At 64.5% G+C, this 53,695-nt stretch carries 59 protein-coding genes and 2 tRNA genes (2 of these 61 cut by a window edge); 33 read left to right on the top strand and 28 right to left on the bottom strand.

Features of this window, described 5'->3' with window-relative positions; genetic code table 11:
• From thrC to FHS69_RS05025, 7 genes are all read left to right on the top strand, one after another.
• Window positions 1-944, top strand: partial view of a threonine synthase gene (gene thrC, locus FHS69_RS05055; RefSeq protein ID WP_166776770.1) — the 3' portion only. It extends 448 nt beyond the left edge of the window; only the last 944 of its 1,392 coding nucleotides appear in the window; the start codon falls outside the window, past its left edge; its stop codon occupies window positions 942-944.
• A complete protein-coding gene (locus tag FHS69_RS05050) occupies window positions 944-1,834 on the top strand; it encodes an RsmD family RNA methyltransferase (protein WP_166776769.1) in 891 nt (296 codons plus the stop codon). Before thrC ends, FHS69_RS05050 begins: the two co-directional genes overlap by 1 nt.
• 10 nt (window positions 1,835-1,844) lie before the next feature.
• On the top strand, window positions 1,845-2,219 hold the full coding sequence (locus tag FHS69_RS05045; protein WP_067469528.1) for a dihydroneopterin aldolase: 375 nt from the start codon (window positions 1,845-1,847) through the stop codon (window positions 2,217-2,219).
• Window positions 2,216-2,515: a Rossmann fold domain-containing protein gene (locus tag FHS69_RS05040; protein WP_166776768.1), complete on the top strand. Its 300-nt coding sequence runs from the start codon at window positions 2,216-2,218 to the stop codon at window positions 2,513-2,515. Before FHS69_RS05045 ends, FHS69_RS05040 begins: the two co-directional genes overlap by 4 nt.
• Window positions 2,516-2,519: 4 nt before the next feature.
• Complete coding sequence (locus FHS69_RS05035; RefSeq protein WP_166776767.1) at window positions 2,520-2,762, top strand: MoaD/ThiS family protein; 243 nt, start codon at window positions 2,520-2,522, stop codon at window positions 2,760-2,762.
• Window positions 2,755-3,222, top strand: coding sequence for a molybdenum cofactor biosynthesis protein MoaE (locus FHS69_RS05030; protein ID WP_166776766.1), 468 nt, complete (start codon window positions 2,755-2,757; stop codon window positions 3,220-3,222). Before FHS69_RS05035 ends, FHS69_RS05030 begins: the two co-directional genes overlap by 8 nt.
• Before the next feature lie 74 nt (window positions 3,223-3,296).
• On the top strand, window positions 3,297-3,719 hold the full coding sequence (locus tag FHS69_RS05025) for a hypothetical protein (protein ID WP_166776765.1): 423 nt from the start codon (window positions 3,297-3,299) through the stop codon (window positions 3,717-3,719).
• Between the two features lie 72 nt (window positions 3,720-3,791).
• Here FHS69_RS05025 and FHS69_RS05020 read toward each other — a convergent pair whose 3' ends face one another.
• Window positions 3,792-4,310: a hypothetical protein gene (locus FHS69_RS05020; RefSeq protein ID WP_166776764.1), complete on the bottom strand. Its 519-nt coding sequence runs from the start codon at window positions 4,308-4,310 to the stop codon at window positions 3,792-3,794.
• Between the two features lie 188 nt (window positions 4,311-4,498).
• On the opposite strand from FHS69_RS05020, the gene rplU reads away from it, so the two are divergent.
• The 3 genes from rplU to FHS69_RS05005 all read left to right on the top strand — a co-directional run bounded on the left by rplU (window position 4,499) and on the right by FHS69_RS05005 (window position 5,970).
• Window positions 4,499-4,921, top strand: coding sequence for a 50S ribosomal protein L21 (gene rplU, locus FHS69_RS05015; protein WP_166776763.1), 423 nt, complete (start codon window positions 4,499-4,501; stop codon window positions 4,919-4,921).
• Between the two features lie 12 nt (window positions 4,922-4,933).
• Window positions 4,934-5,203: a 50S ribosomal protein L27 gene (gene rpmA, locus FHS69_RS05010; protein WP_067673038.1), complete on the top strand. Its 270-nt coding sequence runs from the start codon at window positions 4,934-4,936 to the stop codon at window positions 5,201-5,203.
• Window positions 5,204-5,427: 224 nt separating this feature from the next.
• Window positions 5,428-5,970, top strand: a complete 543-nt coding sequence (locus tag FHS69_RS05005) for a GNAT family N-acetyltransferase (RefSeq protein ID WP_067502051.1) — start codon at window positions 5,428-5,430, stop codon at window positions 5,968-5,970.
• A gap of 69 nt (window positions 5,971-6,039) precedes the next feature.
• On the opposite strand, the gene FHS69_RS05000 is transcribed toward FHS69_RS05005, so the two are convergent.
• On the bottom strand, window positions 6,040-6,918 hold the full coding sequence (locus FHS69_RS05000) for a metal-dependent hydrolase (protein ID WP_166776762.1): 879 nt from the start codon (window positions 6,916-6,918) through the stop codon (window positions 6,040-6,042).
• 114 nt (window positions 6,919-7,032) lie between these two features.
• On the opposite strand from FHS69_RS05000, the gene FHS69_RS04995 reads away from it, so the two are divergent.
• The gene (locus FHS69_RS04995) at window positions 7,033-7,632 is read left to right on the top strand and encodes a TetR/AcrR family transcriptional regulator (protein ID WP_166776761.1); all 600 of its coding nucleotides are present in this window, start codon (window positions 7,033-7,035) and stop codon (window positions 7,630-7,632) included.
• On the opposite strand, the gene ygfZ is transcribed toward FHS69_RS04995, so the two are convergent.
• Window positions 7,613-8,359 carry a CAF17-like 4Fe-4S cluster assembly/insertion protein YgfZ gene (gene ygfZ / locus FHS69_RS04990; RefSeq protein ID WP_166776760.1) on the bottom strand — a complete coding sequence of 249 codons (747 nt, stop codon included), beginning with the start codon at window positions 8,357-8,359 and terminating at the stop codon, window positions 7,613-7,615. The two genes, FHS69_RS04995 and ygfZ, sit on opposite strands and share 20 nt — an antisense overlap.
• Before the next feature lie 38 nt (window positions 8,360-8,397).
• Between ygfZ and pyrC the strand changes: the two genes are divergently transcribed.
• Window positions 8,398-9,435, top strand: coding sequence for a dihydroorotase (pyrC, locus tag FHS69_RS04985; protein WP_166776759.1), 1,038 nt, complete (start codon window positions 8,398-8,400; stop codon window positions 9,433-9,435).
• Here the strand turns inward: pyrC and rarD are convergent.
• Entirely contained in the window at window positions 9,413-10,312 is a 900-nt protein-coding gene (rarD, locus tag FHS69_RS04980) for an EamA family transporter RarD (protein WP_166776758.1), read from the bottom strand. The genes pyrC and rarD overlap by 23 nt on opposite strands.
• 181 nt (window positions 10,313-10,493) lie before the next feature.
• On the opposite strand from rarD, the gene FHS69_RS04975 reads away from it, so the two are divergent.
• Both FHS69_RS04975 and FHS69_RS04970 read left to right on the top strand, forming a co-directional pair.
• Window positions 10,494-10,988, top strand: a complete 495-nt coding sequence (locus FHS69_RS04975) for a glycine zipper 2TM domain-containing protein (protein ID WP_166776757.1) — start codon at window positions 10,494-10,496, stop codon at window positions 10,986-10,988.
• Between the two features lie 214 nt (window positions 10,989-11,202).
• The gene (locus FHS69_RS04970; protein ID WP_166776756.1) at window positions 11,203-11,913 is read left to right on the top strand and encodes a hypothetical protein; all 711 of its coding nucleotides are present in this window, start codon (window positions 11,203-11,205) and stop codon (window positions 11,911-11,913) included.
• Window positions 11,914-11,937: 24 nt separating this feature from the next.
• On the opposite strand, the gene astD is transcribed toward FHS69_RS04970, so the two are convergent.
• Both astD and FHS69_RS04960 read right to left on the bottom strand, forming a co-directional pair.
• Window positions 11,938-13,350 carry a succinylglutamate-semialdehyde dehydrogenase gene (gene astD / locus FHS69_RS04965; protein ID WP_067673053.1) on the bottom strand — a complete coding sequence of 471 codons (1,413 nt, stop codon included), beginning with the start codon at window positions 13,348-13,350 and terminating at the stop codon, window positions 11,938-11,940.
• 68 nt (window positions 13,351-13,418) lie between these two features.
• Entirely contained in the window at window positions 13,419-14,834 is a 1,416-nt protein-coding gene (locus FHS69_RS04960) for a protein adenylyltransferase SelO family protein (protein WP_166776755.1), read from the bottom strand.
• Window positions 14,835-14,909: 75 nt separating this feature from the next.
• Between FHS69_RS04960 and FHS69_RS04955 the strand changes: the two genes are divergently transcribed.
• From FHS69_RS04955 to FHS69_RS04935, 5 genes are all read left to right on the top strand, one after another.
• Window positions 14,910-15,776: an alpha/beta fold hydrolase gene (locus FHS69_RS04955; protein WP_166776754.1), complete on the top strand. Its 867-nt coding sequence runs from the start codon at window positions 14,910-14,912 to the stop codon at window positions 15,774-15,776.
• Window positions 15,773-16,918 (top strand): glycosyltransferase, encoded by a 1,146-nt coding sequence (locus tag FHS69_RS04950; protein ID WP_166776753.1) that lies wholly within the window; start codon window positions 15,773-15,775, stop codon window positions 16,916-16,918. Before FHS69_RS04955 ends, FHS69_RS04950 begins: the two co-directional genes overlap by 4 nt.
• Window positions 16,919-17,034: 116 nt before the next feature.
• Complete coding sequence (locus FHS69_RS04945) at window positions 17,035-17,832, top strand: tetratricopeptide repeat protein (protein WP_166776752.1); 798 nt, start codon at window positions 17,035-17,037, stop codon at window positions 17,830-17,832.
• Window positions 17,833-17,872: 40 nt separating this feature from the next.
• On the top strand, window positions 17,873-19,216 hold the full coding sequence (locus tag FHS69_RS04940) for an outer membrane protein assembly factor BamB family protein (protein WP_208380083.1): 1,344 nt from the start codon (window positions 17,873-17,875) through the stop codon (window positions 19,214-19,216).
• A 54-nt stretch (window positions 19,217-19,270) separates the two neighbouring features.
• Window positions 19,271-20,626 carry a methyltransferase family protein gene (locus FHS69_RS04935; RefSeq protein ID WP_166776750.1) on the top strand — a complete coding sequence of 452 codons (1,356 nt, stop codon included), beginning with the start codon at window positions 19,271-19,273 and terminating at the stop codon, window positions 20,624-20,626.
• Here FHS69_RS04935 and FHS69_RS04930 read toward each other — a convergent pair whose 3' ends face one another.
• The 3 genes from FHS69_RS04930 to FHS69_RS04920 are packed head-to-tail and all read right to left on the bottom strand — an operon-like array spanning window position 20,627 to window position 23,117.
• The gene (locus FHS69_RS04930) at window positions 20,627-20,929 is read right to left on the bottom strand and encodes a putative quinol monooxygenase (protein WP_166776749.1); all 303 of its coding nucleotides are present in this window, start codon (window positions 20,927-20,929) and stop codon (window positions 20,627-20,629) included.
• A gap of 19 nt (window positions 20,930-20,948) precedes the next feature.
• On the bottom strand, window positions 20,949-22,319 hold the full coding sequence (locus FHS69_RS04925; protein ID WP_166776748.1) for a glutamate--cysteine ligase: 1,371 nt from the start codon (window positions 22,317-22,319) through the stop codon (window positions 20,949-20,951).
• A 42-nt stretch (window positions 22,320-22,361) separates the two neighbouring features.
• Window positions 22,362-23,117, bottom strand: a complete 756-nt coding sequence (locus tag FHS69_RS04920) for a 16S rRNA (uracil(1498)-N(3))-methyltransferase (protein WP_166776747.1) — start codon at window positions 23,115-23,117, stop codon at window positions 22,362-22,364.
• Between the two features lie 39 nt (window positions 23,118-23,156).
• On the opposite strand from FHS69_RS04920, the gene ubiA reads away from it, so the two are divergent.
• The 4 genes from ubiA to FHS69_RS04900 all read left to right on the top strand — a co-directional run bounded on the left by ubiA (window position 23,157) and on the right by FHS69_RS04900 (window position 25,583).
• Window positions 23,157-24,071: a 4-hydroxybenzoate octaprenyltransferase gene (gene ubiA / locus FHS69_RS04915; RefSeq protein WP_166776746.1), complete on the top strand. Its 915-nt coding sequence runs from the start codon at window positions 23,157-23,159 to the stop codon at window positions 24,069-24,071.
• Window positions 24,071-24,697 carry an SOS response-associated peptidase gene (locus FHS69_RS04910; protein WP_166776745.1) on the top strand — a complete coding sequence of 209 codons (627 nt, stop codon included), beginning with the start codon at window positions 24,071-24,073 and terminating at the stop codon, window positions 24,695-24,697. The genes ubiA and FHS69_RS04910 overlap by 1 nt, the downstream gene beginning before the upstream one ends.
• A gap of 3 nt (window positions 24,698-24,700) precedes the next feature.
• Entirely contained in the window at window positions 24,701-25,153 is a 453-nt protein-coding gene (locus tag FHS69_RS04905) for a tRNA (cytidine(34)-2'-O)-methyltransferase (protein ID WP_166776744.1), read from the top strand.
• A 79-nt stretch (window positions 25,154-25,232) separates the two neighbouring features.
• A complete protein-coding gene (locus tag FHS69_RS04900) occupies window positions 25,233-25,583 on the top strand; it encodes an ArsR/SmtB family transcription factor (protein ID WP_166776743.1) in 351 nt (116 codons plus the stop codon).
• Here the strand turns inward: FHS69_RS04900 and FHS69_RS04895 are convergent.
• Window positions 25,574-25,945, bottom strand: a complete 372-nt coding sequence (locus tag FHS69_RS04895) for a VOC family protein (RefSeq protein ID WP_067673078.1) — start codon at window positions 25,943-25,945, stop codon at window positions 25,574-25,576. The genes FHS69_RS04900 and FHS69_RS04895 overlap by 10 nt on opposite strands.
• A 121-nt stretch (window positions 25,946-26,066) precedes the next feature.
• On the opposite strand from FHS69_RS04895, the gene soxR reads away from it, so the two are divergent.
• Entirely contained in the window at window positions 26,067-26,504 is a 438-nt protein-coding gene (gene soxR, locus FHS69_RS04890; protein ID WP_166776742.1) for a redox-sensitive transcriptional activator SoxR, read from the top strand.
• A 59-nt stretch (window positions 26,505-26,563) separates the two neighbouring features.
• On the opposite strand, the gene FHS69_RS04885 is transcribed toward soxR, so the two are convergent.
• From FHS69_RS04885 to FHS69_RS04865, 5 genes are all read right to left on the bottom strand, one after another.
• Window positions 26,564-26,932: a hypothetical protein gene (locus FHS69_RS04885; protein ID WP_166776741.1), complete on the bottom strand. Its 369-nt coding sequence runs from the start codon at window positions 26,930-26,932 to the stop codon at window positions 26,564-26,566.
• A gap of 208 nt (window positions 26,933-27,140) precedes the next feature.
• The gene (locus tag FHS69_RS04880; RefSeq protein WP_166776740.1) at window positions 27,141-27,668 is read right to left on the bottom strand and encodes a SixA phosphatase family protein; all 528 of its coding nucleotides are present in this window, start codon (window positions 27,666-27,668) and stop codon (window positions 27,141-27,143) included.
• A 10-nt stretch (window positions 27,669-27,678) separates the two neighbouring features.
• On the bottom strand, window positions 27,679-30,420 hold the full coding sequence (locus FHS69_RS04875; protein WP_166776739.1) for a helicase C-terminal domain-containing protein: 2,742 nt from the start codon (window positions 30,418-30,420) through the stop codon (window positions 27,679-27,681).
• A gap of 141 nt (window positions 30,421-30,561) precedes the next feature.
• Window positions 30,562-30,990, bottom strand: a complete 429-nt coding sequence (locus FHS69_RS04870) for a hypothetical protein (RefSeq protein WP_166776738.1) — start codon at window positions 30,988-30,990, stop codon at window positions 30,562-30,564.
• A 716-nt stretch (window positions 30,991-31,706) separates the two neighbouring features.
• Window positions 31,707-32,024: a hypothetical protein gene (locus FHS69_RS04865; RefSeq protein WP_166776737.1), complete on the bottom strand. Its 318-nt coding sequence runs from the start codon at window positions 32,022-32,024 to the stop codon at window positions 31,707-31,709.
• Window positions 32,025-32,326: 302 nt separating this feature from the next.
• Here FHS69_RS04865 and FHS69_RS04860 point away from each other — a divergent pair, with 302 nt between their 5' ends.
• Window positions 32,327-33,955 carry a lysine--tRNA ligase gene (locus tag FHS69_RS04860; protein WP_166776736.1) on the top strand — a complete coding sequence of 543 codons (1,629 nt, stop codon included), beginning with the start codon at window positions 32,327-32,329 and terminating at the stop codon, window positions 33,953-33,955.
• 109 nt (window positions 33,956-34,064) lie between these two features.
• The gene (locus FHS69_RS04855) at window positions 34,065-35,189 is read left to right on the top strand and encodes a PAS domain-containing protein (RefSeq protein ID WP_166776735.1); all 1,125 of its coding nucleotides are present in this window, start codon (window positions 34,065-34,067) and stop codon (window positions 35,187-35,189) included.
• Between the two features lie 10 nt (window positions 35,190-35,199).
• Here FHS69_RS04855 and FHS69_RS04850 read toward each other — a convergent pair whose 3' ends face one another.
• Window positions 35,200-35,868: a prolyl hydroxylase family protein gene (locus tag FHS69_RS04850; protein ID WP_094063372.1), complete on the bottom strand. Its 669-nt coding sequence runs from the start codon at window positions 35,866-35,868 to the stop codon at window positions 35,200-35,202.
• A gap of 100 nt (window positions 35,869-35,968) precedes the next feature.
• Between FHS69_RS04850 and FHS69_RS04845 the strand changes: the two genes are divergently transcribed.
• Entirely contained in the window at window positions 35,969-36,523 is a 555-nt protein-coding gene (locus FHS69_RS04845) for a cytochrome b (protein ID WP_341801683.1), read from the top strand.
• An 85-nt stretch (window positions 36,524-36,608) separates the two neighbouring features.
• Here the strand turns inward: FHS69_RS04845 and FHS69_RS04840 are convergent, their stop codons facing one another.
• Window positions 36,609-37,601 carry an RcnB family protein gene (locus FHS69_RS04840; protein ID WP_243844527.1) on the bottom strand — a complete coding sequence of 331 codons (993 nt, stop codon included), beginning with the start codon at window positions 37,599-37,601 and terminating at the stop codon, window positions 36,609-36,611.
• Window positions 37,602-37,787: 186 nt separating this feature from the next.
• Between FHS69_RS04840 and FHS69_RS04835 the strand changes: the two genes are divergently transcribed.
• Window positions 37,788-38,357 (top strand): pyridoxamine 5'-phosphate oxidase family protein, encoded by a 570-nt coding sequence (locus tag FHS69_RS04835; RefSeq protein ID WP_166776733.1) that lies wholly within the window; start codon window positions 37,788-37,790, stop codon window positions 38,355-38,357.
• A 99-nt stretch (window positions 38,358-38,456) separates the two neighbouring features.
• On the opposite strand, the gene FHS69_RS04830 is transcribed toward FHS69_RS04835, so the two are convergent.
• The 3 genes from FHS69_RS04830 to ettA all read right to left on the bottom strand — a co-directional run bounded on the left by FHS69_RS04830 (window position 38,457) and on the right by ettA (window position 42,569).
• Complete coding sequence (locus tag FHS69_RS04830) at window positions 38,457-38,894, bottom strand: FKBP-type peptidyl-prolyl cis-trans isomerase (protein ID WP_067469639.1); 438 nt, start codon at window positions 38,892-38,894, stop codon at window positions 38,457-38,459.
• A gap of 142 nt (window positions 38,895-39,036) precedes the next feature.
• Window positions 39,037-40,848, bottom strand: coding sequence for a sensor domain-containing diguanylate cyclase (locus tag FHS69_RS04825; RefSeq protein WP_166776732.1), 1,812 nt, complete (start codon window positions 40,846-40,848; stop codon window positions 39,037-39,039).
• Between the two features lie 47 nt (window positions 40,849-40,895).
• On the bottom strand, window positions 40,896-42,569 hold the full coding sequence (gene ettA, locus FHS69_RS04820; RefSeq protein ID WP_166776731.1) for an energy-dependent translational throttle protein EttA: 1,674 nt from the start codon (window positions 42,567-42,569) through the stop codon (window positions 40,896-40,898).
• Window positions 42,570-42,839: 270 nt separating this feature from the next.
• Here ettA and FHS69_RS04815 point away from each other — a divergent pair, with 270 nt between their 5' ends.
• Window positions 42,840-44,051: a GGDEF domain-containing protein gene (locus FHS69_RS04815; RefSeq protein WP_166776730.1), complete on the top strand. Its 1,212-nt coding sequence runs from the start codon at window positions 42,840-42,842 to the stop codon at window positions 44,049-44,051.
• 23 nt (window positions 44,052-44,074) lie between these two features.
• Here FHS69_RS04815 and FHS69_RS04810 read toward each other — a convergent pair whose 3' ends face one another.
• The 5 genes from FHS69_RS04810 to FHS69_RS04790 all read right to left on the bottom strand — a co-directional run bounded on the left by FHS69_RS04810 (window position 44,075) and on the right by FHS69_RS04790 (window position 48,610).
• The gene (locus tag FHS69_RS04810; RefSeq protein ID WP_166776729.1) at window positions 44,075-45,409 is read right to left on the bottom strand and encodes an MATE family efflux transporter; all 1,335 of its coding nucleotides are present in this window, start codon (window positions 45,407-45,409) and stop codon (window positions 44,075-44,077) included.
• A 75-nt stretch (window positions 45,410-45,484) separates the two neighbouring features.
• Window positions 45,485-45,561: transfer RNA gene (locus FHS69_RS04805), tRNA-Pro, on the bottom strand.
• Window positions 45,562-45,587: 26 nt separating this feature from the next.
• Window positions 45,588-45,664 (bottom strand) — tRNA-Ile (locus FHS69_RS04800).
• A gap of 56 nt (window positions 45,665-45,720) precedes the next feature.
• Window positions 45,721-46,722: a polysaccharide deacetylase family protein gene (locus FHS69_RS04795; RefSeq protein ID WP_166777065.1), complete on the bottom strand. Its 1,002-nt coding sequence runs from the start codon at window positions 46,720-46,722 to the stop codon at window positions 45,721-45,723.
• Between the two features lie 10 nt (window positions 46,723-46,732).
• Window positions 46,733-48,610, bottom strand: coding sequence for a sensor histidine kinase (locus tag FHS69_RS04790; protein WP_166776728.1), 1,878 nt, complete (start codon window positions 48,608-48,610; stop codon window positions 46,733-46,735).
• A gap of 239 nt (window positions 48,611-48,849) precedes the next feature.
• Between FHS69_RS04790 and FHS69_RS04785 the strand changes: the two genes are divergently transcribed.
• The 4 genes from FHS69_RS04785 to FHS69_RS04770 all read left to right on the top strand — a co-directional run bounded on the left by FHS69_RS04785 (window position 48,850) and on the right by FHS69_RS04770 (window position 51,391).
• A complete protein-coding gene (locus FHS69_RS04785) occupies window positions 48,850-49,311 on the top strand; it encodes an Lrp/AsnC family transcriptional regulator (RefSeq protein WP_067469650.1) in 462 nt (153 codons plus the stop codon).
• The gene (locus FHS69_RS04780; RefSeq protein ID WP_067673102.1) at window positions 49,308-49,742 is read left to right on the top strand and encodes a GFA family protein; all 435 of its coding nucleotides are present in this window, start codon (window positions 49,308-49,310) and stop codon (window positions 49,740-49,742) included. Before FHS69_RS04785 ends, FHS69_RS04780 begins: the two co-directional genes overlap by 4 nt.
• Before the next feature lie 37 nt (window positions 49,743-49,779).
• Entirely contained in the window at window positions 49,780-50,793 is a 1,014-nt protein-coding gene (locus tag FHS69_RS04775; protein WP_166776727.1) for an acyl-CoA thioester hydrolase/BAAT C-terminal domain-containing protein, read from the top strand.
• Window positions 50,794-50,926: 133 nt separating this feature from the next.
• On the top strand, window positions 50,927-51,391 hold the full coding sequence (locus FHS69_RS04770; protein ID WP_166776726.1) for a hypothetical protein: 465 nt from the start codon (window positions 50,927-50,929) through the stop codon (window positions 51,389-51,391).
• Window positions 51,392-51,501: 110 nt separating this feature from the next.
• Here the strand turns inward: FHS69_RS04770 and accC are convergent, their stop codons facing one another.
• The 3 genes from accC to FHS69_RS04755 all read right to left on the bottom strand — a co-directional run.
• Window positions 51,502-52,851: an acetyl-CoA carboxylase biotin carboxylase subunit gene (gene accC, locus FHS69_RS04765; RefSeq protein ID WP_067469653.1), complete on the bottom strand. Its 1,350-nt coding sequence runs from the start codon at window positions 52,849-52,851 to the stop codon at window positions 51,502-51,504.
• Window positions 52,852-52,859: 8 nt separating this feature from the next.
• Window positions 52,860-53,351 carry an acetyl-CoA carboxylase biotin carboxyl carrier protein gene (accB, locus tag FHS69_RS04760; protein WP_067469656.1) on the bottom strand — a complete coding sequence of 164 codons (492 nt, stop codon included), beginning with the start codon at window positions 53,349-53,351 and terminating at the stop codon, window positions 52,860-52,862.
• Window positions 53,352-53,423: 72 nt separating this feature from the next.
• Window positions 53,424-53,695: the 3' portion of a type II 3-dehydroquinate dehydratase gene (locus FHS69_RS04755; RefSeq protein ID WP_166776725.1), read on the bottom strand. It continues 163 nt past the right edge of the window; the window shows 272 of its 435 coding nt (coding positions 164-435); the start codon falls outside the window, past its right edge; its stop codon occupies window positions 53,424-53,426.

Raw genomic sequence — 53,695 nt, 5'->3', positions numbered from 1 at the left:
ATGCCGTTGCGGGGCTCGACCGGGTCGAGATATTCATGCTGCACCCCAAGGGGCGCGTCAGCGACGTCCAGCGCCGACAGATGACCACCGTCCGCGCACCCAATGTCCACAACATCGCGATCGACGGCAGCTTCGACGACGCGCAGGCCATGGTGAAGCGCATCTTCTCCGATGCCGACGTCACCGCCAAGCACCGGATCGGCGCGGTCAATTCGATCAACTGGGCCCGCCTGATGGCGCAGGTGGTCTATTACTTCGTGGCTTCGATTCAGCTGGGCGGGCCCGAGCGCAAGCTCGCCTTCAGCGTCCCCACGGGCAATTTCGGTGACGTTTTCGCGGGCCATGTCGCGGCTCGGATGGGACTGCCAATAGAGCAGCTCGTCGTGGCGACCAACGTCAACGACATCCTTCACCGGGCGCTCAGCGCGGGTGATTATTCGGCGGGAACGGTCACGCCCACCGCGGCACCTAGCATGGACATTCAGGTCAGTTCGAATTTCGAACGGCTGCTGTTCGATGTCGGGGGGCGTGACGGGGCTGCACTGGCCGAGCAGATGCGCGGCTTCGAGAGCACGCGCGCGATGCAGCTGACCAATGCCCAGCGCGAGGGCGCGGCGCGGCTGTTCACCAGCCTGCGCGCCGACGAGCACGACATGGCGAGCGCGATGCGCTGGGCCTGCGAAGATTGCGCTCAGGTAATCGATCCGCACACCGCGATCGGCCTCCACGCCGCACGGGCCGTGGAACTGCCGCGCGACGTGCCGGTGGTGACACTCGCCACGGCACACCCGGCCAAGTTCCCCGACGCGGTGGAACGCGCCACCGGCACGCGTCCCGCGCTGCCGCCGCGCGTGGGTGATCTCTTCGCCCGCGAGGAAGCCTATACCGAGCTTTCTGGCGCCTATGAGGCGGTGCGCGACCATATCGTCGGACACGCTGCCTGATGGCCGAACTGGTTCGCGACCCGGTGCTGATGGTGGGCGAGGGCTGGGATGCCTATCGCCTGCTCGACAGCGGCCATGGACGCAAGTTCGAACAATATGGCGATTATCGCTTCATCCGCCCCGAACCGCAGGCGATGTGGTCTCCGCGCTCGGAAAGCTGGGACGCGCATGGCGAATTCGTTCCTGGCAGCGACGAGGACGGTGGCGGTCGCTGGCAGTATTCGCGCGAAGTGCCGCGCGACGGCTGGGAACTGGGCTGGGGCGAGGAAGCGCGCTTCACTGCGCAATGCACGCCATTCCGGCACCTCGGCTTCTTCCCCGACATGGCCCCCGTGTGGGACTGGATGGGGCAGCAGCTGGGCGAGGCGCGCGACGCCGAGACGATGAACCTGTTCGGCTACACGGGTGTCGGTACGCAGGCACTGAGCCGCTTCGGGCGCGTGACGCATGTCGATGCGAGCAAGAAATCGGTCGCACAGGCGCGCGAGAATGCCGCGTTGGCGGGTCTCGGCGAGCGACCGATCCGCTGGCTGGTCGAGGATGCGATGAAATACGCCGCGCGCGAAGTACGCCGCGGGCGTCGCTACGACGGGATCATCCTCGATCCGCCCAAGTTCGGGCGCGGACCCGATGGGGAGGTGTGGCGGCTGGAAGAGGGCCTGCCCGCGCTGGTCTCCGATTGCCGCCAACTGCTCGACACTGACAGTCGTTTCCTCTTCCTGACCGTCTATGCGGTTCGGATGAGCAGTCTCGCGCTCGGTGGCTTGCTCGACGAGGTCTTCGCGGGCCTGCCGGGCAAAATCGAACACGGCGACCTGGCAGTACAGGAAGACGGCAGCGGGCGGCTGTTGCCCACCGCGATCTTCGCGCGCTGGTCCAATCCGCGCTAGGAGGCGGCGCATGGACGATTCGCTGATTCTCGAAGTGGCCGATTTCGAGCATGATGTGCTCACCGGCATCTACTCTGAAGAAACCGGGCGGCCGCAGCCGCTGCGCTTCACCATCAAGGTGCGGATGAAGCCCCTGCGCCGGTACGATCCCGAGACGTCGCTCGATCATTCGAAGAACTACATGGATCTGAAGTTCGCCGCATCCGAGGCCTTGCCCGAAGGCGTGCACTTCAAGCTGATCGAGGCGGTCGCCGACCACGTCTGCGAAACGCTGTTCGTGCAGGACAAGCGGATCGAGGCCGTGACGGTCAAGATCGTCAAGCTCGCGATTGCCGAAGCGGACGAGAAGATCGGCATTACCCTCCACCGCGAGCGACGCGGATGAAACGCATCGTGGTCGACGGTCTGCCGGACGACCCGCTCGCGGCATCGGGCGTGTTCCACCAGCATTGGCTGGCGCATGTCGAAGCCACGTTGGTTCAGGGCGAGGACGTCATGGTGCAACTGCCTGCGGCCGATCACACGCACCGAGAGTGGCGCTGCGCAATCGTGGCCGGGCTGGCACGCAAGCACGCGCCGGTTCGCGTCAATCTCGTCGCGGGCGAGGGCGAAGCGCTGGCTGCCTGCGAAACCTATCTCGCCGCGGCGCCCGGGGTCACCGGGCAATATCTGGAGGTCTGAGCCGATGGCAGTGCGCGTCCTTTTCCTGGGTCCGCTGGCCGATCTTGCGGGCAGCGCGGAGCGTGAAATTCCCGCTCCGCTCGATTGGCTAGGATTGCTCGACGCGGTCGGGCCTGAAGTCGCTGGCCAATTGCGGGATGAACGTGTGCATATCGCCTGTGCCGGGCGGGTTCTTGCCGATAAGACGACGCTTACCGCCGGCGATGGCGACGAAGTGGCGCTGCTTCCCCCGGTGAGCGGTGGCTAGGCTGCGTCTCGAATCGCCGCTCGACGTTCGCTTGACGGACAGCGGGCTGTCGGTCGGCGAGGCGCTGGCAGCCTTCAACGCCGCGCAGGGCGGGGCGGGGGCGATCGTATCCATGCTGGGCAAGGTCCGTCCCGATGGCGATGTCAAAGCGCTCGAACTCACGCATTACAAGCCGCTGACGCTGCCCGGGATACAGGCGTTGGCGGATACCGCCCGAAACCGGTTCTCGCTGACGGGCGCGGTGGTCTGGCATCGCATCGGGGTGATGGTGCCGGGCGAAGCGATCGTGCTGGTGGCAACCGCTGCGCTACACCGGCGCGACGCCTTCGCGGCGGCGGATTACTTGATGGACCACCTCAAATCGGCAGCGTGGCTGTGGAAGCGCGAGCGCCGCGCGGACGGCTGGCACTGGATCGAGCCGCGCAGCCAGGATCACGCGGACCTTGCGCGCTGGAAATAATCGCCCGGCTTTGATCCAGATCAAGGAAGTGCCCAGCGGCGCGGCGCATCACGGCTCCAACAAAGGAGCACGCCATGTCCAAGCATTTCACCCGTGAACTCGTTGCCGAACACGCCGCGATCCACGCAGCACCCAAGGTTCGCCATGAGGTCGATCGCAGCTTCGAACTGCCCAAAGGGCTCTACGTCGCGACGGTGGCGTTCTATCTCGGCTTCCTCGCGGTGATGGCTGCGGGGCTGTCGACGCCGGGGCTTATCATTCCGATGGTGATCTTCACGCTCTTTATCGTCGCCGGTTTCGGGCTGCCTGCACTGTGGACGCGGATCACGCCCGACCACAAGGGCCGCAACATGAGCTGGGCCCGGCTGGCCAGCCAGGGAATCGCTACGCATACCGGACGCGTTTCGGCCCGCGATGCCGCGGTTCAGGTGCTGATCCTGCCTGCCCTGGTGTTCTGCTGGGGTGTGACCACGGTGATCATCGCCGCGCTGGTCTGACACGCGAAAGAATGCGGGGGGAGACGCGGGGCCGGGGCGACCGGTTCCGCGTTTTCGCGTGCACCGTGCCGTTCAACGCACCTGCGCGCGCAACCGTTCGAGCACGACGTCTTCCTCGGTCACCAGCGCAACGACGGTGGCGCGTGCCGCGGCAATCGCTGCAGTATCCTGTGCCTGTACCGTTGCGGCGGTGAACAGAATGTCGAGATCGCCCAGCGCCACCGCGGCGTTGCTGCGCGCCGAATCGAGGTCGGCCAAGGCCACCTGCGCGCTCGCCCAGCTGTCGCTGCCGACTGCCGCATTGCCTGCTGCCTGCACACGACGCTGAGCTGCGGGAACTGCTGCGGTGAATTGCTCATGCGCATCGCGTGCTGCGGCGACCAGCGATTCGAGCCGGGCAGGGATGTCGCCCTCCGCATTTATGACGACCGGCGGCACGTCGAGCTGTCGCGGTGCGGCAGGCTCGAATGTCCCTTCGGCACGTTCGACGTCGCGGACTGCGAGCGAGGGGTAGGAATCGCCCGCGGTCGAAGCGCATCCGGCGAGCAGGAGTGCGGCGAACAGCGGGGCGGCGGGCTTGCGATCGAACATGCCCCGGTCCATATCACGCACGGCGGCGCAGACCAGCGCGGATGCAAAATTCCTCGCACCAAGCGTTGACTTGCCGCCACCTATCGCTTAACGGCACGCTTCTTTCCGGGGCTGCTCCTTGCGGCCTGACGGGTGCGCCGTGCATTCGCAAGATCACGGCACAGCAATTTGAACGAGAGATAACCACCATGTTCGCAGTAGTGCGCACGGGCGGCAAGCAATACCGGGTTGCCGCCGGAGACAAGATCGCGGTTGAGAAGCTGGCTGGCGAAGCCGGCGATACCATCACGCTGGGCGACGTCCTGCTTGCGGGCGAAGGCGACGCGCTTTCGGATGCCGGCAAGGTCACCGTTTCGGCGGAGATCATTGCGCAGGCCAAGAGCGAGAAGGTGGTCGTTTTCAAGAAGCGTCGCCGTCACAACTATCGCCGTAAGAACGGTCACCGTCAGCAGATGACCCTGCTGCGTATCACCGACGTCGGCACCGGCTCGGCCAAGAAGGCCGCACCGAAGAAGGAAGCTGCTCCGAAGGCTGAAGCTGAGGACAAGGCTCCTACCAAGAAGGCTGCGCCCAAGAAGGCCGCCGCCAAGAAGACCGAAGCCAAGAAGTAAGGAGCGCGGACGATGGCACATAAAAAAGCAGGCGGTTCGTCGCGTAACGGTCGTGATTCGGCCGGTCGTCGCCTTGGCGTGAAGAAGTTCGGCAGCGAGAACGTCGTCGCCGGCAACATCATCGTGCGCCAGCGCGGCACCAAGTTCTATCCGGGCACCAATGTCGGCATGGGCAAGGACCACACGCTGTTCGCGCTTACCGACGGTATTGTGCGCTTCCACAAGGGCAAGCTCGACCGCAAATTCGTCTCGGTCGACATGATGGCCGAAGCCGCCGAATAACCGGACGCTCCGATAACGGGATCGTCCAAACGGGACGGTCCCAGCCGGGTCCATGATCCGGCAGCCGAAGAGGGAGATGGGACCTTTCCGCCAGGGAAGGCATCCGTCTCCCTCTCGTCGTTTCTCCCTCTTCGACAATCGCGGTGAAATTTTCTTTCGCCATCACGCAATTGTCACGCGTCCGGCCTAGGAGCCCGGAGCGTGGAGATACGGGGAGATTACCGATGTTCCATGTAACCGAGCGGCTGCTGTTGCGGCCTGCATGGCCCGAAGATGCCGATGCGCTGATGCGCGGGATCGCCGATGAAGGTGTCGTCCGCAATCTGGCGCGCGCGCCGTGGCCCTACCTCCCCCGACATGCGCGTGAGTTCGTCATGCGCGGACAGGACGCCCGCTATCCGGTGTTCCTGATTACGCTGCCTTCTGCCGAGGGATCGAAAGTTATCGGTTGCATTGGCATCGATCCTTGTGACAGCGCCGACGCCGAGCTCGGCTACTGGATCGCGCGCGATCACTGGGGGCGCGGCTATGCCAGCGAAGCTGCGCGTGGTGCGCTCGAGGTGGCGCGGTTGCTCGGCTACCGGCGGATCGAGGCGGGCCATTTCACCGACAATCCCGCGTCGGGCCGCGTGCTGCGCAAGGCTGGTTTCCTGCCCACCGGCAAGATCGTCCCGCGGCACAGCAGCGGACGCGGCGAGACCGCACCCTGCGCGCTATACCGGCTCGATCTCGATGCGGAAGCGCGGATGCCGCTTCAGGCGGCATGATCCCCGACATGAGAAGGCCCCGCTGGCGAAGATCGCCGGCGGGGCCTTCTAGCATTCTGGCGCTGTGCCTTATTCGGCGGGCATGAGGGCGTCGGCGAAATCGCCCTCGTAAAGCTTGATCAGCTCGCGATCGTCATGATCCCAGGGGTGAAAGCCCGGCTTGAAATAGGCCAGCCATGCGGGGAAGATGCGGCGCACGATGCCCGGGCTCACCGTCAGATATTTGAACAGGCCCCATTTCGCTTTCCAACCGGTGATCCCGTCCTGCGCGAGCAGTTCGAGCGAATCGGTCCAGCGATTCTTGAAGAAGCGCGCAGTCACGCTGACCATCACGAGGCTCCGCACCCGCCAGCGTTTGCCCGGTGTCCAGTCGCGCGTGGCGTGGTTCCAGGTGTCGAAGGCGACGCCCTTGTGCTCGATTTCCTCGGCCGCATGCCACCGCCACATGTCGCGGACTTCGGCATCGGCTTCGGCGAAATGCGCCGGGTTCTCGAGAAATTCGGCGGCCATCATCGCGGTATAATGTTCCAGCGCCATGGTGACCGCAAGATTGGCGATGGCCGGGCGGTCCTTGGTCAGCGCCAACATTTCGGCCACGCGCGTATCGATCGCCTTGATGTCGTAGCCGGCATCTTCGGCCAGCCGGTTGAAGGCTATGTGTTCGCGCGTGTGGTTGATTTCCTGACGTACGAATGCGCGGATTTCCGCATCAAGCTCGGCGTCCGCGCCTTCGCGATGCGCTTTCACCGCTTCGATGAAGAAGGCCTCGCCACGCGGGAAGGTGGCTGACAACGCATTGTGCCAGGCGGTCCCGAACGGTTCGCCCGCCCACCACCGGCGCGGGTTGGTTCCGCGATTGAAACGTTCATCACGAACGGTGATGGTAAGATCGTCGGGTGTGGGCGCACGCTGGCGCAGGTCGGTATCGATCGAGACGGGGGCGTTCATGCTGGGCTCCGCGTGATTAACTGACATTGATGTAAGTAAGCGCTACTTACATAGCTGTCAATAATAAGTGGTTACCGCTTTGCCCGCGCGTCCCGATGGGTTAACGCCGTCGCAATGGCCACACGTAAAAGATTATCGCCCCAAGAGTCGCGGCTCGCCGCGCTCGAGGCGGCGAGGGGGCTGCTGATCGAAACCGGGCCGCAGTCGGTCACGCTGAAGGCGGTCGGCGCGCGTATCGGGCGCACCCATGCAAACCTGCTGCATCATTTCGGTTCGGCGGCAGGGCTGCAGAAGGAGCTGGCCGGGCATCTCGCAAAGGCTGTTTGCGACACCATCATCGATGCCGTGCGCGCGAGCCGCGCAGGGCTGGGCAGCCCGCGCGAGGTGGTCGATCTGGCGTTCGACGCTTTCGACAAGGAAGGGGCAGGCGCACTAGCCAGCTGGATGATCCTGACCGGCAATGAGGACGCGCTCACGCCGATCGTGGAGACAATTCACCAACTGGTGGACGAGATCGCACCCGAAGAGGCCGAACACGGCGCGCAGCCCGCGCAGGTCCATGAGGAAACGCTCGCGCTGGTGCTGATGGCAATGGGCGATGCACTGATCGGCACGGCGCTGTCGCGTTCGCTGGGCCTGCCGGAAACGGCGGCGCGCGACCGGGCCGAGCGGATGCTCGTGCGCTCGATGGAGATTACTGGTCCGAAGGACTGAGCCCCGGCTTCATCCACTCAGGGGCGGCGGCGACATCGATGGCGTCCAGTCGCAAGTGATCGACTGCCAGGCCGAGATCGGGATATTCGGCCTTGCGGCGCTTGGCGTCCGATTGGTCCAGCGGCACGACCACCAGTCTCCGGTTGACCTTGCTGCGCCAGTTCATCCGTGCAGTGTTTTCCTGACCGATGTAACAGCCCTTGTCGAAGCTGACCCCTTTGAGTTCGACCGCATTGGTTTCAAGCCACAGGATATCGGCGAGTTCGGCCCGGCCCTCGGGCACCCCCAGCGCAAGCCGATGGTTACGCCATTCCTCATCCGCATTCCCGTCCTGCGATTCTACCACCGGCGCCAGCCACCTCTGGCCCAAAGCTCCAAGCCGGGGATCGACCGCACCGCCATCGCCCATTTCGCGCTGCCAGTGTACCGCTACCGACGGATCGAGCGCGATCGAGATCTTGCGGCGCAGCCGGTAAAGCGAAAGCCGCTTGGCCAGATCCTCCGCGGCATTCGCTTCGCAATCGATCAGCGCTTCCCCCTTGGCGCCCGGCCAGACGAGAAAGTCGAACAGCGTCTTGCCCTGTGGCGTCAGCAATCCGGCATAGACGGGGAGCGTGCCGGTTACGTCATTCGTAACCAGACCCTGAAGGAAGGCGAGGACATCCTCTTCGGGGTCTTCGCTCAACATACGGATCACGGCGCGATGCTTGAGACGGGTAGCGGTCATGCGTGACAGATAGGCCACTCGCGGCCATAGGCAACCGCATGGTCGAATCGCTGACAATCCGCCGCCCCGACGACTGGCATCTGCATTTCCGCGATGGTGAGACGATGCGCGCGGTGGTGCCGCAAACCGCGCGCCAGTTCGCGCGTGCCATCGTCATGCCCAATCTCGCCCCGCCGGTCACCACCACCGCGCTGGCGGCAGCCTATCGCGATCGCATCGTGGCGGCCGTACCCGAGGGTGTCGCCTTCACACCGCTGATGACCGCTTATCTGACAGATGAGAGCGATGCCGACGATCTCGCGGCGGGGCATGCCGACGGCGTGCTGACCGCGGCCAAGCTCTATCCCGCGGGCGCGACGACCAATTCGGCGCATGGCGTGACCGATGTTGCGAACATCATGGGCGTTCTCGAACGGATGGCCGAAATCGGCATGCCGCTGTGCGTCCATGGCGAAGTGACCACGCCCGACATCGACATTTTCGACCGCGAGGCGGTGTTCATCGATCGGATCCTGCAACCGCTGGTCGACCGGCTGCCGACGCTGCGCGTGATCTTCGAGCACATCACCACAATGCAGGCGGTAAGCTTCGTCGAGAGCGCGGGCCCCAACGTTGCGGCCACGATCACGCCACAGCACCTGCACATCAACCGCAACGACATTCTGGTCGGCGGCATCCGGCCGCATATGTATTGCCTGCCGGTGGCGAAACGCGAACAGCATCGCCTCGCGCTGCGCGGTGCAGCGACCAGCGGTTCGGGCAAATATTTCCTCGGCACCGACAGCGCACCGCACCATCGCCATGCGAAGGAAAGCGACTGCGGCTGCGCCGGTATCTTCAACGCGCCATTCGCGCTCGAGAGCTATGTGCAGGTGTTCGAGGACGAGGATGCGCTCGACCGGTTCGAAGCCTTCGCCAGCCTCAACGGCCCGGCATTCTACGGGCTCGCCCCAAACGAGGAGCGGATTACGCTGGAAAAGGCCCCGGTCGAGGTCCCGCAGGAAGTCGACGGCGGCGAGGCGCGGATCGTGCCCTTTCATGCGGGCGAAACGCTCAGCTGGCGGCTGGCTTCCTAGACCGCGCGATCATATCCCATGCGAACACCGCCGCGGCTGCCCAGATGCAGGCGAAGCAGGCGGCTTGCGCGGGTTTCAGCTCTTCGCCGAAAACGGTGAGCCCGAGAATGAAAACGATGCTCGGCGCGAGGAACTGGATGAAGCCCAGCGTCGAGTAGGGCAGCTTGCGCGCGGCGATGGCGAACAGCAGCAACGGGAAGGCGGTGAAAGCTCCACCAGCCATGATCGCGAGGCTGAGTTCGGGGGATACCGCGAAGGACGAACCCTCGGTCTGCGCATAATAAAGCGCGACCCCGAACGAAGGCACCAGCAACAGGGTCGATTCGATCGTCAGCCCGGGGACCGCTCCGACCGCGACCTGCTTGCGAATCAGGCCGTAGCTGCCGAAGCTGAGCGCGAGCGTCAGGCTGATCCACAAGGTTGTCAGCGCGCCTGCCGCGAGCAGCGAGACACCGATGGCAGCAAGCGCGACGGCAATCCATTGCCTTCTGGTCAGCCGCTCGCCGAGCAACATTGTGCCCAGCAGCACATTGACCAGCGGGTTTATGTAATAGCCCAGGCTGGCGGCATAGACCTGCCCGTTCTGGATCGCCCAGACATAGACCACCCAGTTGACCGCGATCAGCGTGGCGCTGAGCGCGAGCCAGCCAAGCGTCCGGCGATGGGCGAACGCCGCCCGCAATTCGGGCCATTGCTTGCGCAACAGCGCGATGAGAAGGCACAGCGGCAGCGTCCAGATGATGCGCCAGCCAACGAATTCGAACGCGGGCACGCTGCGAACCAGCAGCAGGTAGAGCGGCATCAACCCCCAGATGACGTAGGCGCCAAGCGCAGCCGTCAGTCCGGTGCGATCGAGCGGGGCGGGGGCGCTGTTCATTGGCGCGCGCTAGGCGGCCCTGGAGGGGGTCGCAAGCGCAATCCGCCGACGGGTCGCAAACGCTTCGTCGAAAAATCCGAATCTGACAGCGCGGTTGCATTCGGTTCAGATTCGGGGGCGTAAAGCTTAACGCATCGACGGAGCGCTTCCGCCGGTCGCAGGAAGAAAAAAGGACGCCCCCATGCCCAATCCATTCAAAGCCGCTTCGCTCGCTCTCGCCGCGACAGGCCTCGCCATTGCCCTCCCTGCCAGTGCGGCACCCGCCATGCACGCGCTCACGGGCGCGCACGCCGCCGCTACCGGCGATTTGACCTTCGAACACAAGCGCGACCGCAAGCATCGCCAATATCGCGACCGCGATTATCGGGATTACCGTGACTATCGCGACTACCGTGGCGACCGCCGCGATGTCCGCCCTTATTACATGGGTTACGACCGCAATTACGGCCAGCCGGTGCGCAACAACACGCGCGTCTGGCGCGGCAATGACGGGCGCTATTACTGCAAGCGTGACAACGGCACCACTGGCCTGCTGGTCGGCGCCGGCGTCGGCGCGCTGCTTGGCCACGAAGTCGCAGGCAGCGGTGGCGACCGCACCCTCGGCGCTATCCTCGGCGGCGCGGCCGGCGCGCTGCTGGGCCGCACCATCGACCGCTCGAGCACGCGCTGCGGCTGATCGAACAGCTTCCGGTCGTGCCCACCCACGACCGGATAACGCGGTCCCCACCGGGCCGTGTGGGCGTCGTCCGGTCTCCCGCGAGGGAGGCGGGCGGCGCCCTTTAACCATTCGCGTGGGGCCTGTCCCGCTATGGTGCAGCAACATCGAGCACACTGGCTAAGCCGGCCGCTTCCGGCCTAGGGGGCTCTTGTTCCCAAGTAGAGGTCTATTGATGAAACGTCGCCTGCTGGTCTCCCTCGTTCCCGTCGTCCTTTTGGCTAGTTGCGGCGACAAGGCAGAGGATGAGGCCGCAGGCGACGCGATGGACCCGGCGAGCGAACAGGCGCTCAATGGCGAACTGGCGACCGATCCCGATCTTGCTGGCAGCAATGAAGCGAATGCAGCGCTGTCGGGCACGGGCAACGTCTCAATTCCCGATATCGACAAATCGCCCCGCGCGGTCGAGACGGCACGCAGCCGGGCAGCCGAACTGGTCGGCGGGCGCAGCGAACTGGTGTCGCCCCCGTCGGCACTTTCGCTGGGCGCGGATGGCCAGCCCAGCGCCGCCATGATCGCAGCGGCGCGTGCGGCGGTTTCGCCGGGTGGCGAGAATTGCGGCGACAAGGTCGAATACACGTCGTCTTGGGCGGCCAAGCTGCCTACCGCATTCCCCGTCTATCCGCGCGGCAACACGCAGGAAGCTGCGGGCACGGACGAGGGCGATTGCGCGCTGCGCGTCGTTTCATTCCTGACGCCGGTGGCGCTCGAGGAAGTGCTGGCATTCTATTACACCCGCGCCCGTGCGGCAGGTTACAGTGCCGAACACACCAAGAGTGCAGGCGACAACATCCTCAGCGGCACCAAGGGCAAGGCGGCCTATGTCGTCTACGGCCGCCGGCTGTCGCAGGGTGTGACCGAGATAGACCTCGTCACCACCGATTGATCGCAGGCCTCAGCCCGCCGATCGTCAGCCTTCCCTGAGGCCCACGCCTAGGCTCGCGCGCGGCTGCTCCATCTCGTTGCTGGCGACCGGATAGGCGCAATAGTCTGCGGCGTAGAACGCGGCCGGGCGATGGTTGCCCGACAGGCCTACGCCGCCGAACGGCGCTGCCGAAGAGGCACCGTTGGTGGGCCGGTTCCAATTGACGATTCCGGCGCGGATCTCGCTCCAGAAATGCTCGAAATCGGCGGGCTTGCCGCCGATGAGCGAGGCCGAAAGGCCATAGCGCGTGTTGTTCGCTTCGACGATCGCGGCGTCGAAATCGGGCACGCGGATCACTTGCAGCAGCGGTCCGAACAGTTCGATATCGGGGCGCTCGTGTATTTCGGTCGCATCGAGGATCGCAGGTGACAGGAAGGGCAATTTCTCGTCACGGCGCTTCATATGCATGATCGGCGAACCGCCCCGGCTCATCAGTGCGAGGAAGCTCTCCGACAACAGGTCGGCCGTGCCGTTGTCGATCACGCAGCCCATGTAGGGCTGCGGTTCGGCGAAAGGTTCGTCGACGATCAGCCGCTCGGCGAGCGATTTCACCGCCGGGACGATCTTGTCGAACATCGAATCGACCACGATCAGGCGCCGCGCGGCGGTGCAGCGCTGGCCTGCAGTGGTGAAGGCGGATTGCACGATGGTGGCTGCCGCGTCCTCGATCTTGGGTGTATCGAGCATGACGATCGGGTTGTTTCCGCCCATTTCGAGCGCCACGATCTTGCCCGGGTCCGAAGCCAGCTTGCGGTTGATCGCAATCCCCGCGCGGGCCGATCCCGTGAATAGCACGCCATCGACCATCCAGTGCTCGACCAGCGCCTGGCCGACCTCGACACCGCCATGGATGCACTGGACGACGCCCTCGGGCACTTTCGCCTCGTGGAAGCAGCGCGTCAGGAATTCGCCGACCGCGGGGGTTTTCTCGCTTGGCTTGAAGATCACCACATTGCCCGCGATCAGCGCGGGTACGATGTGGCCGTTGGGCAGGTGCGCGGGGAAGTTGTACGGCCCCAGCACCGCCATCACGCCATGCGGCTTGTGACGCAAAGCCGCAGTGCCCTGCAGCGCGCTGTTGAGCTTCTTCTGCCCGGTCCGTTCGGCATAGGCAGTGATCGAAATCTCGACCTTGCCGATCACCGCTTCGACTTCGGTCCGCGCTTCCCACAAGGGCTTGCCCGTTTCGCGCGCAATCAGTTCGGCGAAGGTTTCGCCATGCTTGCGCACTTCATTGGCGAAGCGGCGCATGAATTCGATCCGGCGGCCGAGCGGTTCGCGGGCCCATTGCCGCATGGCCTTGCGTGCGCGTTCGATCGTATCGTCGACATTGCCCGATGTTCCGCGCCAGATTTCCTTGCCGGTTGCGGGTTCGGTGGAGACCAGTTCGGTCGTCATTGCGCTGTATATGTCCTGTTTGCGACTGGATACGCGCCTACTTGGGGGCACGCGGGCGCGGCGTCAATTCAAGTCGCCTCTGCCTGCGGTGAATGGCCTGCAGGCTCGGGTGGTGCGCCATGCGCCGCGCCCATCGCACGCACGGCCGCGACCTTGTCGGCAAGCGGCCGCCAGTCGTCATTTTCGGCGATCGCCGCCCAGATCGCCTCGACTTCGTCGATCAGCATCGATTGCGGCGCTTCGCCCTGCCAGTAGGGATGATCGTCGGCCACCGGCTCGTATCCTGCCAGCGCATCGGCCAGTGCCCCTTTGGCGTCGCGACCGCCCCTGTGAGCGAAGAAGAAGGCGTCGGGCGACATGCCGGTTTCGCGCAAGGTCGCCTCGCATGCGGCGACGAGCGCGCCGTCCTCTTCCGCCCCGCGGCTGGCCACGCCGAGCCGCCAGCACCAGCGCCGGCCGATCGCCGCCATGTAGAGCGGCCCGAAACGCTCCATCGCGGTAATCAGCGGCGGCACATCGACCAGCAGCCGCAAGGCAACCGCGAACTGGCCGCAGTTCCAGTGCAGCGCTTCGGGTTGGCGACCAAAAGCATAGAGACCCTGGTGATCGAAATAGGCGGCGGTAAAGCCCGGATCCCATTTGGGCAGGAAGCGCCAGGGGCCGTAGTCGAAACTCTCGCCGGAAATGTTCATGTTGTCGGTGTTGAGCACGCCGTGGACAAATCCGGCGACCATCCAGCTTGCCGCGAGGTCCGCCATCCGTTCGACCAGCTGGTGCATCAGCTGGACCGCCGGTTCGTCGCGACCGGGCGCATCTCCTGGTGGCATCGGGCCCGGAAACTGTGCCAGGCAATAGTCGACCAATTGCGCCATGTGATCGCGTTCTTCCAGCGCCAGCAACCGCTGGAAGGTGCCGATGCGAATGTGGCCATGGCTCAATCGCGTCATCACCGCCGAACGGGTCGGGCTCGGTTCGTCGCCGCGGGTCAGGGCTTCGCCCGTTTCCACCACGCTGAAGGTCTTCGAAGTATTGACGCCGAGCGCTTCGAGCATTTCGGTGGCGAGAATTTCGCGCACCGCGCCTTTCAGCGTTAGCCTGCCGTCGCCCGCGCGGCTCCATGGCGTCTGGCCCGATCCCTTGGTCCCGAGGTCGAGCAGGCGGTCCTCGCCATCGCGCAACTGCGCGAACAGAAAGCCGCGGCCGTCGCCGATTTCGGGATTGTACACGCGGAATTGGTGCCCGTGATAGCGCAGGGCCATCGGCTCGGGCAGATTGCCATCAAGAGGCGTGAACCGGCCGAAATGCCGCACCCACTCAGCGTCCGTCAGTCCGGCCAGCCCGACGGTCGCGGCATACCGGTCGTTGCGGAAGCGCAGCAGCGTTTGCGGGAAGTCCGCCGCGGCGACAGGATCGCCAATCCAGTCGGCCAGCGAAGCCAGAGGCGTGTCGGGGCGATAGCTCGCGGCTTGCGGTTCGGCGCGCATGCAGCGATAGTGGGCGGCGAGACAGCCCGATACAAGGGCAGTAACGCCAAGCGACTAAGGTTTTCGCCACCGGACATGGATACCAGCTACACCGACCGTCACTGGCAGAGCGCCGACGGTCTCACCCTGCATTTTCGCGAATATGGTGCCGCCAATGCGCGCCCGCCGGTCATCTGCCTGCATGGGCTGACGCGCAATGCGCGCGATTTCGAAGATCTGGCGCCGCATATCGCCTCGCAGGGCTGGCGCGTGCTCGTGCCGTCGATGCGCGGTCGCGGCGACAGCGATTATGCGGAGGACCCCGCGAGCTACCAGGTCGGCAGCTATACGGGTGATCTGATGGCCCTGCTCGAGGCAGAGGGTATCGCGCAATTCGTCTCGATCGGGACCTCGATGGGCGGGTTGATCACTCTTGCGCTGGCGGCCATCGAACCCGATCGTGTGGCGGCGGCCCTGCTCAACGATGTCGGTCCGGTGCTCGAAACTGCGGGGCTCGATGCGATCAAGTCCTATATCGGGCAGGGGCGCAGCTTCCCCACCTGGATGCATGCCGCACGCGCATTGGAAGAAACGCATGGCGCGGCTTTCCCCGGGTATGAAACCGAACAATGGATCGCGATGGCGAAGCGTTCGCTGACGCTGTGCAACAACGGCCGGATCGCGTTCGATTACGATATGAAGATCGCCGAACCGATCATCGCCGCGGACGAGGCGGCGGTTCCGCCCGATCTGTGGCCCGCTTTCGACCGGCTGGCGCAAAACCCGCTGGCGCTGCTGCGCGGCGAATTGTCGCAATTGCTCTCGCCCACGGCATTCGCTGAAATGCAGCAGCGCGCGCCCAGGGCGATTGCGGCTACCGTTCCCGGCGTCGGGCATGCGCCCACGCTCGACGAGCCCGCGGCACGCGAGGCGATCGACCAATTGCTGGCGCGCGTCGCATGAGCCGGCCCCGCGGCGGGGCGGTTCCGCATATCCTGCACCTGCAATCGACTTTCGCTGCGGGGGGCAAGGAGCTGCGCACGGTCCAGCTAATCAACGCCTTCGGCAAGAACGCGCGGCACAGCATCGTCTCGGCCGAGCCCGACCATCTGGAAGCGGCAGAGCGCATCGCCAAGGGCAATGACGTCCGCATCCAGCCCCCCTTTCCCGCGTTGAAAGGACGGCCGACACCCGGGCGGCTGCAAAAGCTGGCAAAGGCGATGCAGGGATACGATCTCGTCTGCACGTACAATTGGGGTGCGCTGGACGCGGTGATGGCGCACACGCTGTTCAAGGACCTGCACAATCTTCCACCGCTGATCCACCATGAGGACGGCTTCGACGAAAGCGAAGCGAAACGCCTCAAGAAGCGCCGGACCTGGTATCGCCGCATCGCGCTGGGCAAGACCGCGGGGCTGGTCGTCCCTTCCGAACGGCTGGAAGAGGTCGCGCTGGTCGACTGGCAGCAACCGCTTGGCCGGGTGAAGCGCATCCCCAACGGGATCGATACTAAGGCCTTCGCCATGCGTCCGAAGAAGGACGCCTTGCGGTTGATCAAGCATCCGGGCGAATTCTGGGTCGGCACGCTCGCCGGGCTGCGTACGGTCAAGAACCTCCCCCGGCTGGTGCGGGTCTTCAACGACCTCGCCGAGAACTGGCAGTTGGTCATTCTGGGCGAGGGCGAGGCACGCGAGGCAATCCTCGCGGAAGCGGACCGGCTGCAGATCAACCACCGGGTGCATCTGCCCGGCGCGACCGACGATCCGGCGCGTGTGATCGGCCTGTTCGACATATTCGCGCTGTCGAGCGATTCCGAGCAATTCCCCGTCTCGGTGATCGAGGCCATGGCGGCTGGACTGCCGGTGGTCGCGCCCGCGGTCGGCGACATTGCGGGAATGGTTTCCGAGGCCAATGCGGAATTCATCACTCCGCCGGGCAATGAAGAGGAGTTGCGCATGGCGCTGGTCCAGCTCGCCGTGTCGAAGGAGTTGCGCCGCGAAGTGGGCGAGGCGAACCGCGCGAGGGCTGTCGCCCAGTTCGACGAGGCGAAGATGATCGCAACCTATCGTCGGCTCTATTCGAGCGCGATGCGGATCGAGCTGTGAACGCTTTCATCGGCCATTCACGCGGACGGGGACAGGCAGTGCCGACCATTGCCCTCGTACCCGCCTGTCCTTAAAGAGCCGCGCAAGCAAACCCTTTCCAGATGGAGCCCGGCCCAGTGGCCCTGACACCCAAGAACGAACTGACCCGCGAAGAGAAGCGCGCCAAGAAGGCCGATGCCGAGCAGGAAGCGCTGCTGCGCGAGGTGGACGATGCGGTCCGCCAGAGCGATGCCGATGCCTTTCTCGCCCGCTGGGGCAAGCCGCTGTTCGCGCTGCTCATTCTCGGTCTCGCAGCGTTCGCAGGCTATCTGTACTGGGACAGCCGGCAGGAAGCCGCGATGGAACGCGATTCCGAAGCTCTTGTCGGTGCGCTCGACCAGATCCAGGCGGGCAATCTCGACAGCGGTTACGCCCAGCTGGAGGAATTGGCGGGCAAGGAAGGCGGTGCCGCGATCGCCGCGATGATGATGCGCGCGGGGATTGCCGAACAGCGCGGCGACACCGAGGAGGCCGCGACCCTGTTCGGGCAGGTCGCCGGGAACGAAGATGCGGCCCCCGCCATGCGCGACCTCGCGCGGCTGCGGCAGGTGGTCATCGAGTATGACGAGATGGACAGCGCTGCGATCATCGCTGCGCTCAAGCCGTTGGCGACACCCGGCAAGCCCTATTTCGCCAGCGCGGGCGAGCTCGTTGCGCATGCCTATCTCGATCAGGACGAGCGGGCCGAGGCCGGCGCTCTGTTCGCGCAGATCGCCAAGGATGAGAACGCGCCCGAAACGCTGCGCTCGCGCGCCCGGCAGATGGCCGGCGTGCTGGGCGTGGACGCGATCGAGGACGTCGATGCGCTGCTCGAGGAACAAGGGGTCGAACGCGAGGCGGGCGAAGGCGAAAACGCTGCCGCTGCAACCCAATAGGGCGCGCCGAGGCCGCCACCAGATACGAACGAGGATTTTGATGAACCGCACATTCCTTACCCGCACGGCAATCGTGACGGCACTGGCGATCGGGCTTGGCGCCTGCAGCGGCGGCCTGTTCGGTGGCGGCGACGGCAAGAAAGTTACGCCAACCGTCGGCGATCGCCAGCCGATCCTGTCGCGGATCGAGACCGGCGCGAAGGTCGATCCGGCCCTGGCCGGCGTCTCGGTCGTGCTCCCGCCCGCGCAGGCCAATGCCAGCTGGGCGCAGGCGGGTGGCAATGCAGGCAAGTCCTACGGCCATCTCGCGCTGGCGACTTCGCCCACGCGTGCCTTTGCCGTCGACATCGAAGGGGCCAGCAACCGTCGGCGGCTGGGTGCCGCACCGGTCGTGGGCGGTGGCAATCTGTATGCCGTCGGCGGTGACGGGGTGCTGAATGCCTTCGACGCGCAAACCGGCGCGCGGCGCTGGACCTATAACCCCGGCATCGAGAGCGAACTCAAGCCTTCGGCTTTCGGTGGGGGCGCGGCCTATGACGACGGCAAGGTCTACATGACCGATGGCGTGGGCAATGTCGTCGCGCTCAATGCGGCAAGCGGATCGGTGCTGTGGAAGGTCAAGCCGTCGGGTCCGCTGCGCGGATCGCCGACGATCGCCTTCGGCTCGATCTTCGTGATGACGCAGGACAACCAGATCTTCGCGCTCAATAGCGCCGACGGTTCGGTGCAATGGCAGGAATCGGGTTCGTCCACGCAGGCCGGTGTGTTCGGCGTCGCCGCTCCTGCCGCGGGGCAGGGCACGGTGATCGCGGGCTACAGTTCGGGCGAGCTGATCGCGCACCGCTACGAGAACGGCCGTACGCTGTGGGCCGATGCGCTCGCGCTTACCTCGATCTCGACCCAGGTCGGCTCGCTGACCGATATCGACGCCGATCCGATCATCGACAACGGCCGTGTCTACGCACTGGGACAGGGCGGGCGCATGGCCGCCTACGAACTGGTCACCGGCCAGCGGATCTGGGAACTCAACCTTGCCGGCATCTCGACTCCCGCGATCGCGGGCGAGTGGATCTTCACGCTGACCGACGATGCGCGCCTGCTCGCCATCGCGCGCTCGACCGGCAAGGTGCGTTGGCTGGCCCAACTGCCGCGCTGGCGCGACGAGAAGGACAAGAAGGGGCCGATCTTCTGGTCGGGCCCGGTGCTTGCCGGCAGCAATTTGTGGGCGGTCAATTCCGAAGGCGAAGTCTACCGCATCAGCACGGGCGAAGGATCGGCAACCGTCTTTACCGATCTCAAGCAGCCGGTCTCGCTGGCGCCGATCGTGGCGAACAACACGCTCTATATCCTCGACGACAGCGGAACGATCACTGCATTCCGGTGATTTCCTGCTAGCGTGACCGCCATGTTAACCATTCGGCGTTAGCGAGGGCGGGTCATGAGCGCGACGCAGCAAGCATCCCTGTCGCGGCCGCAGAGCGATGTCTCGGCGGCCGTCGGGCTGGTCGGTCTGGCCGGGCTGTTCGCCTGGGTCGCCTTCGCGCGCGCTTTTCCCTGGCTCGCCGAGCGTTTCGATTGGCCGGTTCCCTACGATACCCTTGGCGGCCCCAATGCCGCGCTGGTCGGGTTGCTGGCCGCGGCGATTCCGATGGCGCTGTGGTCGGTCGTGGTCGACAAGGTTTACCTGCGTCCCTCCACCGGGCTCGACTGGTCGCTTGCGCATAGTCGCGCTGCCGATCGCGGGGTGACGCTGGTCAAGCTGGCGGGGCTATGGGCGACGTGGGCGATCATCGCCGGGCTCTATTGCCTGTGCCGCTGGTATTGGGACGGGCAATACGTTTTCGCCATCACCGTGCTCGCCTACGCCGCGCCGGTGCTCGTCATCCTCTCGGTGCCCTATGTCTACTGGATCGACCGGGTGATGGTGAACCCGCGCGATCACGCATGGCATTTCGGCGCACTGTTGCTGATGCGGCCGGGCTGGGAAAGCGAGGCGGTGTGGAAGCACTGGCGGACTTGGATCATCAAGGCCTTCTTCACCGCTTTCATGCTGTCGATCGTGCCGTTCGCCTATCGCCATATCGTGACTGCCGATCTGGTTGAAGTCGTGGCGCGGCCCGAACGGATCGCGCTGACGATCATCGAAGCCATGTTCATGGTCGATGTCATGATCGGGACGGTGGGCTATATCGTCACCATGCGTCCGCTCGACGCGCATATCCGTTCGGGCAATCCGCTGCTCGGCGGCTGGGTCGCGGCGCTGATCTGCTATCCGCCGGTCGTCTGGGGAATTCTCGGCAATGGCAAGGCGATCAGCTACGAACACAGCACTGCAGGCTGGCTGCACTGGATGGCGGGCAACGACCTGCTGATCGCCGTCTGGGGCGCGCTGCTGGTCGGGCTGACAGCGATCTACGCCTGGGCGACCTTTGCCTTCGGGCTGCGCTTTTCGAACCTGACCTATCGCGGTGTGCTGACCAACGGTCCCTACCGCTTCACCCGCCACCCGGCATATGTGTCGAAGAACCTGTTCTGGTGGGCCGCGGTCCTGCCCTTCCTCGTCACTACGGGATCACCGGTCGAAGCGATCCGCAACAGCTTCTTCCTGCTGGTGGTCAATGGCATCTATTTCTGGCGCGCCAAGACCGAAGAGGCGCATCTGATTGCCGAGGATCCGAAGTACCGCGCCTATCATGCCTATATGGCGAAGCACGGCCTGCTCACCGCGCCGCTGACAAAGCTGTTGGACCGCTTGCGCCCCCGGCCCGCCGTGGAGCCGCAACCCGCCGAATGATCAGCCGAGCGGCTGGCCCTGGTCGGTCTCGTAGACACGCAGGTCGCGCGCAGCGGGCGGATTGGCAGCCATGAAGGTCTGGAATTCGGCCATGTGATCGGATGCGCCATGCGCATCGAGCGCGGCGCGATCGCGCCAGCGTTCGAACAATACCAGCGTGTCGGGATCGGCGAGATCGGCAGCAAAGGTATAGTCGAGGCAGCCGTCCTCGGCGCGGCTGGCGCGAACCATGTCGACGATCGCCTTGCGCGTGGCGGCATCGATCGGGCGGCCCAGCTTGATGGTGCCGTTGATCTGGATCATCGCATTTCTCCCCGGAATGTCAGAAGCTGTATTTGTAGACGCGGTCGATGTCGCCGCCCCATTCGCCATGGTAGCGATCGAGCAGAACCTGCGCGGGCACCTTGCCGCTGGCGACGATCTCGTCGAGCGTTTCAAGGAATCCGGTTTCATTGTCGCCCGAGGAATTCAGTCGCGCGCGCGCGGCAAGACCGGAGCGTGCGATCGCCAGCACTTCCTTCGCCAAATCGTGCAGCTTTCCGCCGCCCGGCAGTGGCGCGTCGAGCGCGAGCCTGGGCACTGCATTGCGCAGTTCCTCCCGCTCTTCCATCGTCCAGTGCTTGACCAGGTCCCACGACGCGTCGAGCGCATCCTGTTCGTATAGAAGGCCGACCCAGAAGGCGGGCAGCGCACAGATGCGGCTCCACGGGCCGCCATCGGCACCGCGCATTTCGAGAAAGCTCTTGAGCCGCACTTCGGGGAAAGCGGTCGAGAGGTGGTCCCACCAATCGGCTTCGGTCGGCTTCTCGCCGGGCAGGATTTCGAGCTTGCCGTCGAGGAAGTCGCGGAAGCTCAGCCCCGCCGCGTCGAGATACTTGCCGTCGCGGAAGACAAAATACATCGGCACGTCGAGCATGTAGTCGACCCAGCGTTCGTATCCGAAGCCGTCTTCGAACACGAAGGGCAGCATGCCGGTGCGATGCGGGTCGGTGTCGCTCCAGATATGGCTGCGATAGGACAGGTAACCGTTGGGTTTCCCTTCGGTGAAGGGCGAATTGGCGAACAGCGCTGTTGCCAACGGCTGCAGTGCGAGCCCGGTGCGGAATTTCTGCGCCATGTCGGCTTCGCTCGAATAGTCGAGATTCACCTGGATGGTGCAGGTGCGCAGCATCATGTCGAGGCCCAGATTGCCCACCTTGGGCATGTGCCGCATCATGATGTCGTACCGCCCCTTGGGCATCACCGGCAATTCTTCACGCGTCTTGTCGGGCCACATGCCCAGACCTAGGAAGCCGACATCGTAGCGCTCGCCGATTTCCTTGACCTGCGCGAGGTGGCGCCCGGTCTCCTCGCAGGTATCGTGCAGGTTCTCAAGCGGTGCGCCCGACAGTTCGAGCTGGCCAGCGGGTTCGAGGCTCACCGTGCCATCGCCGCCCTTCATTGCGATGACCTTGCCGCCTTCCTCGATCGGCTCCCAGCCGAACTCGCGCAGCGACAGCAGGATATCGCGGATGCCACCGTCCTCTTCATAGGACAGCGCGCGGTGTTCCTTGCAGCAATAGACGAGCTTTTCATGCTCGGTTCCGATGCGCCAGTCGGCTTTCGGCTTCTCGCCGCGCTGCATCGGAGCGACCAGCTGGTCGCGGCTTTCGATGATGGGATCCTCGGCCCCCGACGTCTCGCGCGTACTCATGGCAGGGGGCGATAGGCAAGCGGGCCTTGCCTGAAAAGGAAATTAATCTTCGCCCAGCCAGTCGCCCGCCTCGGCCATCCACACCGCCATGCCTGCGATCGCCGCGGTTTCGCCGCGCAGGATGCGCGGGCCGAGGCTGATTGCAACCGATGCCGGGTGCGCGCGGATCGCGGCGCGTTCGGCGTCGTCGAACCCGCCTTCCGGCCCTACCAACAGCGCGGCGGGCCCTTCGGCATAACAGAAGGCATCCGCCGCGGGTTCGCCGCCTTCCTCGTCGGCGAAGAACAGGTGCCGTTCCTGCGGCCATTCGTCCAACAGCGTGTCGAGCCTGCACACTGCCGCCACTTCGGGCAAGGCGGTGCGCGCACATTGCTCGGCGGCTTCGGTCACCACCGTCTCGGCGCGCTCGGCATTGAGCTTGTCGGCGACGCAGCGGCGGGTGATCACGGGGAGGATCCGGTCCACCCCCAGTTCGGTCGCCTTCTCGAGCACGAGGTCGAAGCGATCTTTCTTGAGCAGGGCGGGGCAGAGCCAGAAATCGGGCACGGCTTCGCGCGGACGCTGGTGATCGCGCGGCTGCAGGAGGACGTGCCGCTTGCCCGCCTCGACGACTTCGGCGGCCCATTCTCCCGTGATATCGTCGCACAGGATCACTGCATCGCCCGGCGCAACGCGCATCACCCTGGTCAGGTAATGCGCGTGATTGCCCTCGATCGTGACCTGCACCGCGGAGGACAGTTCTTGCTCGACGAACAGGCGGGGGGCGCTCTTGGGCGGCCAGGCGGGGGTTGCGGGCATGGCTTTGCAGGTGGCACGACCTTGGTTAGGGAGCAAGCCATGAGCGAGCCCGCCACCCCCGATGTCGTCCCCGATAGCGAGCACCGCGGTCTTGTCGCGCGCTTGCCCCAGGTCCCGCGCGATCTGGCACAGTTGGCGCGATTCGATCGGCCGATCGGCTGGTGGCTGCTGTTCTGGCCCTGCGCATGGGGCGTGTGGCTGAGCGGGGCTGGCTGGCAGCTGGAAGTGCTTGCGTGGTTGCTGCTGGGGGCCATCGCGATGCGCGGTGCGGGCTGCGTCTACAACGATATCGTCGATGCCGATCTCGACCGTCGCGTAGCCCGTACCGCACTGCGACCGGTCGCGAGCGGTCGCATTTCGAAAAGGCTTGCCTGGGGCTGGCTGCTGGCACTGTGCACGATCGGGCTGCTGGTCCTGCTGCAATTGCGCCCGCTGGCGCAAGCCGTCGCGCTGGCGAGCGTGGCGCCGGTCGCCGCCTATCCCTTCATGAAACGCATCACCTGGTGGCCGCAGGCGTGGCTGGGGATGGTCTTCACGTGGGGGCTGCTGGTCGGCTGGACACAACTGCGCGCCGACAATTGGGACGCGCTGGCGGCGATGTATGCGGGTGCGGCGCTGTGGGTGGTCGGATACGACACGATCTATGCCATGCAGGATCGCGAGGACGATGCGCTGGTGGGCATCCGTTCCAGCGCATTGCGACTGGGCGGGCAGGTACAGCGCGGTGTAGCGATGTTCTATGCCAGCGCGGTCATCCTGTGGGCCCTGGCCTTCTGGCTCTATCGCGCCGACTGGATCGCATTGCTGGCGTTGCTGCCCGCAGCCGCGCATCTCGCGTGGCAGGTGGCAACGCTCGACGGCGAGGATCCGGGCAATCCGCTCGCGCGCTTTCGCGCCAACCGCTGGACCGGCGCGCTGGTTGCCGCCGCCTGCTTCGTCGTGGGCAACGCCTGATGTGCAATCTCTACCGCATGACCAAGAACAAGGACGAGGTCGCGCAATGGTTTGACGCGATCGACGAACTGGGCGGTGCCAATTTCGGTGCGGAGGTCTTTCCGGGCTACCCCGGGGCGGTGGTTGCCGAGGGCCGGCTGGCACAGATGACCTGGGGCTTTCCGTTGGTGTTGAAGGGCAAGAACGGCCAGCCGCTCAAGCCCAGGCCGGTCAACAATGCGCGCACCGACAAGCTCGACAGCTTCTTCTGGCGCTACAGTTTCGAAGAGCGGCGCTGCCTTATCCCGGTGACCGCCTGGGCGGAGGCCGAAGGCCCCAAGGGCGGAAAGACGCGCACCTGGCTCAGCCGTCCCGATGCAGAACTGTTCGCAGTAGCGGGCGTATGGCGCGACAGCGAAGAATGGGGGCGCTGCTATTCGATGGTGATGACCGATGCCTGCGGCGCGGCGGCCGAATGCCACACCCGCATGCCCGTGCTGCTGCGCGAAGCCGACCGCAGGCTGTGGACGCAGGGGTCGCCCGAGGATGCGTTTGCCTTGTGTCGTCCCTGGGAAGGCGACCTGGTGCTCGACCGGACCGCCGAACCGTGGGCCGGTGGCGCGTCCGCAGCAAACAGGCTGCTCTGAAACATGCGGATCGCGATGTACGAACCCGAGATCGCGGGGAATGTCGGCGCCGTCCTGCGGCTTTGTGCCTGTTTGGGTGTGGGAGTAGATCTAATCGAACCAATGGGGTTCGAATGGGATGATCGGCGCGTTCGTCGCGCGGCCATGGATTACATCGATCATGTCGAGATCAGACGCCATGCCGGTTTTGCCGAATTCCAGGACACGCTTGGGTCGGGCCGACTCGTCCTGTTTACCACCAAGACCACACGCTCGGCCTATGACTGCACCTATCGACCCGATGATGTGCTGCTGTTCGGCAAGGAAAGCGCGGGCGTGCCCCAGGCGGTGGCCGATGCCTGCAGCGAAAGGGTGCGGCTGCCGATGCGCAGCGAGGTGCGTTCGCTCAATGTCGCCACCAGCGCTGCCATCGCGCTGTCCGAGGCGCTCAGGCAGACCGATATGCTGCCCCGCTAAGCGCAAGCGGTGGACAAGTCGGCACCATGCGCTGCACCGCGCTTGAGCGACTCGGCAACCGCTTCGTAACCATGATCGCATGACGGACACATTCGCCGCGCTTTCGGATCCGACCCGGCGGCTCCTGCTCGACCGGCTGAGTGAGCAGGGCGGGCTCACGCTGTCCGCGCTGGCCGAAGGCCTGCCGATGACGCGGCAGGCGGTGGCCAAGCACCTCGCCGTGCTCGAGGCGGCCGAACTGGTCGCCTCCGAGCGCGACGGGCGCTGCAAGCGGCATTACCTCAACCCGGTGCCGCTCGCGAAAATGGCGCGGCGGTGGCTGGGCCGGTTCGAGGAAGTGCCGCTGGCCGCGATGGCGGGGTTTCGCAATCCGGATACGAGCGATGTTGGCGGGCGAACAGCGGCTCGCGCAGGATCGGCTCATTCATAGCTGACCACCTCGAATTCGATCCCGTCCCAGTCGAAGAAATAGAACCGCCGCCCGGGTTCGTAATCGTCATGCCCGAAGGGTTCGAGCCCGTGTTCGGCCACGATTTTCTCCGCCGCGTCGAGGTCGTCAACGGTGAAGGCGATATGGTTGAGCGGCTGGCCCTTGGCGAACTCGCCCTTCACGTGATCGCCGGTATAGAGAGCGATGTAATCGTGCTCGGCACCGATATGGACTGAGCGCCCGTATTTCAGCGACGGCCCGCGCCAGCGCTCCTCCCAGCCGAGCAGCTCCGTGAGCAGCGCGGCGCTGCGTTCGGGATCGGTGACCGAGATATTCGCGTGTTCCAATCGTCCTTTGGCCATAGTGCATCTCCTGTGTTGAGCGGGGCCATGACTGGGCCGGGCCGCCCGATTGCGATGCACAGGCATATGCAACCTCAACTTCACTTGAGGTCAAGCTTCATTTGCCCTATCACTCTGATCGATGAATGCGAACGACCTCCTCAGCATCGGCGATCTGGCGCGCCGGACCGGCCTGTCCGCCTCGGCGATCCGGTTCTACGAAGACAAGGGACTGATCCATTCGATCCGCACTGCGGGCAACCAGCGGCGCTTCCTGCGCAGCGATATCAGGCGGCTGAGTTTCATCCTGATCGTGCAGAAGCTGGGGCTGTCGCTCGAGGAGATCGGCGATCATCTGCGCAGCCTGCCGCAGGGGCGCAATCCGTCGAGCTTCGACTGGTGGAAGATCAGCGAGGCGATCCGCGAGAGCCTCGACCGGCGGATCGCGCAATTGCAGGCACTGCGCGACAATCTCGACGGCTGCATCGGCTGCGGCTGCCTCAGCCTGAAGACCTGCAAGATCTACAATCCCGACGACATCGCCGCCGAGGGCGGGCCGGGACCGCGGGTTTTGCGGTGATCTGCGGAACTGCCGATTGCGTTCGCTTCTGGCCCGAGCAAGGCTGGCCCGCAATTCGTTCAATCGTCGAGTTCGTATAGCGCTGTCGCCACGACCTGCACGTGGTCCCTTCGCTGGTCCGGCATCTGCGCTCGACTGATGATGATCGAAAAGTGCGGCGCTGCTCGATTCTGGTAGATGGTCGAAGCCATTTCGCCTTGCAGCTGATCGTCGAGCTTCTGCCAACGCGACAGGAATGCATCGCTCGCCAGCACTGCTTCGACGACCGGTTGCATGTCGCTGCCGCCGCCACCGGTAATGTGGCAGAAAGGAATCCGGTCGGAGACCACGAGGATGAAACCTGCGTCGATCGTCACGTTGATCCGAAGATAGTGATTGGCGACGCGCAAGTCCTGTGGCGGCAATGCAGCCTCGTCGACCGAATTCACCCATCCCGCCTTGTTTCCCAGGCCCAGTCGCTCGGCAAAACCCCTGGATCATTGGCCCATGATGCCGGATCGAGAATCCATTGCTCGCATCCGCGCAACGCCCTTTCGAACCCGTTTTCAAGCTCGGTTGGCGCTGCTGTTGCGGACGCTGTCGTCAAGGCGAGACTGATCGCGCCGATCGCAAATCCTCGGTTCATCAATTGCCCCCTCAATATTCCGGACCGAGCTCCGCATCGAGATCGCGCGGGCGGGCAAAATGGGCGAGTTTGCCGCAGCCCGTCCGCAATTCGCTCCAGTCTTCGATATCGAGTTCGAACACCGCATAGGCGGCAGTGGGGAATTTGACCTTCGCCTCGTCGTACAGCGCGTTCTCGTTCTTCGGTGCCACCAGTTCGAACAGCATGTCGCCGAGGCCGGGATTGTGGCCCGACACCAGCAGCGCATCGCCATCGCCCCCGGTTTCGCGGATCACGTCCATGATCGTGTCGGTCCCGGCGAGATACAGCCGTTCGTCCCATTGCGGCGCGAGCATGGGCAGCGCCGCAGCCAGCGTCTGCTTGACCCGTTCGGCGGGGCTGGCGACGAGCCGGTCCCAATCGACGCCATGCGCGCGGATGTGATCGCCGATCACCTGCGCCCCGCGGCGCCCGCGATCGTTGAGCCCGCGATCGAAATCGTGCTTGTCGCTCTGGCCCCAGTCGGACTTGGCGTGACGCAGCAGGCCGAGGATCTTCATGCGCGCGTCTTCACTGGGGCTGGGTCTCCGCTGCTGAGTGTTCGGGGCTAACAACACCCTTGGCGACGCGCTGTAAAGCCTCTTCGAGTGTCAGCCGCGTGACGGGCGTGCCTTCGGGAAAGGCGGAGAGCAACCGGCTGGGGAAGGCGGGGGAAAGCACGACGAAATGGCCCGAATCCTCGCGCGTGCGGATCAGCCGACCGAAAGCCTGCGCCAGCCGCGCGCGAATGATGCGGTCGTCATAGCGCTTGGCGCCGCCTTCCTGCTCGGCCGCAGCGGCGCGGCGCGCGCGGTGCAGGATCGTCGGGCGCGGCCACGGCACGCTTTCCATCACCACGCAGCGCAAGGACCGGCCGGGCACATCCACCCCGTCGCGCAGCGCATCGGTGCCGAGCAGGCTGGCGCGCGGATCGTCGCGGAAAATGTCGGTCAGCGTGCCCGTATCGATCGGGTCGACATGCTGCGCATAGAGCGGCAGCCCGGCGCGGGCGAGCCGGTCGGCGATGCGGCCATAGACTGCGCGCATCCGGCGGATCGCGGTGAACAGTCCCAGCACGCCGCCATCGCTCGCCTCGATCAGCCGCGCATAGGCTCCCGCAAGCGCGGGGATGTCGCCCTTGCGGATATCGGTGACAATCAGCACTTCGGCCCTGCTCGCGTAATCGAACGGGCTGTCGGCCTGCGCGGTCTTCGGCAGCAGTTCGAGATGCGGTGCGCCGCTTTTCGCGATCGCATGCGGCCAGTCGGGGCCGGTCTCGTCGCGATCGGTCAGCGTGGCGCTGGTCAGCATCACGCCATGCGCGGGTTCGAGCACGGTCTTGGCGAAGGGCTTCATCGGGTCGAGCCAGTGGCGGTAGAGCCCGACGTCGAATTCGCGCGCATCGTTGCGGTCGACCTGCAGCCAGTCGACGAATTCGGGATCGGCGGGGCCGCCCAGGCGCGACAGCAGCGCTTCCCATGCGGCGATCAGGTCGATCCGCCAGGCCAGCGAATGGCGCGCGCCCTCGATCCGCGCGCGGCCCTGGCCGTCGAGCCAGTCGGGAGCATCCTCCATGATCGCCTCGAGCCGTCCGGCAAGCTTGAGCAGCGGCGTGCGGATCGCCGCGAGCGCCTGCGCGGCGATCCCGGCGGCTTCGACCAGTTCACCGGGCAATTGCGAGGTCTCGGTCTCGATGCCGTAGCCCATTTCCAGCCCGCTTTCGTCGCGCGCGAATGTGGTGGCGCGCACCGCAGCGAGCAGGTTTTCGAGCGGGCCGATCGGCGCGCCTTCGCCCAGCCGTCCGAGCCAGCCTTCGGCAGGCAGGGCCTGTGCCGCCACAACTGCGGCTTCGACCGCTTCGCCGCCCGCATCGTCATAGCTTGCGACATCCGCCAGCCGCGCCGACAAACCGCGGCGGCGGCCTCGGCTGTTCTTTTCCGGCCCGATGATCCAGCGGCGCAGTTCGATCGCCTCCTGCCCGGTCAGCGCGGCGGAAAAGGTGCTGTCGGCAGCATCGAAGACATGGTGGCCCTCGTCGAACACGATCCGCGTGGGGCGCGCATTGGCGTCGCGTCCGCGCGCCGCATTGACCATCACCAGCGCATGGTTGGCGATCACGAGATCGGCCTGCGCCGCATTGCGCGCGCTGCGTTCGATGAAGCACTTCCGGTAATGCGGGCAGCCGGCATAGACGCATTCGCCGCGCTGATCAGTGAGCGCCGCGATCCCGCGCTTGCGGAACAGCGTGCCGAGCCAGCCGGGCAGGTCGCCGCCGATCATGTCGCCATCCTGCGAATAGGCCGCCCAGCGCGCGACCAGATGCGCGAGGATCGCCGGGCGCCCGGCAAAACCGCCCTGCAGCGCGTCCTCCAGATTGAGCAGGCAGAGGTAGTTTTCGCGCCCCTTGCGCACCACCACCGGGGGGGAACCGTCGGGCCGCGTCGCGGGCCAGGCGCGCGCGCTTTCGCGGCGTAGCTGGCGCTGCAGGTTCTTGGTGTAGGTCGATACCCACACCGTTCCGCCCGAACGTTCCGCCCACAGCGAGGCGGGGGCGAGATAGCCGAGCGTCTTGCCGATCCCGGTACCCGCCTGCGCCAGCAGAACATGCGGCCGCTTCTGCCGGTCGCGCGGACCGAAGACATGGCCTGCCCCGCGCGAGAACAGCCGCTGCCCTTCGCGCTTTTCGGATCCCTCACCGGTCAGCCGTTCGAGATGCGCCTCGATCTCGGGCTCGTCGATCAGCACCTGCGCCGGTTGCGCGCGTTCGGGTGTTTCCTCCCATTCGGGCAGGCGGCTGAACAGCCACTTCTCCGCGCGTTCGGGCTTCCGCACATGCGGGGCGAGCACGCCCGCCCACGGCCAGCGCAGCCGCGCGAGCGATTGCAGCGAGGACCACGCGCCCTCGCGCTGCAGCCAGTCCTCGCTCTCGCAGGTTGCCACCAGAACGCCCGCCGCCTGCTGCAGCAGCAATGGCACGCCCGCATCGTCCGCCGGCTCGTCCAGTCCCAGCGCATGTGCCAGCCCTTTGGGGGTGGGCACGCAGAATGTGGCCGGATGGACGAAAGCGAACAGTTCGAGCAGGTCGAGCCCCGACAGGTCGGGATAGCCAAGCCGGCTCGCCACCAGCGGCGCATTCATCAGCAATTGCGGCGTGTCGGCGGCGGCCATCACCGCCTCGCCCTTCGAACAGCCGCGCGTCGCCCCATTCGCATCGCGCAGCCAGGTGCCGGCATGGCTGGCATGCAGCGCGGGGAGGGGAAGGGGCGGGGTCACGCCACGGCGTTAGAACACAAAAGGAACGCGGGGCAAGCACCCGCAGCGCCTTTGCGGTGGGCTGTGATGGTGTCCGTTATCGGAAAACGCTGGGCGTCGACTGGATGTCCTGAATTAGGGTGGAAAGCGGACGGTCAGAAATCAGAAATCCTCGAACGGTTCATCTGCCGACGTCACAATACGAACCGATCCGCAGTTTGACTCAACGTGTGCAACATTATCTGGAGCGACATGATGCTCGATGACCAAAGTGGACTCATCTTGCCAGCTAAGATCAATGTCTGCTTGACCGTGTCCCCAGAACGCCCGGCAACTGAGCAAGGGTGCGTCACTGGGGTTCCATGTGCTCTTGACGAAGACTAGACGCTCAAAACCGCTTAAAGCGCCCCCATCATCGAACTGAACACGCGCCTCATGTGAACCGTTTGGTGATTCTGCACGCTCATAAATGGTCCGCTCCGAGCCTGCGATTAGCATTGCTCCCAAAAAGAGACCGGGACTAATGAGAACAAATCCTGCCGTCAGGATAAGGCAACCAGATACCCGAAAAATCTTTGCCCAGTTCGCCATCCTTCATCCCTCGTGAAAAGCTCTTTGCAGGAAGTCAGCCTGGCTTGATAGATTAGCGACCGCAATTAGTCTCGTTAGCTGCCCGTCCGTTTTTGGCGAGAAGTATCTGGTAGCTGTTGGTCGGCTTTCGGGCATCGGACTAGTCAAGGGGATCGACCAATACTGGGGTGGGAAGCGGTCGTTAGATAATCACGCCCTGACGATAAGCGATCTTGGCTGGGCCATGAATTTTGCTTCCGCGCTTTGTCACTTCCAAAGAAACAGATGGACGCTCAATTCGAGTGAACAAAACACCTAGGCAGTAATAAAGTCTCATGTCTTGGCCAACATCCGCCTCGACGTGAAGCTCCAACCGATCCGGGTCAGGGCCGTAATTTCATACAACCGCTCCTTCGCCATAAAAGCGCTTGATCGTTTCCCGGATAAACTCTGCTTCATGCTCTTCCAGCAAAGTTGGCTCTTGGGGAGGAAGGGGCGACGAGGCTTTAGGCATCAAACAACTATATCCGCTGCCGGAAGGTCCGCAAATAGGGTCGTGAGCCGACCGGCCGGTTCTAGCACCAACAGACGTTCGGACGAGTTCGCGATTTACGGATGCCGATCGAATGCGGATCAAGGAATTACGCGTTATCGCAATTCGGTTCTGAATGGCCGCTCTTAGGCTGCTTTGGCGACAGGGACATTGGCAGCAAAGGGGTGGAGAGCTGTCCCTATCGCTATTGAGTGGTCTCGTCCTCAAACGTCATTGACCACACGATGACCACATATCCTTCTGCCTTGACCTCTTCTAGAGCACGCTTGTCCGTTCCCGCTTGAAAGGTGGGACCACTTGTCGAAACCTCTCTCTCAAACCGCCAGGGCGCATATTCCTCGGGGAGGTTCGCCCCCGATTTGTCAATCGAGTAGGCCATAGCTCCATCCGTGCCTGCAAACATATAGATGGATTCCAAGAGGGCATCTCCTTTACCGGGATAGGTGGTGCATGCTGCAGCTAACAGCAACATCACGCTGTTGACGTATCTCTTGAGCGTCATGCTCCTTTTTCTACGAGGCATGATTAATGTCCGCAATCGGGTCGGCAAGCGACAGGGCGCTTTCAGGCGAGACGGCATGTCGCCTGTCCTACACGGCGCTTTCCGGATAGTCTCTGCCGCATGCCGCAACTCTGCTTCCTTCAACGCTACCCCGATCGCACCTGCGTCGGAAGTCGGCGGCTTTTGTCTCGCAGGACCGTGGTCCATGCGGTCCATGTGACTGGAGCCGGTCTCCGGCGATCCTACAGGTCTCCAACACTTCGCACTTGCGAAAGCGGCGGTCACCCGTAATGGCGTTCCGCATGAGCATGACCGATCTGATCGCCGCTGCACGCGTGTCCAAGGCCTGGCCGTTCCAGGAGGCGCAGCGCCTGCTCAAACGCTATCCCGACGGCGCGAAGCCCGACGGCTCGCCGGTCCTGTTCGAAACCGGCTATGGCCCCAGCGGGCTGCCGCATATCGGCACCTTCCAGGAAGTGCTGCGCACCACGCTCGTGCGCCGCGCGTTCGAGGCCATGATCGGGGCGAAGCCCGAAGACGGCAAGACGCGGCTGGTCGCGTTCTCGGACGATATGGACGGGCTGCGCAAGGTGCCCGACAACGTGCCCAACCAGCAGCTGCTGCAGGAAAACCTGCACCTGCCGCTGAGCCGGGTGCCCAACCCCTTCGACAGCGCGCACGACAGCTTCGCGGCGCACAACAACGCGATGCTGCGCGAATTCCTCGACCGCTTCGGCTTCCATTACGAGTTCGTCTCGGCCAGCGATCGCTACAATTCGGGTGCCTTCGACGACGCGCTGCGACAGGTGCTGCGCAAGAACCAGCAGATCCTCGACATCATGCTGCCGACGCTGCGCGAGGAACGCCGCCAGACCTATTCGCCGGTGCTGCCGGTCAGCCCGCAGACCGGACGCGTGCTGCAGGTGCCGGTCGAGGTGGTCGATGCGGAGGCGGGGACGATCCGCTTCACCGACGAGGACGGCACCGTCGTCGAGCAGAGTGCACTCGGCGGCATGAGCAAGCTGCAGTGGAAGGTCGACTGGGCGATGCGCTGGTATGCGCTGGGCGTCGATTACGAGATGTACGGCAAGGACCTGACCGATAGCGGCGTACAGTCGGGCAAGATCGTCCAGGTGCTCGGCGGGCGCAAGCCCGAAGGGCTGATCTACGAGCTGTTCCTCGACGAGAAGGGCGAGAAGATTTCCAAGTCGAAGGGCAATGGCCTGACGATCGACGAATGGCTGACCTATGGCTCGGAAGAGAGCCTCGGTTTCTACATCTTCCCCAATCCCAAGAGCGCCAAGCAGCTGCATGTCGGCGTGATCCCGCGCGCGGTGGACGATTACTGGCAGTTCCGCGAGCGGCTGGCCGAGCAGGAGCTCGACAAGCAGCTCGGCAATCCGGTGTGGCACCTCGCACGGGCGAATGGCGGTTTCGAGGGAGCGGAGGCTCCGGGTGCGGGCGACAGCCTGCCGGTGACCTACGGCCTTCTGCTCAACCTCGCGAGCGTTCTGGGTGCCGAGGCGAGCGAGGCATCGCTGCGCGACTATCTCGCCAGCTATATCGGTGCCGATAGCATCACGCCCGAACTCGAAGTGCTGATCGGCACCGCGGTCGCCTATACGCGCGACTACATCGTTCCCACGCTGGACAAGCGCGCACCGACTGCGAACGAGGCCGAGGCGCTGCGTGCGCTCGACAGCTATCTGGCGCAAGCGGACGAGGGCACCAGTGCCGAGGACCTGCAGACGCAGGTCTACGAGATCGGGAAGCGCGAGGAATACGGTTTCGCCTCGCTGCGCGACTGGTTCAAGGCGCTCTACCAGACGCTGCTCGGCAGCGAACAGGGGCCGCGCATGGGCAGTTTCATCGCGCTATATGGCGTGGCGAACACGCGTAAGCTGATCGCCGAAGCGCTCGGGCGGGTGTGACCAGCCGGCCCGTCGGGCGGCGCATATTGGGGAAATTTCGGACTTGCCACGCTTGGATCTTGGCGACAGTCTGAGCGGCAGTGAAAGGGCAGCTTCACGGGGGTAGGCCATGGGTGACGCCATGGGCGAAGAGGATGGAAGTACCGCCAACGGCGGTATGAGCGGCGATGCTGCCGCGCAAGCGGCGCACAATGCGCGCATGGCCGGTCGGCTGGCGAAATTGCGGATCGGCTCATCGCAATTGTTCCTGCAGATGACCGAACAGACCCCCATGGCGCTGTGTCTTGCGGATCCGCATCAGCCCGATTGCCCACTGGTCTATTGCAACCGGGCGTTCCTCGATCTGACCGGCTATTCGCGCGACGAGGTCATCGGCCACAATTGCCGCCTGCTGCAGGGGCCGAAGACCAAGCGTTCGGCAGCGGCCAGCCTCGCCGAAGCGATCCGCAGCGAGCGGTATACCGTCGTCGACATCCTCAACTATCGCAAGGATGGCACCTCGTTCTGGAACGCCGTGCATGTCGGGCCGATCTACGACGAACAGGGCGCGCTGGTCTATTACTTCGGTTCGCAATTGGACATCACCGAATTGCTCGCCGCGCGGGAATCAATCGTGGAAGGCGATCGCGTAGCCGCCGAACTGCGCCACCGGACCGACAATCTGTTCTCGGTGCTGAGCGCGATCGTTCGCTTGTCCGCGCGCAACACGCAGGATGTCGGTGAACTTACCGAGAAGCTCGAACGGCGGATCGAGGCGCTCGCCGGGGCGCATCGCGCATCGCTTTCGGCTGACGCCCTCGAGCACGACCGGACCAATCTGCGCACGCTGATCGAAGCAGTGATGCGGCCCTATCGCAACGCCCGCGCCGATCGCATCGATCTGGCAGGCAAACTGATCGAACTGCCGCGCCAGCACGTCACGCCACTGGGGCTGACCATGCATGAACTGGCGACCAATGCGCTCAAATACGGCGCGCTGTCGCACGAAGACGGCAAGGTTAATATCGACTGGGAAGTCAAAGAAGGCGCGCTGGTAATCCACTGGGTCGAGCGGCGCGAAACGGGGGCGAGCCCGCTGCCGGTCGAACCGGTGACCAAGGGGTCCGGTTCGGGCACCCGGTTGATCGAGGGGGTCATGCGCGGATTGGGCGGGGCGGCCGATATGCGTTTCGATCCCGAAGGCTTCCGCGCTACGATCCGCGTGCCGGTCAGCCCGGTAGCAGGGGCGGGCTGACGCAGCTCGGCTAACTATGTTTCCGCGTGCGATACCACTTGGTGAGCACGTATTTCTGGCCCTTGATGACGGGCGTTCCCGCATGCAGCGTGTGTTCGTTCGGTAGCCCATCGGGGGTGGCGTTGTTCCACACCAGCAGCACCCCGGGCTTGGGTTCGATCGAAGCGCCGACCTCGACGAAATGCGTGTGCCCGCCTTCTTCGACCTCGTTGAGAAACGCCATTGCGGTCCAGCAGCGCTGGCCGCCCCGCTTGCGCTCCAGCTTCCAATAATCCTGATCGGTGTAGAACCAGTCGTTGTGTGGCTTGAATTCCTGCCCGGGCAGATAACGCTGGCCCTGGATATTCTCGCCCACCTTGCCGGGAAGACCGAGCACATCATCGATCCGGCGCGAGATTGCCTTCACGAAGGGATCGTGCGGATCGAAATTGCCCGAATAGGACGTGCGGAACTTTGCCACATAGGCGGTTTCGTGCAGTTCGCTGGGCCGCGCCACGGCGTCGATCATGCGCATGAGCCGCGTGCATTCTTCGGCCGACAGGAAATCGCCGATCGCGTAGATTTCCGCCATGTCGGTGGGGATCTTGTAGGCCTGCGGATCGCCTTCGAGACGCTGACGCACCTTCGCGCCGACGCGTTTGAGGGCATCCTGATCGGGAACGGCAAGGGTCTTTGTCATGCGTGCCGTGTTAGCAAGCATGGAGCAGTCTTCAAGCCGCCCGCTTGCCGCGCTGGGAATGGCCGCTAGGATGGTCGCTCCAGCGACCGGGAGGACAAGGGTGAACGAAATTAGCGCGAAGCGATACTCGACCGGGGCAATGATCTTTCACTGGGTCATTGCGGTTCTGGTGATCATGAACTGGCAGATCGCCGAACGCGCGCAATCGCTCGACATGCCGATGAAGGCCGAGGTGTTCGGATATCACAAGGCGTGGGGAATCTTAATCCTCGCTTTAACTTTAGGTCGCCTGCTCTGGCGGGTCACGCATCGCGTGCCGCCGCTCCCCGCGGATCTCGCGCGTTGGGAGGCCATGCTCGCGCGGACGGTGCATGTGCTGTTCTACGTGCTTCTCATCGGCTTGCCACTGGGTGGCTGGCTCGCCAATTCGCTGGCCGGCCGCAGTATCGACTTCTTCGGGCTGTTCACCATTCCCGCGATTCCGGTGGCTGAGAATGGCGAACTCGCCGGTCGGATATACGGCGTGCACGCGCTTGGCGGGTCGATCTTCATTTATCTGATCGGCTTGCACATTCTCGGCGCGCTCAAGCACACCTTCTTCGACCGCAACGGCGGGATCTTCCGGATGCTGCCCTTCGGCAGGGTACCCGACTGAAGAAAAGGAAAAACCCCCGCCGATCGCTCGGCGGGGGTTCTTGGCGCACGACCGGACCACTCTCGAAACCGGCGCGCGGAAAGCCTTACCAGAAGAAGTCGTAGATCACGTCGACCACTTCGCCATTGTAGATGTCGACCAGCAGCACGTCGTCATAGTAACGCACCCAGCGGTACGGGCCGTAGACGTCGGGCAGGCGATAGCGCCAGGGATCGTTGATCCAGTAGCGGCTGCCGAAGAACAGGCTGCCGAGTTGGACGCCCACGCTGATCCGACGGTAGCGATAGTCGCGGTATGGCGCGTAATAACGTCCGAGCCGGAAAATGCTGCGGTTGCTGTAACGATAGCGCTGCCAGTCGTAGCGGCTGTTGTTGCGCCACCGCCGGTTGTCCCAACGATTGTAGCTGTGCCAGCGACGGCCATCGTAATAACGCGCCTGCCGCTGGTCGCGACGCGCATTGCGATACCCGTCACGGTAGCCGTCACGACGGATACGCCGATCTTCGCGGGCATCGCGGCGCGCCTCGCGCCGGGCCCGTTCGCGGCGGTCGTTGGATCGCGCATCGCGTCGTGCCTGGTCACGGCGATATTCAGCGCGTGCTTCACGGCGTGCCTGCTGGCGGCGCTCGTTGCTGCGCGCTTCTCGCCTGGCCTGTTCGCGAGGCTCGGCCGAACGGCGATCGCTCCGCCGTTCAGTCCGTGCTTCGGAACGCGCACGTGCTTCGCGACGGGCGTTGCGCTCGCGCGCAGCCTCGGCGCGATCCCTGCTTTGTCCGCGGGCGCGGCTCAGATCTGCGCGGTTGTTGCCGCGACTGTCCTGGCGGTCGACCTGAACAGGCCGGCGTTCGCTTCGAGCGCGGCGGATTTCGCGCGAATCCTGTTGGCGCATACGCTGACGTGCTTCGCCACGCTGGCGTTGGCGCTGCTGGCGGGCATCCCCGCGATCGCCGCGATCGCGCTGCGCGCGTTCCTGTCGATCGCGAGACTGGGCTTCGGCGGGATCGGGAAGGGCAACGAAGGCCATGGCAGCTGCAAGTGCCCCAAGCGCGCTGCCCTTCATCAACTTGGTCAATATCATGGAGCGTATCCTCTAGTATCTGTCCTGAGCCGCTCCACCACCCGCGGCCTGTCGATGTGCCGATTTGTAACAGACCGGCCTGACCCGAAACTGAACCGCTTCCTACGGCTTCGGTTCATGTAGCAATAAACTTTTATGAACAAGGTGAGCTTGGCACCATCGGGCTTACCGTGCATTGCTGGCAGCATGTACGAAGACTTCGGAGAGATCCGCGCCGATGTGATTGATCGGCTTACCCATGCAGTGACCGACCGTTCGGTCCCGATGCACACGCCCGTGGTCGCTACCGCGGATGCCGATGCGCGGGTCATGGTGCTGCGCGGGGTAGAGCGAGGGGGCTGGCTGCTGCGCTTCCACACCGATGCGCGTGCGCCGAAGGTGGCAGCCATACTGCGCGACCCCCGGATCGCGGTGCTGGGCTACGACAAACAGGCGAAAATCCAGTTGCGAATGCGGGGCCAGGCCCGGATCGAACGGGACGGCGCGCGAGTGGAAGAGGCTTGGGCCGAAAGCACCAATTTTGCGCGCCGATGCTATCTCGGAGATGCGCCGGGTCAGTCATCGCCCGTGCCCACGTCGGGATTGCCCGAAGCGTTCGAAACGTCCGAGCCCGCCGATGCCCAGCTGGTTCCCGCGCGCCCCAATTTCGCGCTGTTAATGGTCGAAGTGGAGGAAATTGACTGGTTCAGTCTCGCCCATTCGGGCCATCGTCGCGCGCTGCTGACCCCAGATGAGGCGCGTTGGATAGCGCCCTGACGGGGTGTGCTACCACGGGCAGTTTCTAGGTGGCTTGGGCGAACGCCGCGAATCCGGTGCATGGACACGGAGCCGCAGGCGATCGCCCAGCCGCTCCTCTTACGCCGCCTGCTTGATATCGCGCAGCGTGATCGCGAAGCTGATGTCTTCGCCGGCGAGCGGGTGGTTGCCGTCAGCCTTGATAGCCTGGTCGCCGACTTCGACGACATAGAGCGTCATCGGCGTACCGTCCTGCTGCTGGGCCTGCAGCGCCATGCCCGGCTGCGGTGCCGGTTCGGGCGGCAGGTTCTCGCGCGGGATCTCGATGACCAGTTCATCGCGACGCGGGCCAAAAGCGCTGTCGCACGCGATCTCGACAGTCTGTTCCTCGCCGACTTCCATGCCGGTCAGCGCCTGCTCGATCTGCGGGAAGATCTGGCCGCTGCCCAGTTGGATGTCCTGCGGGCCCTGTTCTTCAGTGGTGCCGACCACTTCGCCGTCGCCTCTGCGCAGCACGTAGTCGATCGATACGGTGTCACCGTTTGCGGGAGTTGGCATAAATGTCCTTCTCGAAATTGGATTTGCGCGGCTGCGGAAAGCCGCCGGGATCGTATCCGGAAGCGGATACCTTGGCCCCAGTGTCGCAATTCGGCGGCAATGCGTCAAACGAAGTCGGCGCGCACCCGGCTCACATTATCGATCACAGAGGTTCGAGTTCTTCATAGACCACGCAACGCGCCCGCCCGCTGTGCTTGGCGCGGTAGAGCGCATCGTCGGCTGCGCGCAGCAACTGGCTTTCGTCCCAGCGCAAATTGTACTGCGCCACGCCGATGCTGACAGTGACGCGCTCGAGCCCCGCCGCGTTCCAGTCGAGATTGGCCAGCGCATCGGCCAGGACCAGGCAGCGGTCGCGAACCTGCTGCGCATCGTTACCGGGCATGACGAGCAAAAATTCCTCGCCGCCGAGCCGGCCGACCATTTCGCGTCCCTGCAATTGCGCTTCGAGGACCTGGCTCACCTTGACCAATGTCATGTCGCCCACTTCGTGACCGAAACGATCGTTGATCGACTTGAAGTGATCGATATCGACCATTGCGATCGTAAGTGTCTGGTCGCCCGCTTCCGCCAGCTCCATTTCGACGCCCAGCCGCCCGATGATCTTGCGCCGGTTCGGGATGCCCGTGAGATGGTCGGTTTCGGCAAGAATGCGAACTTCGGCGGCTTCGGTCTCGGCGCGTTCGCGGGCACGCTCCAGTTCGCGCAGGGCTTCGGCGCGCTCGGTTACATCCATGATGGTGCCGAAAACCTCCGATGCCCGACCGTCGGCTCCCAGTTCGATCTCGGTACGGCATTCGAACTGGCTGGTCGTGCCATCGTCGCGTTCGATCCGGGCTTCGAAAGCGAGGGGGACACCGGTCTGCAACGCGGTGGCCATCAGTCCGGTAACGCGCAATTGGTCCGTCTCGTGGAATATCTGCGTCAACTCTTCGAGCGTACGCGGCAGGTGCTGGACGTCGAGCATTCGCGCGGCCTCGTCGGACCAGTAAATCGCAGGCATTTCGGGCGTGTGCCGCCAATGGCCTACACGCGCCGCGCGTTCGGCATTCTCGAGCAAGCGATTGCTGGTGGCGATCTGGTCAAGGTCTCTGCGGTGACGTGCCAGCGACAGCGCCACGGGCAGGGTCGAGACCAGCAGGGCCAGCAGATAGACCTGCAAGAACAGGACCTGCTGTTCGACCGGGGGGAAGAACTGCCCCACCGGGCCGAGATTGAAGATGGTCAGTACCGATCCGATCGTGGCGACCAGCAGGAGGGCCAGAACGGCGCCGCTCAGGCCGATCGCAGCCGTGGTGATCGAGATTGCGACCAGCGGCAGTATGAGCAGCGGAACGTCGGCCTGGCCGAAAGCCGCGAGCGCGGTCAGGATCACGAAAACCATGATCCAGAAACCCCGGAAGGTCAGAATGCCGCGGTCGTGCTTGCGATCCTGCAGCAGGAAGAGGATCACGGGGGTCACGATCAGCATGCCCAGGGTGACGGTGCTCATCCAAGAAGACAGGAAGACCGTGTCGAAATTGCGCGACAACACACCGGCCATCAGCGCGCTGGCGGCCCCACCGATCACGGCGGATCCGGCAAAGCGAACGAGGTTCAACGGCCGCGCGAGCAACATGTACTTCGATTGCCCGCGGCCCATCAGGCTGAACACCAGCCAGCCTTCGATCAGATTGGCAATGGTGTAACCGAGCGAAGCCAGCGGAGCGGCGCCTGCGCTGAAATTGGCCGCGAAGCTCGCAACCGCGACACAAGCGGTCACCATATTACGTCCGCGGGGATTGAGATGCAGCAGCGCGGCCACGAAGATACCGCTCGAGGGCCAGACGGCGGCGATGCCGTCGGCGCCCTCGGTAAGCTGCAGCGCCACCATGGCGCAGACGAACCACGCCAGGCCATAGAGCGCCGCCCAGCGCAGTTCGGTCTCGGTCGAAACCTTTACTTCCCGATAGTACAAGTCAGCCCCCTTCGTCGTTTGTTGGACATCGGAGGCTGACCCGAGGCTTAACGGGTCAGTTTCTTGTAGGCGAGGCGGGTGGGACGGTCCGCCGCATCGCCGAGGCGGCGACGCTTGTCTTCCTCGTAAGCCTCGAAATTGCCTTCGAACCATTCGACATGGCTATCGCCCTCGAAAGCGAGGATGTGCGTCGCCAGACGGTCGAGGAAGAAGCGGTCGTGCGAGATGACCACGGCGCAACCGGCAAAATTCTCGATTGCTTCCTCGAGCGCGCCGAGCGTTTCGACATCGAGATCGTTGGTCGGTTCGTCGAGCAGCAGGACGTTGCCGCCTTCCTTCAGCATCTTGGCCATATGCACGCGGTTGCGCTCACCGCCCGACAGCTTGCCGACATTCTTCTGCTGGTCAGCGCCCTTGAAATTGAACGCGCCCACATAGGCCCGCGTGCTGGTGTCGTGACCGTTGACCTTCATGTAGTCGAGCCCGTCGGAGATTTCCTCCCAGACGTTCTTGCTCGGATCGAGATGGTCGCGGCTCTGGTCGACATAGCCGAGATGGACGGTCGAGCCAATTTCCACCGTGCCGCTGTCGGGCTCTTCCTTGCCGGTGAGGATCTTGAACAGCGTCGACTTGCCCGCACCGTTGGGACCGATCACGCCGACGATACCGCCCGGGGGGAGCATGAAGGAAAGGTTTTCGAACAGCAGTTTGTCGCCATAGGCTTTCGAGATGTTGTTGGCCTCGATGACCTTGCCGCCCAGGCGTTCGGGCACCTGGATCACGATCTGTGCCTTGCCGGGCTTGCGGTTCTGCTGCTCTTCCTGGAGCTGTTCGAACTTGCGCACGCGCGCCTTGGACTTGGTCTGGCGCGCGCTGGGCGTCTGCCGGATCCATTCGAGTTCGCGCGACAGCGCCTTCTGGCGGCCGCTCTCCTCGCGGCTTTCCTGCTCGAGACGCTTGGCCTTCTTTTCCAGGTAGGTCGAGTAATTGCCTTCGTAGGGGTAGTACGAACCGCGGTCGAGTTCGAGGATCCATTCCACCACATTGTCGAGGAAGTAGCGATCGTGGGTGATCATCAGCACCGCACCCGCGTAATCCTTGAGGTGGTTCTCGAGCCACTGAACGCTTTCGGCGTCGAGGTGGTTGGTCGGTTCGTCGAGCAGCAGGATCGAAGGCTTCTGGATCAGCAGGCGGGTGAGCGCCACGCGGCGCTTCTCACCGCCCGAGAGATCGGTCACCGGCCAGTCGCCCGGCGGGCAGCGCAGAGCTTCCATCGCCACTTCGAGCTGGTTGTCGAGCGTCCAGCCATCGACCGCGTCGATCTTGTCCTGCAGTTCGGCCATTTCGGTGCTCAGCGCGTCGAAATCGGCGTCTTCCTCGCCCATTTCCATGCCGATGGCATTGAAGCGCTCTACCATGTCGGCGGTTTCGCGCGCGCCGTCCTTGACGTTTTCGAGCACGGTCTTGCTCTCGTCGAGTTCGGGTTCCTGTTCGAGATAACCCACGGTGATGTTCTCGCCCGGCCAGGCTTCACCGGTGAAATCGGTGTCGATGCCCGCCATGATCTTGATCAGGGTGGACTTGCCCGCCCCGTTGGGGCCGACGATGCCGATCTTGGCACCCTGGTAGAATTGCAGGTTGATGTTGCTGAGCACCGGCTTGTTCGCACCGGGAAAGGTCTTGGTCATGTCCTTCATGACGAAAGCGTACTGGGCGGCCATCGGGCAAAGGTCCTTCGGATGGAATTGGAATTTGCGGGCGCGCGGGCCCGGAAGCTTTGCGGCGCAGATAGTCGCACCCGCGCCAAGGGGCAAGCGCGGGCATTTCCGCGCTGCCGATCCTCCAGCCGAGCGCATGTGATGCAAAGTTCGCCAGGACAGGCTGGACAATCTGCCCACAAGCCGCAATTGAGCGCCGCTTCAGGGGAAATACCTACACGAACTATTAAGGGCCGACCCTTATGCTTCGCGTGGGAAGGGCAGGGGCAGTCCATGCGCGAACAGATAATGGGCCTGATCACGCCCGCCATGTCGATCGTGTTCATCGCGGTCTTCGTGGTGATGTGGTGGCGCGGAAAGATGGGTGCTTATGTGCTCGGCTTTGCGCTGGCCTACGTGTTCTTCGCACTCGGCTTCGCCTCGACTCACCTGTTCAATACCGGTTCGCCCTATGTCTTCCACGTCACGCAGTTCTTCTACACGCTGAGCGTGGCCACAGGCGTCTGGGCGCTGACGAGCCGGGCCGGGCAACCGCCCTATCTCGGTGTCTTGCTGGTTATTTACGGCCTATCCGCAACGACGCTGGCGGTGGCGGTGCTCACCTCGAACGATATCACCTCGCGCCTGATCATCGTGAATGTCGGCTACGGGTCGATGTATATCGTTTGCGTGATGTCGCTGCTGGGGGCGCAGCGCCGCGAGGCGATCGACAAGCTCATCATTGCGACGCACAGCCTGGTGGCGGCGCAATTCATGATCCGCCCGGTTCTCACCTTGTTGATCGAACAGGGGATCGCCGCCGATGTCTATCGCGAATCGGTCTATTATTCGGTGCTCAATCTGGCACTCGCCTTCATTTCGCTGATGTCGGCGATGGTGCTGATCGGTGCCTGCGTCTACGACCAGATCAAGCAGGTGCGCGAACAGGCGGATCTCGACGGGCTGACGGGCCTGCGTACCCGCCGGGCCTTCGAGCAGGACGTCATTGCGGCGATGGAGCGGGCCAAGCAGGAATGCGTGCCGATCTCGCTGGTGGTGGCCGATATCGACCACTTCAAGGCGGTCAACGATGTGTGGGGCCATCAGATCGGCGATCGGGCGATCGCGCAATTCGGCGAGATCATCAAGCGCACGGTGCGCGACTGCGACATTGCGGGCCGGATCGGTGGCGAGGAATTCTGCATATTGGCGTGGAATTGCCAGGAAGAAGCGGCGGTCACCATGGCCGACCGTATCCGCGTCAATTTTGCCAAGACCGCGATCGACGGCATGCCGGAAGATCATCGACTGACCGCTAGCTTCGGCGCGGCCGGGCGGGGGCAGGGTGAAGGCTATGGCAAGCTGTTCGCGCGGACCGATGCCGCGCTTTACCGTGCCAAGGCCGATGGCCGCAATCGCACGGTGCGCGACGAGGGCGGCAGCAAGCGCGCGGTGGTGACCCCGATCAAGGCGGAATCCGACCGGCGCCGCGAAGCGCGCGGCTGAAACGCTCACTTCTCAACAGATTGTCAGCGCCATTCGCGGCGTAGCAGCCGCGGCATCAGCCCGATCTGAAAAGCCGCCCGCAGCGCCAGGAAGGCGATGAAGCTCGCCCACAATCCGTCATTGCCGAGCGGCCAGGTGAGCCACAACAGCACCGCGTAGAGCGTCGCCGCGCCAGCCATCGACAGCAGCAGCGCGCGCGTCCAGCTCGCGCCGACGAACACGCCGTCGAGGACGAAGCCGGCAAAGCCCGCCAGCGGCAGCGCGACGATCCACGGCCCCAGGCGGCGCGCTTCTGCGGCGACTTCACCGGTGGCCGCGAAACTGTCGGTTATAACCCCTCCGAACGCGGCGAAAACCGTCGCAAGCGCGATCGCCGTCGCAAGGCAGCGCAACAGGATCGCCCGGATGAACGCGGTGAACCCCGCGCGGTCGTCGTCGCCCTTGCGCTCGCCATTGAGCACCTGTGCCGCATTCTCGAAGCCGTCGAGCAGCAATGCCGAGAGGATGAACAGCTGGTAGACGATCCCGTTCGCCGCCAGCGTTACCGCGCCTCGCTCCGCTCCGAGCCGGGTGAGCGCCACGATCGCGAGCATCAGCACTACGGTGCGCAGGAAGAGGTTGCGATTGACCGCGAGAAATGGCCGCAGCGCGCGCAGCGAAAGGTTCGCTCCGCCCTGCAGCACCGCACGCAGCTCGCTACCCGCCAGGTGCCAGATCAGCATTCCCGTGAGCGACAGCTTGGCGAATTCGGCGATGAAGCTCGACCAGCCGATGCCTGCAATGCCCCACCCGAGACCCAATGCGAGCCACAGTCCCAGCACCACGTTGAGAACATTGTAGAGCACTTCGATGACCAGAACTTCGCGCATTCGCCGGCGACCGACCAGAAATCCGACCAGCGCGAAATTGGCGAGTACGGGGGGTGCGCTCCAGTAACGGATGTTGGCATAGGTCACCGCGGCGCTGCGCACCGCGCCTTCGGCGCCGAGCACGTCGAGCATGACCGGAAGCAGCAAGGGCTTAGCGCCGAGAAGTAGCGCGGCGATGGCCAGCGCTACGATGACGCCCTTGACCAGCACCTCGGCCTGCGCCCGCTCGCCCGAACGCGTGCCCGCCTGTGCGACCAGCCCGGTGGTGCCCATCTTGAGAAAGTTCATCACGGTGAACAGTGCGGCGAACAGCTTCGCACCGATGTCGACCGCGCCCTGCGTGGGCGCATCGCCCAGTCGGCCCACGATCCACATGTCTCCCACGCCGATCAGCGCGGTGGCGACATTGGTTGCCATGGCAGGAAGCGCGATGGCCCAGATCAGGCGCGGATCGATCGATGCGGAAGCTGCGCTGGCGTTCGTGTTCACCGAAGTCTCCCGCGCGCCGGCTGCGGCGCTTCCGGAACGGCGCCACGTCGCGCGTGGCGCCGGATCACGAAATACTGGTCGGGGAGACTGGATTCGAACCAGCGACCCCTTGTACCCAAAACAAGTGCGCTACCAGGCTGCGCCACTCCCCGACCGATTTCCCGCACCGCGCCGGGCATGGTGGGCCCGGCAGGACTCGAACCCGCGACCTAGCCGTTATGAGCGGCCAGCTCTAACCAACTGAGCTACAGGCCCCCAGCCACGCCGTGCGGAACCGCGCGCCTAGCCGCGCTGCCGCGGGCATGCAAGCGCTAGGCGTCGACCGCGCGCATGATTTCCGCAACCGTGGTGGGGCGCACGCCGCGTTGATGCAGATAGCCATAGACCGCGCGGAACCAGTCGTAGAGCGCGTCCAGATCCTTTTCGTCGCGGACGTAAGGCGTGTGGCGCTTCTGCAGCGAGGGGCTATGAAAGCTAAGCACGAGGACGGGGAGGCCATCGTCGATCGCGATATCGACCGCCCGCAGGGCTTCTTCGGCGGTTACGCCTTCGGGCGTAAGCGAAATGCGCTCGAGCAGGCCGAGCCGGGCCAGCGCCGAGCCCAGCAGCGGATACTTCGTTGCCAAGGGAAACAGCGCAGGCGCCTGCCGCCGCAACAATCCCCAGAAGACGGTGGTCAGCGGCAGCTCGATCAGCTTGCGTCCGGCGTCCGTCCAGTACGGGGTCAGCGGATGGCGGCTGTAGTCCGGACCGTGAAAGGCGGAATAGTCGAAATGCGCGCGGACCGAACTGTCGATCGCGATACCCGTATCGCTCAACAACCGCGTGGTCTGCGGCCCGAGACCGTAGCGCCCTGCGCGATAAATGCGCGGCAGCGTGCCGAAGCTTTCTTCGATCTTGTCGCGCAGTTTGCGGTACTTGGCCTCTTCGAGGTCGGGGGGGAGGTTGCCCGCATAGCTGTTGTGGGTGCTGACCTCCTCGCTGAAGGGCGGATTGACCCATGGGTGCAACTGGACCCCGATCTCTGCCTTCCCCGCACGGACCGCGTCACCGATGATATCGCGCGCCAGCGGGTCGTTGGCGATCGGCCAGTCGACCAGATAGACCGGCGTCACTTGCAGCCCTTCGCAGAATTCCTGAAAACCCGAGATCGCACGCACGTGGTCGAGGCCATAGCCATCGGCGCGGAAGGGGGCGTTCCAGTCGAACTCTTCTTCGGTATCCACGGTCAGCAGCGACCGGGGACCGAAGCCCTTGGCAAAGGTCACCTGCTGGGCAGGTTCGGGTGGGACAAGGAGATTGGCGTGGGCGATTTGCGAAATCCTAGCCGGCCGCGCGATCGGGCGCATCGGCAGGGCTAGGCAGCGACCCGGAAGCGGTCAAGAGCGGTAGGCTGAGGACGAGGCGTTCCTCCTCGCGCACAAGATCGCCCCCGGCCGCGCGCGCTTCCGCCCGGGCGAGGCGGAGCGAGAAGCCCGCGCCAAAAATGCCCGAACTCAGCGTGCTACCGCCCGATCGCACATCGGATGCGAAGACGTCCTCCGCACCGGCGAGCTTGGTCGGCAATTGCGCGCGGAGCACGATCTGGTCGCCGTCCGGGGCCAGTTCCAGTCCGATCGTTTCACCTGCTCCCGTCGCCCCGGCAAGCGTCGCCAGAATGCGCCAGCCGAGCATTTCCGCTTCGTTGGGCGCGAGCGGCAACGGCGCGGGACGGTCGGCGATCCGCGCTTCGAACCGTGCGACACGCGGGCCCAGCACGGTCTGCAGCTGGCCGATCTGCGCGCGTACGATCGCGCACAGGTCGCTTTCTCCCGCCTCCAGGTCGAGCGCGCCGGTTTCGAGCCGCGCGAGCCTGTCCAATTCGTCGAAACCCGCCAGGATCCGCGCGGAATCCCCCGCGATCGAAGCAGCCAGCGCACGATATTCATGCGGTGTCGGGCCGAATACCTGCTGCTGGATGACCTCGGCATAGCCTTGCATCGCGTTGACGGGCGTCCGCAGTTCGTGAAGCAACTGGCGCAGCCGGTCCGCTCCGCGCTGCGCGCGCGTGTCCACTTCGGCAATCGCGCGGCGGAAGCGGCCGACATAGCCGTAGAAGCGGCCTTCGCCGCGGGTAAAGCGCGGTGCGGCATCGACGATCCAGTCACCCTCGATCGCTTCGGCACCGCGCAAGCGGATCGGCAGAGCGCGCAAGGGCTGGCGGTTGAGGAAAGCGGTGGCGAAGTCCTCTTCGGGCGTGGCTTTCTCGCGTTTGTGCGCAAGATCGATGCCCACCACCATGGGCGAGACTTGCGGGTCGGCCCAGTCGATCCGGCCCTCCGAATTGGTGCCGAATGCGAAATTATCGAGCGTGCGGCGAGGCGGGGCCTGTTCGAGCTCGGCCATCGGCAATGTCGGCGCTTCGGCCGGTTGCGACGCGGGCACTCGAGCCTTGCGGAACGATTCGATGCGTTCGACGAGCGCGCGGATGCCATCGGGCTGCGCGGTGCTGGCGGGTGTGGGCGTGCGGCTGGCCGAAGGGGTAGGCTTTGGCGCGGGGGGCGTTGCAGCAGGACTGAGCTGGGTCGGCTCCGGCTCTGGCTCCGGTTCGGTGTCGGGCGGCGACGGCGGAGCTTTTGCGTCCTCGGACTTTGGCGCAGGGTCATCGCGCAGCATGGCCGGGCGCAGGACCAGTGGTTCGGGCTCGCCCGGCGCGACCGACGGTGTCGCCGCGGCCTGCGCTTCGGGATCAGCTTCGGAAGGGGCACCGGGCGAAGCGGCTGGCATCGGCAGCGCGCGATCCGCCACCCCCAGTCGATCGAGCACGCGCAGCGCGCCCGCAGGCAGGTCGCGCCGATGGCGCAGGAAGCCGCGCGCGCGGATCGGCAGGCGCGGGATCAGCTCGGCCCACTCGGCATCGGTCAGCTGCGCGCGATATAGTGCCGCTCCCGCGATCGAATGATGGGCTTCGCCAAACCAGCGGACGAGTTCGGGATTGCGGAAACGCCAGCCGTTTTCGCCGACGATCGCCGCGCGGTCGGGGACAGAAATGACCTCGGCCAGCGCGATCAACCGGAGATAGGCTGCGGCCTTGAGCGCCGGATCCCCCGCTTGCGGCCGTTCGCCCAGCAGGTCGAGCAACTGCCGGAACTGCGTTTTCGCCGCACGTTCGCCCGTGGCGCGGTGGCGCAACACAGTGGCAAGGCGGTCGTCGAAATGCATCAATTCTCCGGCGGGATCGGGCGGCGGGGTTGGGGGCGCTGAGACCTAGCCCATCGCAGAGCGAGGTTTCTACCGCTGTAAGAGTTAGGCTGAACGGAAAGTTGCCAGCGCGTTGCAAAGCGGGACAATTGCTGGCAAGGATAATAATGTTAGGCAAGACGGCTGCATCGCGTTGTTAACATTTCGTGGAAGTTTCACGATGCGCCGCCAGTGACGCAAGGGTAGCAAAGGCAGTACGGATGGCCAATCTCGATGAAATCGACCGGCGGTTGCTGGCAGAGCTCCAGTCCGAGGGACGAATCACCAATGTGGAACTGGCGCATCGCGTCGGCCTGACCGCGCCGCCCTGCCTCCGGCGGGTTCGCTCGCTCGAGGAGGAGGGCGTGATCCGGGGCTATCACGCCGAGCTCGATCCCTCGCAACTCGGTTTCTCGATCACCGTCTTCGCCATGGTCAGCCTCAAGAGCCAGGCGGAAGACGCGTTGCGCGAGTTCGAAATCGCGATGCACGATCTGGCCGAGGTGCGCGAGGTCCACATGCTCAATGGCGAGATCGACTTCATCATCAAGATCGTCAGCAAGGATTTGCAGAGTTTCCAGGAATTCCTGACCAGCAAGCTGACGCCGGCGCCCAATGTCGAAAGCGTGAAGACATCGCTGACGATCCGCACCAGCAAGCTCGAGCCGGGTGTGCCGCTATGAGCGGCGAGGCGCGGATCGAGGGCCATTGCCTGTGCGGCGCGGTGACGATCGCGCTCGACAATCCTGCGCAGCATATCGAGATCTGCCAGTGCGACATGTGCCGCCGTTGGGCGGGCTCGTTCTACAGCGCGCAGACCGGCGAGAACCCGCGCGTGTCGGGCGAAGAAGCGGTCACTGCTTACCAATCCAGCGAATGGGCCGAGCGTGCCTTCTGCTCCAAATGCGGCAGCAATCTGTGGTACCGGTTCCTGCCTACGGGCAACCGCAGCTTTTCCGCGGGGCTGTTCGATGCCGCCGCGAAGCACACTGTCGAGAAAGAGATTTTCGTCGACGAAAGCGCCGATTGGTCGCGCATTGCAGGCGATCATCCACGCCAGACGGGTGAAGAAGTGATCGCCGAGGCCGAAGCGGCGGGCTTTACTTTCGACTGAGGGGCACGCGTCGGGATCGGACGCAGCGAGGGGAATGATGGGTCGCAAACTGAAGTGGGTCCTGGGCGGGCTCGTCCTGGTGGTGCTGGCAGCCGTCGGGGCAGGCTATTTCTTGTTCGCCCCTCTGGACATGCCGATCACCGTGGACGACCCGGGCGAGGGCGGCGAACGCGTGGTACTCAACGACCGTCCGGCCAATTTCTTCCCTGCGCCGGGCGCAGGCCCGCATCCCGCTATCATTCTCTTGGGGGGATCCGAAGGTGGGCTGCAGGAAGGCATAAATGCTCGGGCCCGGCTGCTGCAGGCCGAAGGCTATTCGGTGCTATATCCCGGCTATTACCGGACGTCCGAAGAAACCAAAACCTTCGACATGGTCCCATTGGAGACCTTCGATGCTGCGTTTCGTTACCTGCAAGCGCGCGAGGATATCGATACCGATCGCATCGGTCTTGTCGGCGGTTCGAAGGGCGCCGAGGGGGCACTGCTGTTCGCCAGCATGCGCCCTGAAATCCGTGCGGTGGTCGCTTCCATGCCCAGCAACGTCGTCTGGCAGGGCTTCGACTGGAGCGCCACGGACTTCTCTCAGTTCAGCTCGTCCTGGAGCATCGCGGGGACGCCGGTGGCGTATTTGCCCTATGACATGCCGGAGTGGTGGGAATGGTTCACCGGCATGACGATCGCGGGGATGTACGAACAGAGCCTCGGCGGGCTCGATGGCCATGCGGATGCGACGATCGCGGTCGAGAAGGTCGCAGGGCCGGTCCTGCTCATCTGCGGAGAGCAGGATCAGTTGTGGCCGTCCTGCCCGATGGCGCGCCAACTCGAAGCACGTAGTCGCGAGCGCGGCGGACCGCCGGTAGAGGTGCTGGCCTATCCCGAGGCTGGCCATGCGGTTGCCGGTGCGCCCCGCGAAGAAACCGACGAGAATTTCGAGGAACTGGCCAGCATGGGCGGCAGCGCGCTAGCGAATAACGAGGCGCGCAAGGACAATTGGCCGAAAACGCTTGCCTTTCTGCGCCAGCATCTGGGCGCGGGGGAGGCTACGCACTGAGCCGCGCATCCAGTCGTACAGGTGGATTCACCTGTTCCGGCCGGATCAGGGTATTCACCTATTGCCGAGGCCATCACTTAATATCCTTCGGCCTAGTGGCGGCATGGTCGCGCCCACTAGCCAAGGATTTTCGATGAGTTTTCTTCTCAACTCGGTACTGACAGCGATTACGCCGCCGCTGCAAACCGCGCCGGCTGCCCCGCCGGCGGAACCCACGCCTGCCCCCGCCCAGTCTGCGCCATCGCCCGCATCCAGCGAGCCGGGCGTCACCTATCAGCCTTCGGCGCCCGCCGAAGACCCGGTGACCTACACCGCCCCGCAGCAGGGCGCGAACGGCTCCGCCGCCGCAGAAAACGCAGCTGCGGAGACGTCACCTGTCTCGGCGGCAGCCGTTGCATCCTCCGCTGCAGTCATTCCCGCGGGGCCGGACATGTCGATCACCGACCGCGTGGCAGCTTCCCGTTCTGCGAACGCTGTCGCACCCAGGGAAAGTGTTGCAACGCAGACCGCTCCGACCGATGTGGCGGCACTGATGGCTGCCTATGTCCAGCAGTTCGGTACGAACGAGTATCGGAACGTGAAACAGTTGCTCGGATAAAACGAGACGGCCCGCCTTACCCCGTTGTGCGGGTAAGGCGGGCCGGTATTAGACTGTTGTCATGCGGCTGCGAAAGGAAGCCGCCTGTAATGCGGACAGCCGCGGGCGCGTCAGCTCTCGCGCGTCTTGAGCCAGTCCTCGAGCCATTTGATCGAGTAGTTCCCGCTCTTCACATCGTCCTGCTGGAGCAATTCCTGGTGCAGCGGGATCGAGGTTTTCACGCCTTCGACCACCATCTCCTCGAGCGCGCGCTTCAACCGCATCATGCAGCCTTCACGCGTGCGACCGTAAACGATCAGCTTGGCAATCATGCTGTCGTAATAGGGCGGGATGCGATAGCCCTGATACAGTCCGCTATCGACGCGCACATGCATGCCGCCGGCGGCATGGTAATAGGTCACCTCGCCCGGCGATGGCGCGAAGGTCCACGGGTCTTCGGCGTTGATGCGGCACTCGATTGCGTGCCCCTTGAACTCGATCTCGTCCTGCGCGACCGAGAGGTCCTCGCCCGCGGCGATACGGATCTGTTCACGCACCAGATCGACGCCGGTGATCGCTTCGGTCACGGGGTGTTCAACCTGCAGGCGCGTGTTCATCTCGATGAAGTAGAACTCGCCGTTTTCCCACAGGAACTCGATCGTGCCCGCGCCGCGATAGCCCATGTCGCGCATGGCCTGCGCGCAAACCTCGCCCATGCGCATGCGATCTTCCTCGCCCAGCACGGGGGAGGGCGCTTCCTCGAGCACCTTCTGGTGGCGCCGCTGCAGCGAACAGTCACGCTCGCCAAGATGGATGGCATTGCCGCGCCCGTCGCCGAACACCTGGAATTCGATGTGGCGCGGGTCGCCGAGATATTTCTCGATATAGACCGTGGCGTCGCCGAAAGCGGCCTTCGCTTCGCTGCCCGCCTGTTTCATCAGCGTTTCGAGCTGGTCTTCGCTTTCGCAGACCTTCATGCCGCGTCCGCCGCCGCCGCTGGCGGCCTTGATGATCACGGGGAAGCCGATTTCCGCCGCGATGGCGCGCGCTTCCTCGACCGTGGCAACCGCGCCGTCGGATCCGGGAACCAGCGGCAGGCCGAGCTTGCCTGCGGTCTTCTTCGCCTCGACCTTGTCGCCCATCGTACGGATGTGTTCGGGCTTGGGCCCGATCCAGGCGATGTCATGCGCCTCGACGATCTCGGCAAACTTGGCGTTTTCCGAGAGGAAGCCGTATCCCGGGTGGATCGCGTCGGCATGGCTGACTTCTGCCGCCGAGATGATGTTGGCGATGTTGAGATAGCTGTCGGTCGCGCTTGGCGGACCGATGCACACCGCGTGATCGGCGAGGCGCACGTGCATGGCATCGGCATCGGCGGTGGAGTGCACCGCGACGGTCTCGATGCCCATCTCGTGCGCGGCGCGATGGATGCGCAGCGCGATTTCGCCACGATTGGCGATCAGGATGCGGGAAATACTCACGGCCGACCTCAGCCGATGACGACGAGCGGCTGGTCGAATTCGACCGGCTGGGCGTTCTCGACGAGGATCGCCTTCACCGTACCGGCCTTGTCGGCGGTAATCGGGTTCATCACCTTCATCGCCTCGACGATCAGCAGCGTCTGGCCTTCGGTCACGCTGTCGCCGACCTTGACGAAATTCGCCGCGCCGGGCTCGGATGCGAGATAGACCGTGCCGACCATGGGCGACTTGATCGCACCGGCGGTATCGGCTTCGGGCGCAGCGGCACTTTCGGGAACGGGCGCGGCCGCGGCGGGCGCCGCAGGTGCGGGCGCAGCCACCGGGGCGGGCGCGGCAGCCATCGCCACGCCACCACCACGCGAAACGCGGATCTTGCGCTCGCCATCCTCGACCTCGATTTCGGTCAGTCCGGTATCGCCGAGCATTTCGGCGAGTTCGCGAACGAGTGCGGTGTCGACATTCATGCCGGACTTGCCGGCGCTGCCTTTACGATCGGCCATGGAACCCCTTGCGTATTGTTTGCGCCGCCTATGCTACCCGCGGACCGATAGGGCAAGGGGGGAGGCGGCGATTTAGAGCGCTGCGGCCTTCTCCAACGCTACGGCATAGCCGCGCGGCCCGAGGCCCTTTACCTCGTCCACCGCGGCTATGCCGACATAGGACAGGTGGCGGAATCCCTCGCGCGTGGTGGGATCGGACAGATGTACCTCGATCACGGGCAGCTCGATCCCCTTGATCGCATCGAGCAGTGCGATGGAGGTATGGGTGTAAGCCGCGGCGTTGAGTAGAACGGCCTTCGCGCCTACGCTGCGCGCCTCGTGCAGCCAATCGACCAGCACGCCTT

It is taken from the genome of Qipengyuania flava (assembly GCF_011762005.1).
GTDB lineage: Bacteria > Pseudomonadota > Alphaproteobacteria > Sphingomonadales > Sphingomonadaceae > Qipengyuania > Qipengyuania flava.
Note: the sequence above shows the minus strand (reverse complement) of the source record. Positions and strands in the feature narration are given on the sequence as shown.

What these genes read in the sequence shown, in the direction of transcription:
- FHS69_RS05005 (WP_067502051.1), top strand. Translation starts at nt 5,428, where the DNA reads ATGTTCCATGTAACCGAGCGGCTGCTGTTGCGGCCTGCATGGCCCGAA.
- FHS69_RS04880 (WP_166776740.1), bottom strand. Translation starts at nt 27,668, where the DNA reads ATGAAGATCCTCGGCCTGCTGCGTCACGCCAAGTCCGACTGGGGCCAG.
- FHS69_RS04780 (WP_067673102.1), top strand. Translation starts at nt 49,308, where the DNA reads ATGAGCGGCGAGGCGCGGATCGAGGGCCATTGCCTGTGCGGCGCGGTG.
- FHS69_RS04770 (WP_166776726.1), top strand. Translation starts at nt 50,927, where the DNA reads ATGAGTTTTCTTCTCAACTCGGTACTGACAGCGATTACGCCGCCGCTG.
- ygfZ (WP_166776760.1), bottom strand. Translation starts at nt 8,359, where the DNA reads ATGACCGCTACCCGTCTCAAGCATCGCGCCGTGATCCGTATGTTGAGC.
- FHS69_RS05000 (WP_166776762.1), bottom strand. Translation starts at nt 6,918, where the DNA reads ATGAACGCCCCCGTCTCGATCGATACCGACCTGCGCCAGCGTGCGCCC.
- ettA (WP_166776731.1), bottom strand. Translation starts at nt 42,569, where the DNA reads ATGGCCGCCCAGTACGCTTTCGTCATGAAGGACATGACCAAGACCTTT.
- FHS69_RS04830 (WP_067469639.1), bottom strand. Translation starts at nt 38,894, where the DNA reads ATGCCAACTCCCGCAAACGGTGACACCGTATCGATCGACTACGTGCTG.
- FHS69_RS04995 (WP_166776761.1), top strand. Translation starts at nt 7,033, where the DNA reads ATGGCCACACGTAAAAGATTATCGCCCCAAGAGTCGCGGCTCGCCGCG.
- accB (WP_067469656.1), bottom strand. Translation starts at nt 53,351, where the DNA reads ATGGCCGATCGTAAAGGCAGCGCCGGCAAGTCCGGCATGAATGTCGAC.
- FHS69_RS04785 (WP_067469650.1), top strand. Translation starts at nt 48,850, where the DNA reads ATGGCCAATCTCGATGAAATCGACCGGCGGTTGCTGGCAGAGCTCCAG.
- FHS69_RS04970 (WP_166776756.1), top strand. Translation starts at nt 11,203, where the DNA reads ATGAAACGTCGCCTGCTGGTCTCCCTCGTTCCCGTCGTCCTTTTGGCT.
- FHS69_RS04950 (WP_166776753.1), top strand. Translation starts at nt 15,773, where the DNA reads ATGAGCCGGCCCCGCGGCGGGGCGGTTCCGCATATCCTGCACCTGCAA.
- FHS69_RS05035 (WP_166776767.1), top strand. Translation starts at nt 2,520, where the DNA reads ATGGCAGTGCGCGTCCTTTTCCTGGGTCCGCTGGCCGATCTTGCGGGC.
- rarD (WP_166776758.1), bottom strand. Translation starts at nt 10,312, where the DNA reads ATGAACAGCGCCCCCGCCCCGCTCGATCGCACCGGACTGACGGCTGCG.
- FHS69_RS05040 (WP_166776768.1), top strand. Translation starts at nt 2,216, where the DNA reads ATGAAACGCATCGTGGTCGACGGTCTGCCGGACGACCCGCTCGCGGCA.
- FHS69_RS04935 (WP_166776750.1), top strand. Translation starts at nt 19,271, where the DNA reads ATGAGCGCGACGCAGCAAGCATCCCTGTCGCGGCCGCAGAGCGATGTC.
- FHS69_RS04910 (WP_166776745.1), top strand. Translation starts at nt 24,071, where the DNA reads ATGTGCAATCTCTACCGCATGACCAAGAACAAGGACGAGGTCGCGCAA.
- FHS69_RS04925 (WP_166776748.1), bottom strand. Translation starts at nt 22,319, where the DNA reads ATGAGTACGCGCGAGACGTCGGGGGCCGAGGATCCCATCATCGAAAGC.
- FHS69_RS04860 (WP_166776736.1), top strand. Translation starts at nt 32,327, where the DNA reads ATGAGCATGACCGATCTGATCGCCGCTGCACGCGTGTCCAAGGCCTGG.
- FHS69_RS04895 (WP_067673078.1), bottom strand. Translation starts at nt 25,945, where the DNA reads ATGGCCAAAGGACGATTGGAACACGCGAATATCTCGGTCACCGATCCC.
- FHS69_RS04870 (WP_166776738.1), bottom strand. Translation starts at nt 30,990, where the DNA reads ATGGCGAACTGGGCAAAGATTTTTCGGGTATCTGGTTGCCTTATCCTG.
- FHS69_RS04790 (WP_166776728.1), bottom strand. Translation starts at nt 48,610, where the DNA reads ATGCATTTCGACGACCGCCTTGCCACTGTGTTGCGCCACCGCGCCACG.
- FHS69_RS04955 (WP_166776754.1), top strand. Translation starts at nt 14,910, where the DNA reads ATGGATACCAGCTACACCGACCGTCACTGGCAGAGCGCCGACGGTCTC.
- FHS69_RS04850 (WP_094063372.1), bottom strand. Translation starts at nt 35,868, where the DNA reads ATGACAAAGACCCTTGCCGTTCCCGATCAGGATGCCCTCAAACGCGTC.
- rplU (WP_166776763.1), top strand. Translation starts at nt 4,499, where the DNA reads ATGTTCGCAGTAGTGCGCACGGGCGGCAAGCAATACCGGGTTGCCGCC.
- astD (WP_067673053.1), bottom strand. Translation starts at nt 13,350, where the DNA reads ATGACGACCGAACTGGTCTCCACCGAACCCGCAACCGGCAAGGAAATC.
- FHS69_RS05025 (WP_166776765.1), top strand. Translation starts at nt 3,297, where the DNA reads ATGTCCAAGCATTTCACCCGTGAACTCGTTGCCGAACACGCCGCGATC.
- FHS69_RS04920 (WP_166776747.1), bottom strand. Translation starts at nt 23,117, where the DNA reads ATGCCCGCAACCCCCGCCTGGCCGCCCAAGAGCGCCCCCCGCCTGTTC.
- FHS69_RS04960 (WP_166776755.1), bottom strand. Translation starts at nt 14,834, where the DNA reads ATGCGCGCCGAACCGCAAGCCGCGAGCTATCGCCCCGACACGCCTCTG.
- FHS69_RS04940 (WP_208380083.1), top strand. Translation starts at nt 17,873, where the DNA reads ATGAACCGCACATTCCTTACCCGCACGGCAATCGTGACGGCACTGGCG.
- FHS69_RS04905 (WP_166776744.1), top strand. Translation starts at nt 24,701, where the DNA reads ATGCGGATCGCGATGTACGAACCCGAGATCGCGGGGAATGTCGGCGCC.
- pyrC (WP_166776759.1), top strand. Translation starts at nt 8,398, where the DNA reads ATGGTCGAATCGCTGACAATCCGCCGCCCCGACGACTGGCATCTGCAT.
- FHS69_RS04775 (WP_166776727.1), top strand. Translation starts at nt 49,780, where the DNA reads ATGGGTCGCAAACTGAAGTGGGTCCTGGGCGGGCTCGTCCTGGTGGTG.
- FHS69_RS05020 (WP_166776764.1), bottom strand. Translation starts at nt 4,310, where the DNA reads ATGTTCGATCGCAAGCCCGCCGCCCCGCTGTTCGCCGCACTCCTGCTC.
- FHS69_RS04975 (WP_166776757.1), top strand. Translation starts at nt 10,494, where the DNA reads ATGCCCAATCCATTCAAAGCCGCTTCGCTCGCTCTCGCCGCGACAGGC.
- FHS69_RS04815 (WP_166776730.1), top strand. Translation starts at nt 42,840, where the DNA reads ATGCGCGAACAGATAATGGGCCTGATCACGCCCGCCATGTCGATCGTG.
- FHS69_RS04930 (WP_166776749.1), bottom strand. Translation starts at nt 20,929, where the DNA reads ATGATCCAGATCAACGGCACCATCAAGCTGGGCCGCCCGATCGATGCC.
- FHS69_RS05045 (WP_067469528.1), top strand. Translation starts at nt 1,845, where the DNA reads ATGGACGATTCGCTGATTCTCGAAGTGGCCGATTTCGAGCATGATGTG.
- ubiA (WP_166776746.1), top strand. Translation starts at nt 23,157, where the DNA reads ATGAGCGAGCCCGCCACCCCCGATGTCGTCCCCGATAGCGAGCACCGC.
- rpmA (WP_067673038.1), top strand. Translation starts at nt 4,934, where the DNA reads ATGGCACATAAAAAAGCAGGCGGTTCGTCGCGTAACGGTCGTGATTCG.
- FHS69_RS04840 (WP_243844527.1), bottom strand. Translation starts at nt 37,601, where the DNA reads ATGATATTGACCAAGTTGATGAAGGGCAGCGCGCTTGGGGCACTTGCA.
- FHS69_RS04855 (WP_166776735.1), top strand. Translation starts at nt 34,065, where the DNA reads ATGGGTGACGCCATGGGCGAAGAGGATGGAAGTACCGCCAACGGCGGT.
- FHS69_RS04835 (WP_166776733.1), top strand. Translation starts at nt 37,788, where the DNA reads ATGTACGAAGACTTCGGAGAGATCCGCGCCGATGTGATTGATCGGCTT.
- soxR (WP_166776742.1), top strand. Translation starts at nt 26,067, where the DNA reads ATGAATGCGAACGACCTCCTCAGCATCGGCGATCTGGCGCGCCGGACC.
- FHS69_RS04900 (WP_166776743.1), top strand. Translation starts at nt 25,233, where the DNA reads ATGACGGACACATTCGCCGCGCTTTCGGATCCGACCCGGCGGCTCCTG.
- FHS69_RS05050 (WP_166776769.1), top strand. Translation starts at nt 944, where the DNA reads ATGGCCGAACTGGTTCGCGACCCGGTGCTGATGGTGGGCGAGGGCTGG.
- FHS69_RS04865 (WP_166776737.1), bottom strand. Translation starts at nt 32,024, where the DNA reads ATGACGCTCAAGAGATACGTCAACAGCGTGATGTTGCTGTTAGCTGCA.